Here is a 56,746-nt window from a genome sequence, read left to right as displayed (position 1 = left end):
CGCCGCCTCGGGGTCGACCTTGACCGCCTGCTTGGCGTCCACGACGGCGTACTCCCGCCAGCCGAAGAAGTGCAGGACGTGGTCACCGACCGCGATGCCCTCGGCGTTCGAGGCGATGACCTCGCCGACGGCACCGCCCTGCATGGGCTCGCCGAGTTCGTAGGGCGCGACGTACGACTTCGCCTCGCTCATACGGCCGCGCATGTACGGGTCCACGCTGAGGTACTGGTTGCGTACCAGCACCTGACCGGGGCCCGGCTGCTCGACCTCGGTCTCGACGAGGGCGAAGTTCTCGGGCTTGGGCCAGCCGACGGGGCGGCTGAGGAGGTGCCATTCGCGGTTGATCATGGGGAGCCTTTCAATTTACTTCAGTACCTGAAACAAGCATGCGGCCGAATATTTCAGGTTGTCAAGTAATGCGGGTACGCTGGAGCGCATGGCCGCCCCGCAGAAGACCCGCCGCCCCGATGCCCTGACCTTGGAGGTCGTGGACCTCATCGGCACGGTGGTGGCTCGCTATCACGAGGAGTACGACGACGCTGCCGCCGAGCATGCGCTGACCGGGGCGCAGGCTCGGTTGCTGAGCCTGCTCTCGTTGGAGCCTTTGCCCATGCGACGGCTGGCCCAGAAACTCAAGTGTGAGCCTTCGAATGTGACCGGGATAGTGGATCGACTGGAGTCGCGCGGGCTTGTTGAGCGGCGGCCCGATCCTGGTGACCGCCGGGTGAAGCTGGCGGCGGTCACCGATGAAGGGCGACGGGTCGCCCGGGGGCTTCGTGAGTCGCTGCACTTTGCGCGTGAGCCGCTTGCCGAGTTGTCTCGGGATGAGCGGTTGGCTCTGCGGGACCTGCTCTTGCGGATGCTCGGGGCTGCATCCTGACCCTTAGGCGCCTACTGGACGGGGAGGTTCTTGATCGCGGGCGGGCGCGGGCCGTCGTGGGTTGTTCGCGCCCACGCGGCGGAGCCGCAAATGTCACAGCCCCGCGCCGGGAAGGGGCGCTCCCCCGAGCCGTGACGCATCTAAGAGCGCCCTCCGGAACACCGTCCGACACTTCCCAAGATTAGAACTGTTCTTTTTCTTGAATCGTTCGTGTTAGGCGATGTAGGTTGGGCGCCATGACCGCCTCCCAGACCCCGAGCACCGCCGATGAGCTGCGCGGTGTCGGTCTGCGGGTGACGGCCGGCCGGGTCGCGTTGCTGGAGACCGTTCGCCGTGGTGATCACCTCGGTGTCGAGGCGATCGCCTCCGGGGTGCGCGAGCGGCTGGGCCAGGTCTCCCTGCAGGCCGTGTACGAGGGACTGCACGCGCTCGTCGCGGCGGGCCTCGTACGCCGTATCGAACTGCCCGGCAGTCCGGCCCGGTTCGAGGGGCGTGTCGGGGACAACCATCACCACCTCGTGTGCCGGTCGTGCGGCGTCCTCGCGGACGTCGACTGCGCGGTCGGCCATGCCCCCTGCCTTACCGCATCCGACGACCGGGGCTTCTCGGTCGACGAGGCAGAGGTCATCTACTGGGGCGCGTGCCCCGACTGTTCCACCCCCCGCGGTACCTGATGAGCACCGTGATCCACTAGTAGTTCGGAAGGATTCCCCCAATGGCCGAGAACCCCGACGCAATCGTCACCGATCCCAAGGCGGAGGGCGCGGGCGGCTGCCCGGTCGCGCACGGGCGTGCCCTGCACCCGACGCAGGGTGGCGGCAACCGCCAGTGGTGGCCGGAGCGGCTCAACCTGAAGATCCTTGCCAAGAACCCCGCCGTGGCCAACCCGCTGGGCGAGGAGTTCGACTACGCCGAGGCGTTCAAGAACCTCGACCTGGCCGCGGTGAAACAGGACATCGCCGAGGTGCTCACCAGCTCGCAGGACTGGTGGCCCGCCGACTTCGGCAACTACGGCCCGCTGATGATCCGTATGGCCTGGCACAGCGCCGGCACCTACCGCATCAGCGACGGCCGTGGCGGCGCCGGCGCCGGTCAGCAGCGCTTCGCCCCGCTCAACAGCTGGCCGGACAACGGCAACCTGGACAAGGCGCGCCGTCTGCTGTGGCCGGTCAAGAAGAAGTACGGCCAGTCCATCTCCTGGGCCGACCTCATGATCCTCACCGGCAATGTCGCCCTGGAGCAGATGGGCTTCGAGACCTTCGGCTTCGCCGGCGGCCGTGAGGACGTATGGGAGCCCGAGGAGGACGTGTACTGGGGTCCCGAGACCACCTGGCTCGACGACCAGCGCTACAGCGGTGACCGCGAGCTGGAGAACCCCCTCGGCGCCGTCCAGATGGGCCTCATCTACGTCAACCCGGAGGGCCCGAACGGCAACCCGGACCCGATCGCCGCGGCCCGTGACATCCGCGAGACGTTCCGCCGGATGGCGATGAACGACGAGGAGACGGTCGCCCTGATCGCGGGCGGTCACACCTTCGGCAAGACCCACGGTGCGGGCCCGGCGGACGCCGTCGGCAACGACCCCGAGGCCGCCTCCATGGAGGAGATGGGCCTGGGCTGGAAGAGCACCCACGGCACCGGTAAGGGCGGCGACGCCATCACCTCCGGCCTGGAGGTGACGTGGACGGAGACGCCCACGCAGTGGAGCAACAACTTCTTCAAGAACCTGTTCGAGTACGAGTACGAGCTCACCCAGAGCCCGGCCGGCGCGAACCAGTGGGTGGCGAAGAACGCCGAGGCGATCATCCCCGACGCGCACGACCCGTCGAAGACGAAGCTCCCGACGATGCTGACCACCGACCTGTCCCTGCGCTTCGACCCGATCTACGAGCCGATCTCGCGCCGCTTCTACGAGAACCCGGACCAGTTCGCGGACGCCTTCGCCCGCGCCTGGTACAAGCTGACCCACCGCGACATGGGCCCGAAGTCGCTGTACCTCGGCCCGGAGGTCCCGGAGGAGACCCTGCTCTGGCAGGACCCGCTGCCGGAGGCCGAGGGTGAGGCCATCGACGCCGCGGACATTGCGGCCCTCAAGGCGAAGCTCCTCGACTCGGGTCTGACCGTGTCGCAGCTGGTCTCCACCGCGTGGGCGTCGGCCTCGACGTTCCGCGGCAGCGACAAGCGCGGCGGTGCCAACGGTGCGCGTATCCGCCTGGAGCCGCAGCGCAGCTGGGAGGCCAACGACCCCGACCAGCTCGCGACGGTCCTGCGCACCCTCGAGGGCGTCCAGCAGGAGTTCAACGGCTCCGGCGCCAAGAAGGTCTCCCTGGCCGACCTGATCGTGCTCGGCGGCTCGGCTGCCGTGGAGAAGGCCGCCAAGGACGCCGGTCACGACATCGAGGTGCCCTTCACCCCGGGTCGTGTGGACGCGACGGAGGAGCACACCGACGCGGAGTCCTTCGCCGCGCTTGAGCCCAACGCCGACGGCTTCCGCAACTACCAGGGCAAGGCCAACCGCCTGCCGGCCGAGTACCTGCTGCTCGACCGGGCCAACCTGCTCACGCTGAGCGCCCCCGAGATGACGGCCCTCGTCGGTGGCCTGCGCGTCCTGGGCGCCAACCACCAGCAGTCGTCGCTCGGTGTTCTCACCGAGACGCCCGGCAAGCTGACGAATGACTTCTTCGCGAACCTGCTCGACCTGGGTACGACGTGGAAGTCGACGTCCGCCGACCAGACCACGTTCGAGGGGCGCGACGCCGCCACGGGCGAGGTCAAGTGGACGGGCACCCGTGCCGACCTCGTCTTCGGCTCGAACTCCGAGCTGCGTGCGCTCGCCGAGGTCTACGCGAGCGACGACGCGAAGGCGAAGTTCGTGCAGGACTTCGTCGAGGCGTGGGTCAAGGTCATGAACCTGGACCGGTTCGACCTCGTCTGATCGCTCCGGTCGCTCGGATCGCTCCGAGTACGACCTGGGTGACGTGAGTACGACGTCCGGGCCGGCCCCAGCGGGTCGGCCCGGACATCGTCAGTTCTGGTGCCGGAAGCGGGAGTTACGAGCAGAAGAACAGGAACCGCGTGCACGTCTCCGTGGGCGTCGGCTCCGGGGCCGGACGCTTCGACGTCGGGCGGGGGTCCGGGGTGTCGGGGTCCTCAGGGGGCGGGCGCGGGGGGTCCTCGGGATCCTCGGACGTCGGCGTGGGCGAGGGCTTCTTGCTCTCGCCCTCGTCCTTGCCCTTGTCCCCCGGCTTCTTCGACTTCGAAGGCGAAGGAGAGGCCGAGGCCTCCGGCGACCGGGAGTCCGTCACGACGGAGCCCGCCGCCCCGCCCTCCGACGAGCCCGTCTTCCCGTCCTCCGACACCCGCGAACCGGAGCCCTCGTCGTCCGTCGCGGTGTTCGGCTCCGCCGAGGGTGCCTCCCTGCCCAGCTCCGCCAGGCTCAGCCCGCCCGCGGCGAGCAGCAGCCCCGCCCCGATCAGCAGCGCCCGCTGCCGACGACGCCGGTGCACCGCCGCCCGCCTGTCCCGCCGGGTCTCCCGCGCCCCACGATGGGACCGGCCACGGGACCGGCGTCCACCGGCGGCCGAGGAGTCCTCGGGGTCGTCGGGGTCGCCGTGTCCGTCGTCGCCCGCGCGCGCACCCGCGCCCTCCCGCGCGTGTGCGGCGTCCAGCGACGCGGCGTACGCGCGGCAGGCTTCGGCCGGTGTGCCGCAGCCCGGGCAGGCGAGGGCGCCGTTGAGGTGCCGTTGGCACGGGTGGCAGTAGTCCATGACGCCGGAAGACTAGATTCCGGACAGGTAACGTTCCTAGGGGCAGCTGTGAATGTTGTGTAGGGAGTCGCCTGTTCAGGCATACGAAAGCGCTGTCCAGGCATGCCGGGGCGCGGACAGCCCGGATCATTCCCCGCCATCCCACCGCCTTGGCGTCAAAACCGTTACGTGTTCGACCGCTCGACCCATTGACACTCCGACTGCCGAATCCTTACTGTCGCGACAGCATTTCGAACGAGTGACGAAATCTCGAACAGGGCCGACGAGTACAGGGAGCAGCTGCAGTGCGCATCACTGGAATCAGCACGCACGTGGTAGGGACGCCGTGGCGGAACCTGACCTATGTCCAGGTGCACACCGATGAGGGACTCACCGGTGTCGGTGAGACCCGCATGCTGGGTCATACCGACGCGCTGCTCGGCTATCTGCGGGAGGCAGAGGCCAACCACATTCTCGGCTCCGACCCGTTCGCTGTCGAGGACCTCGTCAAGCGCATGAAGTACGGCGACTACGGCCGCGCCGGCGAGATCGTGATGTCCGGTATCGCGGTGATCGAGATGGCCTGCTGGGACATCAAGGGCAAGGCCCTCGGCGTCCCCGTCTGGCAGCTGCTCGGCGGCAAGGTCACCGACAAGGTCAAGGCGTACGCCAACGGCTGGTACACCACGGAGCGCACCCCGGAGGCGTACCACAAGGCCGCCCAGCAGGTCATGGAGCGCGGCTACAAGGCCCTCAAGATCGACCCCTTCGGGACCGGTCACTTCGAGCTCGACCACGAGGCGACCCTCTACTCCGTCTCCCTCATCGAGGCCGTACGGGACGCCATCGGCCCCGAGACCGAGCTGATGCTGGAGATGCACGGCCGCTTCTCCCCCGCCACCGCCGTACGGCTCGCCAAGGAGCTCGCGCCCTTCAAGCCGGCCTGGCTGGAGGAGCCGGTGCCGCCGGAGAACCTGAAGGCGCTGGAGAAGGTGGCGGCGAAGGTGGACATGCCGGTCGCGACCGGTGAGCGCATCCACGACCGCATCGAGTTCCGCGAGCTGTTCGAGAGCCAGGCCGTGGACATCATCCAGCCCGACGTCGGCCACATCGGCGGCATCTGGGAGACGCGCAAGCTGGCCGCGACCGCCGAGACGCACTACATGCTCGTCGCCCCGCACAACGTGGGCGGCCCGGTCCTCACCGCCGCCTCCCTCCAGGTCGGCTTCACCGCCCCGAACTTCAAGATCCTCGAGCACTTCAACGACTTCGCGGACGCGGACATCAAGCAGGTCGTCAAGGGCGCGCCCCAGGTCGTGGACGGCTACTTCCACCTCTCCGAGGCCCCCGGTCTCGGCGTCGAGCTGGACACGGACGCGGCGGCCGAGTTCCCCCAGCAGCAGGCGCGCTTCGACCTGTGGGCGGACGGCTGGGAGCAGCGCAAGCCCAAGGGGTCCAAGTGAGCGTTGCTGTCGTCATCGAGGCTCCGGGCGAGCACCGGCTCGTCCCGCACGAGCCCACGGCTCCGGCCGCCGGGGAGGCCCTCGTACGGGTCCATGCGAGCGGCATCTGCGGCAGTGACCGTGAGGTGTACGAGGGCAACAGGCCCGAGGGGTACGTCCGTTACCCGCTCACGCCCGGCCATGAGTGGTCCGGCACGGTCGAGGCGGTCGGCTCCGGGGTCCCGGAGTCCCTCATCGGCCGCAAGGTCGTCGGCGAGGGCTTCCGCAACTGCCAGGTCTGCGACCGCTGTCACGCGGGCGAGACGACCCTGTGCTCCGCCGGGTACGAGGAGACGGGCTTCACGCAGCCCGGTGCGATGGCGGGCACGCTGACGCTTCCGGCACGGCTGCTGCACGTCCTGTCCGACGACGCGGACCTGACCGCCGCCGCTCTGCTGGAGCCGGCCGCCTGCATCGCCGCCGCCGCGCTGAAGGCGAACGCCCGGCCGGGCGAGAGGGTGGCCGTCGTCGGCACCGGGACGCTCGGGATGTTCGCCGTGCAGTTCCTGAAGGCCGGCTCCCCCGGCGAGCTGCTCGTGGTCGGCACCCGCCCGGACCGCGCGGCGCTCTCCAAGGACTTCGGCGCCACGGAGTTCCGTACGAAGGACGAGGAGCTCCCCGACGACTTCGACGTCGTCATCGAGACCGCCGGGTCCGCGGACGCGGCGCGCACCGCCGCCGCTCTGCTCCGGCGCGGCGGCCGGCTCGTCCTGACCGGTATCCCGGCTCCGGGTGCCGACGGACTTGACCCGACCGATCTCGTCGTACGGCAGCTGGAGGTGCACACCGTTTTCGGTGCGGCCCCGGACGCCTGGGCGCACACGGTGCGGGTCTTCGGCGCCGGTCTGCTGAACCCGCTGCCCCTGGTCACCCACGAGCTGCCGCTGGAGGAGTTCGCGAAGGCCATCGAGCTGGTCGGCTCCGGCGACCCGAAGGTCGGCAAGGTACTGATCAAGCCATAAATTTCCGTGGCGCCCGCACCGCCCCACGAGCCGCACGCCGGTACGGAGACCCTGACGCTCTGTACCGGCGTGCTCCCAATCCCCACGAACCATGTCCGAAACATCGAACGCGAAGGACAGCTTGTGACCGACGCTTCCGCCACGGCAGCCCGACGACCCGGCGAGCCGGCGCTCTCCGCTCTCGGCCTGGGCGCGCCCGCCCCCGATCCTGCCGACGCCTCACCGCACACCTTCCCCGGTGGCGGCCGCTGGCGCACCGAGATCCCCTCCTGCGAGGGGCCCGAGGCGCTGGCCGTGGTCCTCAAGGAGTCCTCGCGCCTCGATGTGCCGATCCACCGGATCAGCCAGGGCAGCGGCATCTGGATGCTGAACGACGCCGAGATCACCGAGATGGTCGAGGCCACCGCCGAGCGCGACATCGAGCTCTGCCTGTTCACGGGCCCGCGCGGCACCTGGGACATCGGCGGCTCGACCCGTACCGACTCCCGCGGCGGGGGCCTGCGCGCCCGCGGCCATGACGCGGTCGCCGGGTGTCTTGAAGACGCCGTCCGCGCAACGGAGTTGGGCGTAAAGTGCCTCCTCGTGGCTGATGAGGGCGTGCTGTGGACGCTGCACCGCGCGCGTGCGGCCGGGATCATCCCCGCCGACACGACGCTGAAGGTCTCCGCGCTGATCGGCCCGGTCAACCCGGCCGCGTACGCCGTATACGAGCAGCTCGGCGGAGACTCCATCAACGTGCCCAGCGACCTGACCCTGGACCACCTCACGGAGATCCGCCGGGTCAGCGCGGCCCCCATGGACATGTACATCGAGGCCCCGGACGATCTCGGCGGCTATGTCCGCATGTACGAGGTCGCCGAGCTGATCCGGCGCGGCGCCCCGCTCTACCTGAAGTTCGGCCTGTCCAAGGCCCCCGGAATCTACCCGTACGGGGCCCATATGCGGGACCTGACGCTGAGCACGGCCAAGGAGCGGGTGCGGCGCGGCCGGCTCGCTCTCGACCTGCTGGAGCGGCACGGAGCGGACGGCGACATGGCTCCTCTGGGCTCGCGGCTGCCCGGCGACCTGAAACGATTCGGCATTCCCTCATAACGTTCCGGACAAACCCTCTTCACAAAAGACCACGCAGCCGCACACAATCCGACAGCCTCGCCAGTTCGGCGCACCCTCACACATCAAGGAAGATGATCATGCGCAACCGCAGAAGTGCACTCGCCGTCATAGCCGCGGCGTCCTCCCTGGCCCTGACGCTCTCCGCCTGCGGGCAGAGCGGCGAGGGCGGCAGCGAAGAGGACAAGGGGGACGCCAAGGGCTCCACCGTCGGCATCGCGATGCCGACCAAGTCCTCGGAGCGCTGGATCGCCGATGGTGCCAACGTCGAGAAGCACCTGAAGGACGCGGGCTACAAGACCAAGCTCGTCTACGGTGAGGACGACCCGGACCAGCAGGTCTCCCAGATCGAGAACCTGATCACCCAGGGTGTCAGCGCGCTGATCATCGCGGCGATCGACAACAAGTCGCTCGACAACGTTCTCCAGCAGGCCAAGGACGCCGACATCCCGGTGATCTCGTACGACCGACTCATCCTCAACAGCCCGAACGTGGACTACTACGCCTCGTTCGACAACGAGAAGGTCGGCCAGCTGCAGGGCCAGTACATCGCCGACAAGCTCGGTCTGGCGGACGGCTCCGAGAAGGGCCCGTTCAACATCGAGCTCTTCGCCGGCTCGAACGACGACAACAACACCAAGTACTTCTTCCAGGGCGCGATGAGCGTCCTGCAGCCGTACATCGACAAGAAGCAGCTGGTGGTCAGGTCGGGCCAGACCAAGCTGAACCAGGTCACCACCCTGCGCTGGGACGGCGGCACCGCCCAGAAGCGCATGGACGACCTGCTGACCGCCGCGTACAAGAAGGAGCGCGTCGACGCGGTCCTCTCGCCGTACGACGGCATCTCCATCGGCATCCTGTCGGCGCTGAAGTCGGACGACTACGGCTCCAAGGCCAAGCCGCTGCCGATCGTCACGGGCCAGGACGCCGAGGTCGCCTCGCTGAAGTCGATCAAGGCTGACGAGCAGACGCAGACGGTCTTCAAGGACACCCGCGAGCTCGCCAAGGTGGCGGGCAACATGGTCGACTCCCTGCTCAACGACAAGAAGCCGAAGACCAACGACACCGAGACGTACCAGAACGGCGCGAAGGTCGTTCCCGCGTTCCTCCTGGAGCCGGTGAGCGTCGACAAGACCAACTACCAGAAGGTCGTCGTCGACTCCGGCTACGTCAAGGCCAGCGACGTCAACTGATCGCCGCACCAGCACCAAGGATTGGAAGGCACGACCATGGCGGGACCCGTCCTGGAAATGCGCTCGATCGTCAAGACCTTTCCCGGCGTCAAAGCGCTGTCGGACGTCACACTGACCGTCCAGCAGGGCGAGGTCCATGCCATCTGCGGGGAGAACGGCGCCGGCAAGTCGACCTTGATGAAGGTCCTCTCCGGCGTCCACCCGCACGGAAGTTACGAAGGGGACATCCTCTTCGAAGGTGAGATCTGCACCTTCAAGGACATCAGGGCGAGCGAGCAGCACGGCATTGTGATCATTCACCAGGAGCTTGCCCTGGTGCCGTATCTCTCCCTCGCGGAGAACATCTTCCTCGGCAACGAGCACGCCACCCGCGGGATCATCAGCTGGTCCGAGACGCTGAAGCACGCCACCGAGCTGCTGCGGCGGGTCGGTCTCAGCGACCACCCGGACACCCGCGTCGCCGACATCGGCGTGGGCAAGCAGCAGCTCGTGGAGATCGCGAAGGCCCTCTCGAAGAAGGTGAAGCTGCTCATCCTCGATGAGCCCACCGCGGCTCTGAACGACGAGGACAGCGGCAAACTCCTGGATCTCATCCTGGAGTTGAAGAAGCAGGGCATCACCTCGATCATCATCTCCCACAAGCTCAACGAGATCCGCAAGGTCGCAGACTCGGTGACGATCCTGCGCGACGGCCGCTCCATCGAGACGCTCGATGTGAAGGCCAAGGAGACCACCGAGGACCGGATCATCAGCGGGATGGTCGGCCGTGACCTCGAGCACCGCTTCCCGGAGCGCACCCCGCACGAGCCGGAGGTGGGCGCGGCTCCGGCCCTGGAGATCCGCAACTGGACCGTGCACCACCCGATCGACCAGCAGCGCAAGGTGGTCGACGATGTGTCGATCCAGGTGCGGCGCGGGGAGATCGTCGGCATCGCGGGACTGATGGGCGCCGGGCGCACCGAGCTCGCGATGAGCGTCTTCGGGCGTACGTACGGCCGGTACCACGGCGGCAAGGTCTTCAAGGACGGCAAGGAGATCCGTACGAAGCACGTGCCCGAGGCGGTCAAGCACGGCATCGCGTACGTCACCGAGGACCGCAAGCACTACGGGCTCAACCTCATCGACACCATCGGCCGCAATATCTCCCTCAGCGCGCTGGGGAAGGTCTCCAAGCGCGGTGTGGTCGACGAGCACGCGGAGCGCCAGGTCGCCGAGGACTTCCGCAAGTCCATGAACATCAAGGCGCCGACCGTGTTCGAGCAGGTGGGCCGGCTCTCGGGCGGTAACCAGCAGAAGGTCGTCCTCAGCAAGTGGATCTTCGCCGGGCCCGATGTGCTGATCCTGGACGAGCCGACCCGCGGTATCGACGTGGGCGCCAAGTTCGAGATCTACACCGTGATCGACCAACTGGCCGCACAGGGCAAGGCGGTCGTCTTCATCTCCTCCGAGCTGCCGGAACTGCTCGGTATGTGTGACCGCATCTACACGATGGCCGCGGGGCGGCTGACCGGCGAATTCTCGCGTGCGGAGGCCACGCAGGAAGTGCTGATGCGCCAGATGACGAAGGACAAAGAGGTAACCCGATGAGCACCGATGTGACCGACAAGAGCCCGGCCCCCGCGCCGCCGGGCAAGGCAGCCGCCGGTGGCGGCGGCCTGCTCCAGCTGATGCTGGACGGCATGCGCCGCAATATGCGGCAGTACGGCATGCTGATCGCCCTCGGTCTGATTGTGGCGCTGTTCGCGGTGTGGACCGACGGCGACCTGCTTCTGCCGCGGAACGTCTCCAACTTGGTGCTGCAGAACAGCTACATCCTCATCCTCGCGATGGGCATGATGCTGGTCATCATCGCGGGCCATATCGACCTGTCGGTCGGCTCACTCACCGCGTTCGTCGGCTCGATAGCCGCGGTGATGATGGTCAAGAACGACTTGCCGTGGCCACTCGCGGTGGTGCTGTGTCTGCTGCTGGGCGCCGCCGCCGGTGCGATGCAAGGCTTCTTCATCGCGTATCTGGGCATTCCATCGTTCATCGTCACCCTCGCGGGCATGCTGCTCTTCCGCGGTCTGACGGAGATCTTCCTGGAGGGCCAGACCCTCGGCCCGTTCCCGCAGGGGCTGCAGAAGGTCGCCAACGGCTTCCTGCCCGAGGTCGGACCGAACACCAACTATCACAACCTCACCCTGCTGCTCGGCTTCGCTCTGATCGCCTTCGTGATCTACCAGGAGATGCGGGACCGCAAGCGGTCGCAGGAGTTCTCGCTCGAAGTGCCGCCCGTGAAGCTGTTCGTGCTCAAGATCGTGGCGCTGGTTTCCGCCCTGCTCACGGTGACGCTGCTGCTCGCCAGCTACAAGGGCGCCCCGGTGGTCCTGCTGATCCTCGGTGTGCTGGTCGTCGGCTTCGGCTACGTCATGCGTAACGCGATCGTCGGCCGTCACATCTACGCGATCGGCGGCAACCTCCCGGCAGCGAAGCTGTCCGGTGTGAAGGACAAGAAGGTCACCTTCCTGGTCTTCCTGAACATGGGCATGATGGCCGCCCTGGCGGGTCTGGTCTTCGCCGCCCGCTTCAACGCGGCCTCCCCCAAGGCCGGCCTCAACTTCGAACTCGAGGCGATCGCCGCCTCGTTCATCGGCGGCGCGTCGATGAGCGGCGGCGTCGGCACGGTCCTCGGCGCCATCATCGGCGGCCTGGTCCTGGGTGTGCTGAACAACGGCATGAACCTCGTCGGCGTCGGCACCGACTGGCAGCAGGTCATCAAGGGCATGGTGCTGCTCGCGGCGGTCGGCTTCGACGTGTGGAACAAGCGCAAGGTCGGTTCGTAAGCAATCCATAGGTCGTACGGGGGTCCGAAAGGGCCCCCGTACGCATGTCCGCCCACGGCCACAGGAGGCAGGAAGCTCGTGAAGGAGCTCTTCGGCAAGCTCGCCGACGGCACGGAGATCTACCGCTGGTCGCTGGAGAACGGCGGCACCCGCCTGAAGGTCCTCTCCTACGGCGGCATCGTCCAGTCCCTGGAGATCCCCGACAGCCGCGGCCGGTACGCGAACGTGTCCCTCGGCTTCGGCACCATCGAGGATTACGTCGCCTCCAGCCCGTACTTCGGCGCACTGATCGGCCGGTACGGAAACCGCATCGACCAGGGCCAGTTCACCCTGGACGGCCAGGCGTACCAGCTGGACGTCAACGACGGCGCGAACAGCCTGCACGGCGGCGCCGAGGGCTTCGACAAGCGGGTGTGGGACATCGAGCCCTTCACCGAGGGCTCCGACGTCGGCCTGTACCTGCACTACACGTCCGCCGACGACGAGATGGGCTTCCCCGGAACGCTGCAGACGAAAGTCACGTACACCCTGACCGCGCAGGGCGACTGGCGCATCGACTACGAGGCCACCACCGACCGGACGACGGTCGTCAACCTCACCAACCACGTGTACTGGAACCTCGCGGGCGAGAGCAGCGGTTCGGTCTACGACCACGAGCTGGAGATTGCCGCCACCCGCTACACCCCGGTCGGCGAGGGCCTCATCCCCACCGGTGAGCTCGCCCCCGTCGCGGGCACCCCCTTCGACTTCCGCGCCAAGAAGACCATCGGCGCGGACATCCGCGCGGCGCACCAGCAACTGCTGTACGCGCAGGGCTTCGACCACAACTGGGTGCTCGACAAGGGCATCACGGCCGAACCCGAGCCCATCGCGACGCTCCGCGACCCGTCCTCCGGCCGCACCTTGTCGGTGTCGACGACTGAGCCGGGCCTGCAGTTCTACTCCGGGAACTTCGTCGACGGGACGCTCGTCGGCAGTGGCGGCTCCGTCTACCGCCAGGGCGACGCGCTCTGCCTGGAGACCCAGCACTTCCCGGACTCCCCGAACCAGCCGGGGTTCCCGTCCACGACGCTCCGGCCAGGCGAGACGTACCGCTCGGCGACTCTCCACTCGTTCGGCCGCTGAAACATGGTGGGGGGAACAAATCTCCCCAGCTTTCCCATGAGTTGAACACCGAGGCATCCACGTCCGTAAAGGAGAGCGGCCCGCATATGTCCGCGCGGGCCACCCCCACGGACGGAGGGTCCATGGCCGACAACGTCACCTCGCTGTTCCGCACCGGCGCGCACAGCCCGTCAATGGCAGCGCTGGCACGAGAGAGCGGCGGGGAGTCGGGTCCGCTGGACTTCTGCATCCCCTGCAATCCGTACTTCCCCACACCGGCGATGTTCGAGGAGCTGACGCACCGGCTCCGCGACATCATCACGTTCTACCCGAGCAGCGCCGACACCATCACCGGTGAACTGTGCAACCTGCTCCAACTGCCCCCGCAGTGCGTCGCGATGGGCAACGGGTCGACCGAACTGATCACCTGGATCGACCACTTGCTGGTGCGCGAGTCCCTGGCCATCCCCGTCCCCACCTTCGGCCGCTGGACCGACCAGCCGATGGAGACCGGCAAGCGCGTCGACATGTTCCCGCTCCAGGAGAGCAACGGCTTCGCCCTCGATCCGGCGCAGTACATCCAGTTCATCCGCTCCCGGGGCAGCCGGGTCGCCGTCATCTGCAACCCGAACAACCCCGACGGCGGATTCCTGCCCCGCCAGACGATCCTCGCCTTCTGCGACGCCCTCGCCGATCTGGACCTGATCGTCATCGACGAGTCGTTCCTGGAGTTCGCCGACGCGGAGGCCGAGCCGAGCGTCGTCGAGGACGCGGTGATGCGCCCCAACGTGGTCGTGCTGCGCAGCCTCGGCAAGAACTTCGGCCTGCACGGCATCCGCTTCGGCTATATGGTCGCGAATCCCTCCCTGGCCGGCCGGATCCGCTCCATGCTGCCCAAGTGGAACCTCAACTCCTTCGCGGAGACCGTGGTGTTCATGCTCAGAGACCATGGCGCCGAGTACATGGAGAGCCTGCACCAGGTCCGCCGTGACCGCCTCGACATGTCCCGCCAGCTCTCCCAACTGCCCGGTCTGACGGTGTATCCGTCCCAGGGCAACTTCCTCTTCGTGCGCCTCCCCGTGGGCGCCGAGGGCACCGTGGTCCGGGATCAGCTGCTCACCGAGCACCGGATCCTGGTCCGCGAGTGCGGCAACAAGATCGGCTCGTCCAGTCGCTTCCTGCGACTCGTGGTCCGGCCTCAGGTGGATGTGCGTCGCCTGGTGTCCGGCCTGGAGTCGGTGCTCTACGGGTCCAGGAGGGGAGCCGCCGTGCCCGAGCTGAACAACAACTACAGCTCAGGTACGGCGGCCGTGGACCGCCTGGTCAGCTCCACGAACGGGTCGGGCATGCAGGGGCTGGCCGCGGCGGCCCAGGGGCAGGGCCAGCAGCAGCAACAGCAGCCGCAACTGGCGCCGGTCGCTCAGGCTCAACAGCCGCAGCAGCAACGGCAGTTGGCGCCGGTCGCTCAGTGGCCGCAGCAGCAGCAACAGCAACCGCAGCCGGCTCCCGTGGCTCAAGGGCGGCAGCAGCAGGGGCTGCTTACCGCTGTGGGCGCCATGGGTCAGGGACAAGGGCAGGGGCAGGGGCAGGGACAGCAAGGCATGGGCCAGCAAGGTATGGGCCAGCAGCCTCAGCAGCAGCCGATGACCGCCATGGCTCAGGCTCAGCAGCAGGCCGGGCTGAGTCCGGTGGGCTCGGGTCAGCCGCAGCAGCAGCCGGGGCTGAGTCCGGTGGCCGCGAACGGCCAGCAACAGGCGGGCCTGAGCCCGGTGGCCGCGAACGGTCAGCCGCAGCAGGAACCGTGGCTGACGCCTGTGGGCCAGCAGCAGCCCGGGCTGACTCCGGTCGCCCAGCCCGGTCCGCAGCCGATGCCCCAGCCCACGCGCTGGCCGGCCGCCGCCGCATCCCGGGGCACGCCTTGGCCGGAGGCCCCCGCGAACAACCGGGTCGGCTGACCGACGAGCCGGACCGGTTGCCCGGAGGCCTCGCTCTTCCCGCGACGAGGCCTTCGCCGGCCGGGAGGATCGGGCCACGTAGCCCAGGACCTTCGCCAGCAGGTCCCACATCCTCCCGGCCTTGGTCACACCGTGGCGTGGGGGCTTTGGGCCGCCGGCACGGTCAGTACGCGACGGGCCATCCGCTGCTCCAGTTCAGGAGGTTGACGCCGAGCTTGGGCGTGCCGTTGTCCTGGGCGTCGTAGTAGTGGTAGACGATCAGGTCGCCGTCCACGTCGTTCATGATCGACTGTCCGCCGGGGCCGATGTAGCGGCCGTGCGACTCCAGTACGGGCGTACCGCCGTTGGCCATCATGGCGACGCCGTTCTTGTCGCGGTACGGCCCCGTGATGCTGCTGGCACGGCCGACCTTGACCTTGTACGTGGAGCTGGTGCCGGCGCAGCAGGTGTCGTACGAGGCGAAGAGGTAGTAGTAGCCGTTGCGCTTGACGATGTAGGGCGCTTCGACGGCCTTGGTCCCGGTCGGGCGGGAGGCGAGCGAGTACCGGGTGGTGTTGGAGGAGAGCTGCTTCCCGGTGGACGGGTTGATCTGGATCATCTTGATCCCGCTCCACCAACTGCCGAACGACAGCCACCACTTGCCGTCGTCGTTCACGAAGAGATTCGGGTCGATGGCGTTGTAGTCGGTCGACGAGCTCGACGTGTAGACGACGCCTTGGTCGCTCCAGCTGCCCGGCTGACCGGTCGTCGACGTGGCAAGCCCGATCGCCGAGTTCTGGGAGCCGAACGACGAGACGGAGTAGTACATCAGGTACTTCCCTCCGTGGTACGAGATGTCGGGCGCCCAAGCCTCCGGAACGGAGGAGTAGTTACGCCACCAGCCAGGCCGGCTGGAGAAGGCGTCGGCGCCGTTCCTGAAGGCGATGCGGTCGCCGGACGTCTTGCTGGAGATGCCGCCGCCGGTGGCGTAGAGCAGGTACTGGCCGGACGAGGTGCGGATCATCGTCGGGTCGTGCGTGACGATGTCGCCGGTGACGCGGCCGGGGTTCGGGTACGCGGACGCCGTGCTCGGCACGAGGGCGAGCAGGATGGCGGCGGGGAGGGCGAGGAGGGCGGTTCTTCGGGAGGTGCTTCTGAAGGTGCTTCGGGGTGTGCGGCTCACGCGGATCCTCCTACGAGTGGGGTCGTTCTACGGAGGTCGTTCGTTCGATATACTGAACAGCGGTCACCACTTCGAACGGAACGTAGAATCGAACCCCTTGCGCGTCAACGGTTCGCGCAGCAACTCCCCTTACGCCGCCCGTCGAAGGCCATTCGACAACTCACCGCTCACAGAAGCGACTTGACGTGATGGCGGGGTCAGCGGGCCGGCTGCGCGAGACGAGGCGCAGACCGGTGGCGTCCACGACGCGCATCTGGAGCGATCCGCAGCCGCAGCGGGTCCACACCGTGACGCCCGCCGCGGTGGTGTGCCGGGACACCACCTGGAAGGGCTCGGCATGGTCCGGCCACCCGCAGTACGGGCACACCCCGCCGGCCCTGCGGTCGGCTGTGCTGGTCATCTCGGACTCCTCGTTGCTGTAGCGGCTGGACTGACCGTCGCGACACAGCCAGGGTGTACCGAGGCCTTTGTGTACGTCCAGGTTGACTTCCTGGACCTCACCGTGAAGCGTGGACTTCATGATTGACCTGCGCCGACTGCACGTCCTGAGGGCGGTCGACCACTACGGAACGGTCACCGCCGCCGCCCGCGCCCTGCACTTCACCCCGTCCGCCGCCTCCCAGCAGATCCGGCAGCTGGCCCGTGACCTGGGCGTCGACCTGCTGGAACCACAGGGCCGCGGCGTACGCCTCACTCCGGCGGCCCGGAGCCTGCTCACTCACGCCGACGCGATCCAGGCCCGCTGGGAGCGCGCGGAGCTCGACCTGCGGGCCGACCACAGCGTGCCCGCCGGGCTGCTACGGGTGAGCGGCTTCCCGGTGGCCATCTCGATCCTGCTCGCCCCGATGGCCGCGCACCTGCGCGAACGCCACCCGCGCCTCACCGTCCAGATCCAGGAGCTGGACGTAACGACGAGCTTCGACCTGCTCTTCGAGGGCGAGATCGACTTGGCGGTCGTCGAGGCGACCCCCCGCAACCCGCCGCTCAGTGACACCCGCTTCGACCAACAGCCGCTCCTGGACGACCCGTTCGACCTGGTCGTCCCGAAGGACCACCGCCTGGCCAACCGGGACCGCGTCGACCTCACGGAAGCCGCACACGAGCCCTGGATCGCCCCCGTCCCCGAAAGCCCCTGCCGCCCCCACGTCCTCTCCGCCTGCGGCGCCGCCGGCTTCACCCCCGACATCGCCCACCACGCCCTGGACTGGAACGTCACGGCCCACCTGGTGGCCCACAGCCTGGGCGTAGCCCTGATCCCCCGCCTGGCCCACCTCACCCCGCACTTGCCGATCACCCGCGTACGCTGCTCCGGCGACCCCCACCGCAAACTCCTCACCTGCACCCGAGCCTCCGGCCACGACCGCCCAGCGGTGGCGGCAGCACTGCGCGAGCTACGCGAACTGGCGCCTACGGCGGTGGCCTGAGCCGGATTCGGCGGCCGCCGGTGCCCACGCATTACGGGCCCATGCCGCCCCCTGCGGCCGGCACCTCATGCCCCGTCCAGGCGGCGGTCGAGTCCGGCCGTGAGCTCGGCCACCGCATGGGTGTAGAGGCCGGTGCGCTGGTCCTCGGGGGTGCCGCGGCGGGTGCGGAAGTGCAGGGAGGAGAAGAACCGCTCGTACACCTCCCACGCGTCACGGCGGGTTTCGAAGTCTCCCGGGTCTTCCGGTGTCTCGTCGCCGTGGTCGGGGATCTGCCGCAGGTAGGTCTCCAGGAGCCGGCGGAGGCGGATGCAGTCCAGCGGCAGATACCACGGCGGCGCCGGCACGTGTCCGCCGATGTAGGCCAGGTCCCGTGCCGGGTCGCCGATCTCGGCCCACTCCCAGTCGACGTAGCGCGGCGTGCCGGCCTCGTCGACCACGATGTTGGGCACGACCAGGTCACCGTGGATGGCGGCGAACCGGTGCAGGCGCGCGAAGGCGGGTTCCGCCGCCGCGACGAAGCCCGCCACGCGGGGCAGCAGTCGGCTGACCTCCGGGTCGCCGACCACGTGCGGTGATGTCTCACTCCACCAGTCGAGGCTCATCTCGAACAGCGCGGTCAGAGACAGCTTCGCAGCCCGCTCACCGACCGGTGCGGTGACGTCGCCGCACCGCTCGAAGACCGGGGTGTGCAGTCGGGCCATCTGACGGGCGTGGGCGCCCAGCATCGCGTCGGTCCACTCGGCGGGCTGCCGCACGGTGCCGGGTACGTACCCGCAAACCATGTAGGGCGAGCCCAGGGGATTGTCCGGCGCCTGCTCCAGAAGCACCGGAGCGGGCCCGACCCCGGCAGGCAGCATGCCGAGGGCGGCGAACTCCTCCGTCATCGGCCTCGGCAACTCCTCAACAGCCCTGCGGGCGACGCGGACGACGAGAGGGGCGGTCCCGTCGGCATCAAGGCGCCAGGCGGTGTAGCTCTCCCCCTGGCCGAGCAGCCGCACTCCGACGCTCCGTGCGGAAGGCGAGAGTGTCTCGTCGGTCAGTCCCAGGCGCCTGGGCTCGGCCTCTGCGAGGCGCTGGATCCGGGTGGCTGTGTGGTGCGTGATCTGCTCTGGGCTCACCGGCTCTCATTCCTCCTCGTCCACCTGCAGCTGGGCGCCAATTGGGTCGGCGGATGCGACGATCGACGGCCTCGATGTCGCCCACGAGCACGCCAATTCCGGGCCCGGCCGCATCGTGTGGACCCACCAGGCACACGCCCACCTCATCCGGCCCGCCTCTGCCTGCACCTACTGCTGCGCATCCGGCTGCGCACGCTGCAGGCATGAGCACGCTCAGCTCACGCCTCGCCCTGCGACGGCAAGGCCTCTGGAGCACTGGGGTGTTCGCGGAAATGTGACACTCGACCCCGTCACTGTCACATTCCCACGACAGCTACCCGCCCTACCCCTGAACTCGGGCGCGGACGACCTCGGCACGTCCGGTCATGGGTTCCGCAGACCGAACGAGCGCCAGGACCGTCATCATCACCGCGGCCCCCGCCGCCACACCGAAACCGCTGTGCGCACCGCCTGCGTCCACCACCCGCCCCGCGACCGCCGCGGCAGCCGCTGATCCTGCCGCGCTTGCGGAGTTGCCCCAGGTGAACGCCTGGGTGAGGACAGCGCGCGGGACCGATGACTCGGTGAGGACGGAGGTGAGGATCAGCAGGACTGGGATGGCGAGTCCGGTCAGGGCGAGGGTGGCGCCGACCGCGAGGGGCGCGTCGAGGAAGGTCAGCGGGAGGCTCGCGAGGGTGAGGCAGGCGGCTGCTGCCGCCTGGCGGCGCCGAGGTGAGCCACCGTGATGCCATGCTCCGTAGGCCCAACCGCCCGCCAGGTTGGTGCAGTGGGAGGCGAAATAGCAGCGCTGCCGCGTCCGGCGTGCCGCGTCCGACGGCGTACGCGGCGACGGACACCTGCATCGCGCCGAAAAACACCCCGAGCGCGAGGCCGAGCGCGACCTGCCGCAGGAATGCGGAGCGGAGCAGGGCGCGTCCGGCGTGCCGACGTTCGGCGCGGCCGGTGAGGGGCGGCATGGTGCGGCGCTGGACGGCGAGGGCGAGCTCGCCGCCGACGACGAGCGCGGCGGCGAGCAGCACCCCGGCGCCCGGGTGGCCCGCCGCACCGAGGACGCTCATGATCGTCACTCACTGCCTACTTGAAGCCGCAGGACTGGCAAGCTGCTGCGACGGTCCGGTCTGGCCACCAGCTCAAAGCTGACGATGCATGGCTCACACCCTCGACCGGAAACTATTGTTTACGATCCCATCTTGGGTAACTAAAGTTGTCGCATGACCTCGCTTGAGATCACCCCCGAAGAACAGATAGAGCTCGACAAGGCTCTCTACGACGCCCTGAACCCGCTTGCATCGGCCATGCGCTCCCGGGGGCCTGGGCTACCAGGGGACCGCATGTGGGAGGCGGACCCGGTCGAAGTGGCGCTGTCCGTCCTTGCCGCATGGAAGGTGGTGGACGCGGAGGTCAAACGGTTGACGGCGATCGCAGCGGGAACCGCCGGGTCTTACGGCGCGAGCTACGAGCAACTGGGCGCCGTCTGGGGCATCACCCGGCAAGGCGCCCGCAAGAAGTGGCCTGAGGCCATCAGTCGCCAGGCAGCCACCGCAGCCCACACGAGCGCCGTACTCGAACTGTTCGGTGGAACGGCCGAACTGACGCAAGAGCCTTTCTCCGGCGGCTGGAGGTGGACAGGCGAGGGCGCCGACGGAACACACGGCACGCCCGACGGCGACACCTCGTACGCGACGAAGGAAGAGGCGGCAGCCTACGCGGGGGCCTTCCTGAGGGAACACGCCGTTGATCAGCCCTAGGGTCAGCGGCGGGCGGACGGGTGGGCCGCAGCCGGCACCTTCGCTACGTGACGGCGGCGCAGGACATGAAGCAGGCCCGGACTCAGTGGCGGGAGAGTGGGATTGCGCTCCTGAGGTGCGGGGGCCTGTTCGGTGCGATCCGGATCTCGGGTGACCTGGTGCGCACGGCGGCCGGTACGGACAACTCCCGGAAGATCGACGCCTTCCTCGCGGAGGCCTTGCAGCGCGGCCCGGTGTTCGTGGACCTGTATGCCCAGCGGTACTACGTCCTCGTACCGGTGAGCGCCGGACGGCGCTACGAGTGGGCCGTCCGCCGTGACCCGGAGGCGGAGTTCCTCGGGCGCGGCTGCTTCCTCGGCGTGCCGCGACCGGATCGCACGGAGCCGGAGGGCGTGCGCTCGTACTGGTGCGTCTCGATGGACGGCCCCGGCGCCCTCGCCGTTCCGGACGCGGTGTCCCAACTCCTCGCGCTGGCCCGGTTCCGGCGCGCGAAGGCGGAGAGGGGAGCCGATGAGTAATCAGACCGAACCGATCGACGCGGACGGGATCCGGGAGACGCACACGGACGGCCTCGACGTGCGGGGCACGGACACCGGCTCAACCGCGAGGGTGGCTTGCCGCTGTACGGGGCGAAGGGCCGGATCGACCCGGACGGCACCCCTCACGCTCTCGCGTGGCGAGTGGTCGCTGACCGTGGACTGACCGCCCAGAATCCCGAGGGTCCGGCCGTCGGCTTCCTCCATGGCGGATGGCCAGGTGCCGGGCGTTGTTCACTCATCGCCCGGCCGCGCCGCGACGAACACGAACTCCAGCCCCGGCCGATCGGGTGCGTCCCGCACGTCCTCCACCACATAGCCGTGTGCGGCCAACTCCGCCTCGACTTCCTCCCGTTCGCGGAAGCGCAGGGTCGAGTCGGACGTCAGTACCTGCCCGTCCGCGGCGAAGACATAAGTCCCGCGGAACGTCACCAGCGACTCGCTGACGTCGATCAGGTCCAGCCAATGTTCCACCGCGCCGACGCCCGGAATCTCCGTAACGCCGTACCTGGCTTCCCGGTTCCACGTCTCCCAGGCGCGCTTCGCCGGATCCCGGGTCTCGAACACGAAGCGCCCGCCCGGCCGCAGCGCGTCGTAGACCCCCCGCAGGGTCCCCTGCCAGACCTGCGGGTCGACGATGGCCTGGGCGGCGTTCCCCGTCATGGTCGCGAGGTCAACTTGCAGCGGCGGAAGCGCTGTTGCATCGCCATGGATCCAGCGCACCCGGTCGGCGCCGGGCTTGGCCCGGGCCACATCGAGGGACGCGCCGGCAGGATCCACACCGACCACCTCGATCCCGCGATCGGCCAGCAGAAGCGCGAGCACGCCCGTCCCGCAACCGACATCCAGCACTCGACGCGCTCCGAACTCCTCCGCCACACCCACGTACGCATCGAGATCGCTGCGATCGGAATCGAGCGCGTCGTAGATCGCGGCGAGCCGTGGGTGCACGAACAACTCGTCAGCAGCCATGCGCTCGAACGTATCCGGAGACGACACTCAACGGCTGCTCATTTTCGCCCGAGCTGCTCCGTGAGCAACTCCGCCAATCCGTCGGCGTATTCGGTGAGCCCTTCCAGCTCTGGTCCGCTGCGGGCGATACGGAATCCGTGCCGGCGGCCGTGGAACGCGGCCTCGACGGCGTGGAACTGGGCCCAGCGCCGGGCGCGTTCGCGATCGAGTTCCGCGGCCTCGGCGAACACGTCCAACGCGCGGCGGACCGCCTTGCTGAGGTCGGGCAGCTGGAGGAACCGTAGGGCTAGCGCCTTGAGCAGTGTGCCGCCGTCGTAGGCGGGATCGCCCGCGTAGCCCTTGGGGTCGACGGCCAGCCAGGGCTCGCGGTCGGCGCGCAGGATGTTGCCGGCGTGGAGGTCGCCGTGGATGACGGTGTCCGGCTGGGTGCGGCCCAACTCGCGGACCGTCGCCAGGGCGGCGTCCAGGACATGGCGTGGCAGGTTGTGCGGCAACTCCTCGGCGTCCAGACGCAGTTGCTCCTCCCAGGCGTCGGCCTGCTCGCGCAGGCGGGGCAGACCGGGTGGTGCGGGGACGGCAAGGCGGCGGCTGAGCCGGCCGGCCACCGTCACCACCTCGTCGGCGTCCTCGACCTCCGCCAGAGTCGACGTCCTGGCCCGTTCCAGCAGCATCGCGAACCGCTCGTCGTCGCGCTCGTACAGCCGGACGGCCCCACGCCCGCCCCACACCGCGAAGGCGTCCGGCTCATGGACGTTGCCGGGATGCGGAAACGACACCTTCAGGACGGCGGGCCCCTCGGCCCGCCGTCGCACCGGGACGATGACGCCGACACCCCCGTGCATGACCTCGCCGTCCGGCACGCACTCCCAGCGCCGCAGCAACTCGCCCACGCTCATGGGCAGTTCGGCAAGCCATGCCGCTCCGGCCTCTCCCTCACGCTCGACCGTGCTCCGCGCGAACGTCTCTGGTATCCGGATCACCCGAGCACCGTAGTACGTACGCCGCAGCAGCCGGCCCTCGCTGCTCCGCAAGGTCATCGGACGGCTGGGGATGCCGACCGACCCTCCCGACTGCCGAGCCCGCAGCTGCCGGTCACCCACGGCGGATCGGACGCAGCGGGCCCCCGGTGCCTGCCGGAAACTGTTCAGTTTCCGGCAGGCACCCGGGGGCCCGGCCATCCGCTCAGGGCGCTCAGGGCACTCAGGGCACTCAGGGCACTCAGGCGATCCGATGCACCAGCTGGCTGGTCAGTTCGTAACGCGCGCCGACTATCGCCAGATCACCCGCGTCCACCTTGGCGGCGAGTTCAGGCACCGCCGCGAGCTTCGAACGGACGAGTGCGACATTGGCGTCTATCGTCGCGTTGACGCGGGCGTCGCCCTCCTGGCTGTGGTCGATGGCGGGGCTGATCTGGTCGACCAAGTACTGCATGTGGGCGGGTAGTTCGTCGCCCGACTCGTCCACCTCGATCGCCGCCTTCACGGCGCCGCACGACTGGTGGCCGAGCACCATGACCAGCGGTATCTCCAGTTCGAGCACGCCGTAGGCGACGCTGCCGAGCACGGCCTCGTCCAGCACCTCGCCCCCCGATCGCACCGTCATCAGATCGCCGAGACCCTGGTCGAAGACCAGCTCCGGCGGTACGCGGGAGTCGATGCAGCCGAGTATGAGAGCGAAGGGATGCTGACTCGTCGTCAGCGACTGCCTGACGGCCGGGCTCTCGTTGGGATGCCGCTGGCGGTTGATGCGCCAGCGGTGGTTGCCCGCCGCGAGTTCCCGCAATGCTTCCTGGGCCGTGGTCGGCCGGGAGCGCGTGCTGCGGACCGGGGTTGCGGCGGCAGCGGTGGGGGTGGGGGTGCCGAGGGCGAGACCGGCACCGAGGGCAGCGGTGCCGGTCAGTGCGGCGCGGATCAGTGAACGCCGTGCGGGAGCGCTCCCGCCGGCGGGAGTCGACGTGTGGTCGACAGCTCTGTGGGGTATGAGTAGAGACTTCACGGGGAGGAACGTACGTCTGAAATTCGGCCACAGGCGTCCACCTGGCTGGATCTTGACCGCCATGATCCAACCTTGGGTGTTTCCAGCCCGTACCGTTGCCGGGCTTTCCCAGAGCATTGCCAGGCCTTTTGACAAAACCAGGCAACCACTTTCGGCCATGGCCAGTGAGACCTGACTCTCCCTCACCTGTGGGACCTGCCCCCTCCCCTGTGGGACGTGACCCTCACTGCCCCGCCAGCCCCGTATGCGCCACCCCCCGCACAATCTGCCGCTGGAACAGCGCGAAGACGATCAGCAGCGGCAGCCCCGCGATGACGACCGACGCCATCATCTGCTCGTACCGCAGGCCGTACGACGTCTGGACGTTGACCAGTCCCACAGGGAGCGTCATGCCGTTCGGGTCGGTCGTCACCAGGAACGGCCAGAGGAAGTTGTTCCACGTCGAGATGAAGGTGAAGATGCCGACCGCCGCCAGGACCGGGCGGGACAGCGGCACCACGATCGTCCAGAACACCCGCCAGCGGCCCGCGCCGTCGACGAAGGCCGCCTCCTCCAGTTCCCGGGGGACGCCGTCGAAGAACTTGACCAGGATGAACACCATGGCGGGGACGGCGACTTGGGGCAGGATCACGCCCCAGTACGTGTCGACCAGGCCCAGTTGGACCATCTCGGCAAACAGCGGTGCCATCAGCACCTGCGGCGGGACCATGATTCCGGCCAGGACAACCGCGTACAGGACCTTGCGGCCGCGGAACTCCGTGCGCGAGAAACCGTATGCCGCCATCGCGCACAGCAGCACCGTCAGGATCGTCGTCATCACCGAGATGTACGCCGTGTTGAACATCCAGCGGCCGATGTCACCCGCCTCCCACACCTTCTGGTACGCGTCGAAGGTGAAGTGGGAGCCCAGCCAGCGCAGAGGCGTCTTGGTCGCCTCGCCCTCCGGTTTGAAGGACGTCGCCAGCGTCCAGGCGAGCGGCAGGACCCAGATGACCGCCAGGAGCAGGGCCGCGGCCAGCATCACCCAGCGGCCCGGCGTCCAACGGACCTTGCGGCCCTCGTCAGTTGACAGCAGCGCACTCATGCTTGCGACTCCCCACTCCGCCGCGACAACCGCAGCTGTACCAGCGACACGATGACGATCAGGGCGAAGAAGAGGTACGAGACTGCCGAGGCGTAGCCGATGCGGTAGCCGGTGAAACCGGACTGGTAGACGTACTGGAGGATCGGGCGGGTCGAGTCGTCAGGGCCGCCGCCGGTCATGATGTACACCTGGTCGAAGATCTTGAGCGAGGCCAGAATCTGCAGGACCAGCACGACCCCCGTGGTGCGCTTCAGCAGCGGGAGGGTCACATGCCGCAGCCGGTGCCAGGCTCCCGCTCCGTCCAACTCCGCCGCCTCGTACAGGCATTGAGGGATCGACTGGAGTGCGGCCAGGTAGAGGAGGAAGTTGAAGCCGACCGTCCACCAGACGGTGGCCGCCACGATCGACAGCATCGCGTACCGCTCGTCCGTCAGCCAGCCGATGCCCGGCTCCAGGCCGAACCAGGCGAGCAGTTGGTCCGCGAAACCGAAGTCCGAGGGGTAGATCACCCAGAGGAAGAGCAGCCCGATCACGCCCGACGGCAGCAGGAAGGGCGCGAACCAGGAGAGCCGCCACAGCCATTGGACGAACCGGAGGTGGTGCGAGAGCAGTGCGAAGACCAGGCCCATCAGCACCAGCGGGACCGTGGACAGGATCGTGAACCAGATCGTGTTCCACAGCGACGACCACACGTTGGGGTCCTGGAAGGCCTCCGTGTAGTTGTCGAAGCCGACGAACTCCCCACCCTCACCGGTGATGTTGTCGCTGCGCAGGCTCATCCCGATGCCGGAGACCAGCGGCCAGAGGAGGAAGAGCGCGTAGGTAAGGAAGAAGGGGGCGATGAAGACCAGGCCGTGTTCGGTCCATTTGCGGCGTACGGTGACGGGTTTCGCCGTCGGCTGTTCGGCCGGGAGCGGGACGGTGGTCGCGGTCGTCGTCGTGGTCATACGGCACCTCCTGCGCCACCGGTCGTCTCGCTGCCGCGCGCATCGATGGGGCCCCTGCCGAGCGCATCGCCCACGGGACCGCTGCCGAGCGGATCGGGCGTGTCGAGCAGCTTCCGCAGCCGTTTCTTCGCCTCGCGCAGCGCGCCCGCCGGGGAGCGCGATCCGGTCAGTACGCCCGAGAAGACGGCGCCTAGTTGGACCCACATCGGTGACGCCGAGCCGACGAACCAGGCCGGCTGGTCGAGGACCACGTCGTCGATGACCGACCGGTACGCGGACTGCGGTTCCAGCTCCAGATAGTCCGGCCGCGTCAGGGTGGGCAGATACGCGGGTACGTGGCCGCCCTTCGCCCAGTCCACGGAGTGCTTGAGCATCCAGGCGACGAAGGTGTGGGCAGCCTCGTGCGCCGCGTCCGAGCGGCTGTCCTGGTGCGGGAGTACGAAGGAGTGGCTGTCGGCCTGGACCGTGGGACGGCCGAAGAGCGCCGGTACGCGGGTCATGGAGAACGGCAGCTTGGCGGTGGTGAACGTCGACACCTCCCACTCGCCGTTGAGGTGGAAGGCGGTCTTGCCGGCGTTGAACACCCCGATGGAACCGGGGTAGTCGACGCGGCGCACCATCAGCCCGTCCGCCGTGAGCCGGGCCATGAACTCCAGGATCTCCAGGGCCTTCGCGTCGTCCAGAGTCAGCCGTTTGCCGTCGGCCGACAGGAGGGTGCCGCCGAGTTGGGAATAGAAGGTGGCGAACAGCCGCCAGGGGGTGACGGAGTCAGGTCCGGTCGTCTCGGAACACAGCGCGGGGACGCCGGTGGCCTTCTTCGCGGCGCGCAGGGCGTCCATGAACTCCCTTGCGCTGCCGATGGGTTGGAGGGTTCCGTCGCCGCCGAGCAACCCGGCCTTCTCGCAGACCTCGGTGTTGTAGTAGAGGACCATCGGGTGGGTGTCGAGGGGGATCGCGTACTGCTGCCCGTCGACCGAGCCGCGCTTGAAGATGTCCTCGGGGAACTGGTCGGCTCCGACGCCCCGTTCACGCAGCAGATCCAAGTCGAAGGGATCGAGAAGCCGCCCCGGGCCGAACCCCGCAAGCCTTGCCAGGTGGAGCACCGCGACTTCGGGCGCCCGCCCGCCGGCTCCTGCCATGCTCAACTTCGTGTAGTACGGGGTGCCCCACTGGAGTTGCGTCGCCTCCAGATCGATCTCCGGGTGCTCCTCGCCGAACGCGTCGACCAGCCCCGTCATATTGGCACCGTCACCCCCGCCGAACAGGTGCCAGTAACGCAACCGGGTCTTTCCCTCGGCCCCGAAGGAGGGCGCGGCGCACCCTGCCGCTCCCAGTGCCAGCCCTCCGGTGCCGACGAGTAACTTCCTTCTGCTCAGGCGTGGTTCATCGTGGTTCATCGGCTGCGCGGCCCGCCCTTCGGTCGTCCGAGATTCCGAACTGTGCTCGCGAATTCGGACGGACCGTAAGGTCGAAGCGCTTCCGCGTCAACGGTGCGCGCAGGCATCCACGCAACGTGATCGTCAGGATGCTGGCCCTGGGCGCGAAGGCGGCGCTTCGCTCGCACGGCCGCCGGACGTCAAGGAACGGACTCGCACACTTCGCGATGCACCGCCGCTCGCGGTGAGCGTGACGCTCACCGCGTCCCCTCAAGTCGTACGTGGTTCAGGGGTCCTCAGGCCGCCGTGACGGGCTGCGGCTCCTCGACGGACTCGGTCTCCGTCGCCTGCTCCTTGCGGTAGGCGCGGATCGAGTACGTCAGGGCGGCGGCCCACAGCGCGTACAGGAGTACGTAGACGGGTGTGGTCAGCGAGCTGGACGCGTCGACCCAGTCGCTCTTCAGCAACGTACGGACATTCGTCACGATGATGACGCCGCCGACCGCCGAGCCCAGAACGCGCGGCGGGACGAGGCGTACCAGCCAGGCCGCGATCGGGGCGGCGATCAGTCCGCCGAGGAGAAAGGCGGCGACCCAGGCCCAGTTGAGTCCCTGCGAGCCGAGCGAGAAGAGGAAGCCCAGGCTCGCGGCGATGGCGACGAGGAACTCGCTCGTATCGATGGAGCCGATCACCTTGCGCGGCTCCATACGCCCGCTGGCCAGCAGCGCCGGCGTACCCACCGGGCCCCAGCCGCCTCCGCCGGTCGCGTCCAGGAACCCTGCGACCACGCCGAGCGGCGACAGGAACCTCTTGCGCAGCGGCTTGCCGAGATTGCCCTTGGGCATGCCGCGGAACGTGAACCGGGACATCACATACAGCCCGAGCCCGAGCAGGATCAGCGACATCACCGGCTCGGCGACCGCGGTGGACAGCTGGGACAGAACGGTCGCACCGAGGAACGCGCCCACCGCTCCCGGCACCCCGATCTTGGCGACGACCTTCCAGTCCACGTTCCCGAACCGCCAGTGCGCGGCGCCGGACATCAGCGTCGTACCGATCTCCGCGAGGTGAACCGTGGCCGAGGCCGCGGCCGGGTTGGTGCCCATGGCGAGCAGCAGGGTGGTCGAGGTCACGCCGTAGGCCATGCCCAGGCTACCGTCGACCAGTTGGGCACCTAGGCCCGCCAAGGCGAGCAGCACCAGGGTGCGCATACGAGTCCGTCCCGTCTTTCCTAGCTTTCCTACCGGCTCAGTAGGGATCGACGGGCCGACAGTAGTGGCTCAAGCTGAGAAGAGGTTAAAAACGATGTGAAGACGCCTTGGAGTCGGGCGGCTTCCGACAACGGGCGCCCCGCCTCTTCAGCGGATCTGCCCTCATCCGCGCATCTCGGACGACTCCCTGTGCGAGCCCGCCCCTTGCGAACGAATCGTCGTTGCGGAGGGCTGGGGCCGGAGATGAGAATGCCTGGAGGTGCCGGGTGGTCATCCCGGCGAAGTGCTGGAGGCGAGGCTTGTGAACGCCGCATCTGAGCGGTGCGCCTTGTTCTGCGCGCCAGACGCCGACCACTTCGCTTCGCCCACCGGCTGACTGCTTCGTTCGCGGTGGGCGCTTCCCCTCATGGGAGACCACCGCAGTGTCCGAAGATTCCGTAGATTCCTTGCCCGGTGATCGCCGTCCTCTGGCAACGGTCCTTGCCGCCAACGTCGTTTCGATCACCGGGAGTTGCCTCACGTACATGGGCGTGCCGTGGTTCGTGCTGCAGAGCACGGGCAGTGCCGCCAAGGCCGGCATCGTCGCGTTCTGCACGATGCTGCCCGTAGTCCTCGCTGCGCTTGTCGGTGGTCCGGTCATCGACCGGATCGGGCGGCGGCGGGTGGCCGTCATGTCGGACCTCGTCTGCGGAGTGGCCGTTGCGGCGATCCCGCTGCTGCAGTTCGCCGGTGTCCTGCAGTTCTGGATGCTGTGCGCGTTGATGGCGGTCACCGGGCTGTTCCGTACGCCGGGTGAAACTGCCCGCGGCGTGCTGTTGCCGACGCTCGCCGAACGCGCCCGGATGCCGCTGCCCAGGGCTGCCGGGCTGTACGACGGTGCGTCACGCTGTGCGGCGCTGACTGGATCGGCTCTCGGGGGTGTGCTCATCGCCGTACTCGGGGCCGAGAACGTCCTGTTGGTGGATGCCGCGACCTTCGCCGTGTCCGCGCCGCTGTTCACGTTCGGGGTGCGCGGCCTGCCCGAGGCGCAGGCCCGGCCGCGAGCCGAGCCGATGTCGTTGCGTGCCTACCGTCGTGAGCTGGGACAGGGCTATCGCTTCGTGGCGGCCACGCCGTTGCTGCTGAGCCTGTGCCTCATGACGCTGGTGACCAGGGGCCTCGACCAGGGATGGAGCGCTGTACTCCTCCCCGTACATGCCCGTGAGGAGCTGGGTGGTTCCGTCGATCTCGGTCTGCTGGAGGCTTCGTTCGGGATCTGCGCGCTCACGGGGGCGCTGGCCTATGGGGCGGTGGGCAGCCGCTTTCGGCGGTGGCCGGTGTTCACGATCGCGTTTCTCATCGTGGGCCTGCCGCGCTTCGTGGTGGCCGCCTTCACCGACTCTTTCGCGCCGCTGGCGGTGATGATGGCGGTTGAGGGGCTCGCCTGCGGTGTGCTCAACCCCATCATGGCCACCGTGATGTACGAGACGGTGCCGGAGGAACTGCGCAGCCGCGTACTCAGCGCGACAACAGCCTCGTTCCAGCTGGTCACTCCTCTGGGCGGACTGGCTGCGGGCTTCCTCGTGGATTCGGCCGGCCTGTCCTCGTCGCTGCTCGCGGTCGGCGGTGTGTATCTGCTCGCCACGCTGTGCCCGGTGATCTTCCCGGCCTGGAGGCAGATGGACAGTGCCGGTTCTCCTCACGACAGGGCGGAGGACTCGCTGCCGCGGGGCTCGGGATCGAAGCGGGTGTAGTGCCTAACCGCGCCGCGCGATCAGCGCCGCCACCCCGTCGAGCACGACCTCGAGTCCGAACTCGAAGTCCGCGTCCGGTTCGTCCGCCTGGGCCAGGGCATCGGATTCGAGGAGGCGCGTGACGGCCGGGTGGCGTTCGGGGTCGGTGAGGGTGGCGAGGGTGCGCCGGTAGCGGCGCAAGACCTCGTCGGGGGTGTGGCCGCGCGCCGTGTACGCGGCATCCAGGTCGGACATCAGCGTCGCCTCGTTGCGCACATAGCCGCTGACCAGCATGATCACGCCGAGTTTCGTACCCTCGTCGAGCCCCGTGCCGTCGAGGGCCGCGAGGCCGTACTCCATCCACGCCACCGACTTCGGGCTCGCGGGCGGCCCGGAGGTGGGGATCCGCAGGAGCCACAGGTTCTCGTAGAAGAACGCGCGCTGGGCCCGCGCCCACCGGGTCAGCCCCGCGCGCCACCCGGCCCCGTCGGGCAGCGGTTCGGGGGGCGCGGGCGTGACCGCCTCCTGCATCAGGATGTAGAGCTCGTCCTTGGCGCCGACGTACCGGTAGAGCGACATCGGCGAGACGCCGAGCTCCTTGGCGACGCGCCCCATCGACACCGCCCCGATGCTCTCGGTGGCCGCCACGCCCACCGCCGCGGCCACGATGCGGTCCAGGCTGAGCCCCGGCTTCGGCCCCTTCGAGGGGCGGGCCCTGAAACCCCAGGCCGTCGCGAGGCTCGCGGGCAGGCCGGTGTCCTCGTCCGCCGCCGCCATCCGCGTCGCCTCCCTCTGCGCATCCGGGACCGTTCCTCGGGCCTCCGGCTTGACGTACATCCTAGTTCTGCGTAACCCTTACACAGTAATGCGTAAGGGTTACGCAGTAAGAGTCATGGAGAGGCGAGGCCATGCCCGACGCACCCGCCATCGAGGCCACCGGCCTTCGCAAGACCTACGGAAAGGTCGAGGTCCTGCGCGGTCTCGACCTGACGGTGCCGCGCGGCACCGTGCACGCCCTGCTCGGCCCGAACGGCGCGGGCAAGACCACGATCGTGCGCATCCTGGCCACGCTCACCGAGGCCGACGCGGGCACCGCCAGGGTCGCCGGGCACGACCTGCGCACCGAGCGGGCCCGGGCCCGCCGCGCGCTCAGCCTCACCGGCCAGTTCGCGGCGGTCGACGAGATGCAGACCGGCGCGGAGAACCTGCGGATGATGGCCCGGCTCGCCCGCACACACGGCGGCGCCCGCACCTCCCGTGCCGCCGCACGCACCCGGGCCGCCGAACTCCTCGACCGCTTCGACCTCGCCGACGCCGCCGACCGCCTGGTCAAGACGTACTCGGGAGGCATGCGGCGGCGCCTCGACCTGGCCGCGTCCCTGGTGGGCGAACCCAAAGTGATCTTCCTGGACGAGCCGACGACAGGCCTCGACCCGCGCAGCCGCCAAGAGCTGTGGAGCGTGGTGCGCGAGCTGTCGGCGCGGGGTACGACGGTCTTCCTGACCACCCAGTACCTGGAGGAGGCCGACCGGTTGGCGGACCGTATCGCCGTGCTGCACGGCGGCGAGCTGATCGCCGAGGGCACCTCCGAGGAGCTGAAGCGGCGCGTCGCGGGCCACCGCCTCGACGTCGTCCTGACCGACCCGGCCGCCTATCTGCGCCTGGTGTCACAGGCGATGTACAGCGAGCCCGAGACCCGCACCCTGGGCTTCCCCACTGACGGCGGCGCGCCCCAGGTGCGGGCGCTGCTCGACGCGTTGGACCCCGACGGCACGGCCATCGAACGGTTCTCGCTGCACACAGCCACCCTCGACGACGTCTTCCTGAGCCTCACGAAGCCGACACAGCCCGCACGCCAGGAGCCCAGCCATGTCTGACGTACTCATCATGACCGGCCGCTCCGTCCGGCTCAGCCGCCGCAACGTCGACGCCCTGATCATGGCCATGGCGCTCCCGGTGATGCTGCTCCTGATCTTCGTGTACTTCTTCGGCGGAGCCATCAACACCGGTACGAAGTACGTCACTTACGTCGTCCCCGGCGTCCTGCTGCTGTGCGCCGGCTTCGGCTCGGCCAGCACCGCCGTGGCCGTCACCGAGGACCTCAAGGGCGGCATCATCGACCGCTTCCGGTCCCTCGACATCGGCGGCTCCCCCATCCTGGCGGGCCACGTCCTCGCCTCCACGGCCCGGAACCTGATCGCCACCGCCCTGGTCTTCGCGCTCGCCTTCGCGATCGGCTTCCGCCCCTCGGCCGGCCCGGGCGGCTGGCTCGCCGCGATCGGCCTCCTGGTCGCCTACATCGCGGCGCTCTCCTGGCTGTCCGCCGCGGTGGGCCTGCTCGTCAAGTCCCCCGAGGCAGCCGGGGGTTTCACCTTCTTCGTGAGCTTCCTGCCCTACCCGAGCAGCGCCTTCGTGCGGATCGACGACATGCCGTCGTGGCTCCAGGGCTTCGCCACCCACCAGCCCGTCACCCAGGTCATCGAGGCGGTACGCGGACTGCTGCTCGGGCAGCCGGTGGGCTCGACGGGGTGGGTGGCGCTCGCCTGGTGCACGGGCATCCTCGCCGCCTCGGCGGCCGCTTCGGGAGCGCTGTTCAAGTGGCGTACGGCTTAGGCGTGTTGCCGGGATCGCCGACCCGACGCCCTCAACGGCAACGGACGATGGCAATCGCCTCGCATATCCGGCAGCTCACGGCCACCGACGTACGGTCGAGCGGACTCGGTTCAGTGGCGAAGCGACTGGGTTGGCTGCCAAAGGACAGCCGTCGGCGTGCAGCATCCACCCGGTTCGCAGCGCTGCACCGGCCAACCGACGGAACGCTCGAGTCGGGTGTGGCTCTTGCTCGGTGAGTTCGCGGAGGCCCGGGGGTTGGAGGAGAGGGGGGCCTCCGCCCTGCATGACGTGGCAATGTCCGGGCGGGTGCGTCGGACACGCTCCGTACGCCTGCTGAGGGTGTCCCGCCCGGCCCGGCATGTTCTGCCCCGTGGGTAGGGTCCGGGCATGTACCCGGTCTCACGTTCCGGTCCACGTCTTGATCTGCGTGAACTCGCCGACGAGGACGTGGATGCGATGCTCGCCGTCTACAGCAGCTCCGTAACCACGGAGCACCTGTCGTTCGCAGCGCGCACCCGCGAACAGGTCACGCAGGTCCTGTCCGAATCGATCGCCTCCGCCACCGCGACCCCGCGCACCGAGTACCAACTCGCCGTCGTCGAACGGAAAACGGCCAAGCTGATCGGCTCCGGCCGCCTCGCCACCGACCCGCATCAGCAACGCGGCGCCACCATGGGCTTCGCCCTGCACCCCGATACCTGGGGAGTCGGCTACGGCATCGAGACCGTACGCCTCCTCCTCGGCCTCGGGTTCGAGGACCTGGGCCTGCACCGCATCTGGGGAGCACGCTCCCCACTCAACGAGGCATCGGCGAGAACCATGGCCGCCGCGGGCATGGTCGAGGAGGGCACCATCCGCGAGCACATCTTCAAGGCCGGCCGATGGCGCGACTCGGTCGTCCACGCCATGCTCGACCGCGAGTGGGCGGCCGCCTCCCAGAGGCTCAAAGGAGTTCAGCGGTAGGGCAGGTAGCTGTCGTGGGAATGTGACAGTGACGGGGTCGAGTGTCACATTTCCGCGATCACCCCCGTACTCCAGAGGCCTCGTCCTACGGTGATGGCCATCGGGCTGGAGAAGGGGAAGTGACCATGGACATCCTGCTCATTGGTGGGCTGTGGCTGGAGGGATCCGTGTGGGGTCGGGTTGCGGCCGGGCTGGAGGCGGTGGGGCATCGGGCGGTGCCGGTTACTCTGCCGGGGCAGGGGGACGGCCGCGTGTCCGCCACGCTCGATGACCAGGTGGGGGCGGTGGTCGCCGCGGTGGACGCGGCGGACGGTAAGCCCATGGTGGTGGGGCATTCAGCTGCGTGCGCGCTGGCCTGGCTTGCCGCCGACCGGCGGCCGGAGGGGGTGGCCAAGGTTGCCCTCGTCGGTGGCTTTCCGTCCGGCGACGGTCAGCCGTACGCCGATTTCTTCGAGGTGACGGACGGCGTCATGCCCTTTCCGGGCTGGGGCCCCTTCGAGGGGCCGGACGCCGCCGACCTCGACGACGAGGCCAGGCGAGAGTTCGCGGCTGCCGCGATCCCCGTGCCCGCAGGCGTCGCCAAGGGCGTGGTGCGGCTGACGGACGAGCGGCGGTTCGACGTGCCGGTCGTGGTTGTGTGCCCGGAGTTCACGCCTGCTCAGGCGCGGGAGTTGATCGACTCCGGCGACTCCCCGGAACTCGCCCGGGCAAAGCACGTCGACTTCGTCGACATCGACTCGGGGCACTGGCCCATGTTCACCAAGCCCGCCGAGCTGGCCCGGGTCCTGGCCGAGGCCGCCGGCACGGACTCCCAAGCCTGAGGGGGCATGAGGCCGTGAGGCGCGTACGTCCGACGGGGGCGCGTCGACGATCGTGGGGAGGGCTGGTTGGTGAGGACCCTCCCCACGTCGTCGTACGAGGGGACTCTGCTGGTGGACGTACTAGCGCAGCCGGATCACGTTCCAGGACAGCGGCTCCAGTACGGCGTTAAGCGTGCCGTCCTGGAGGGTTGTGCCGTCCACGGGGTGCGGAGTGACGCGTTCCGGGTTGTCGAGGGTGTTGCGGGCGTCGGGGTCGGTGTCCGCGAGGGCCGTGTGCTCGAGCATGGAGGTCAACTCCAAGCTGTTTAGGGCAACTTCGAGCGGTAGCGGCTCCGTACGGCTGCGGTTGACCGCGAACACCGTCACCGAGCCGTCCTCCGCCCGCACCGCCGTGGCGTGCAGCAGGTCCGTTTCCCCGTACTTCTTCGTCTCGTATGTCGGGGAGTCCACCCGTACGTCGAGGACCTCGCCGCGTCCGTAGCGCGAGGCCTGGGCGAACGGGAAGAACGTCGTCTGGCGCCAGGCCGGGCCGCCCGGTTGGGTCATGATCGGGGCGATGACGTTGACGAGCTGGGCGAGGCAGGCCACGGTCACGCGGTCCGCGTGCCGGAGCAGGGCGATGAGGAGTGAGCCGAAGACGACGGCGTCGGTGACGCTGTAGTTGTCCTCCAGGAGGCGGGGGGCCTCGGGCCAGTCGTCCTGCTCGAACGTCTTCGCGTGCTCCTCCCACTTGGGCAGGTACCAGACGTTCCACTCGTCGAAGGAGAGGTTGATCCGCTTCTTCGACTTGAGCTTCGCGCCCACGTGGTCGGCGGTCGCGACGACGTTGTCTATGAAGGACTCCATGTCGACGGCGGAGGCGAGGAAGGAGTCGATGTCACCGTCGTCCGGCCAGTAGTAGGCGTGGAGAGAGATGTAGTCGACGAGGTCGTACGTCTCTGCCAGCACCGTCGCCTCCCACTCGGCGAACGTCGGCATGCTCTGGCTGGAGGAGCCGCAGGCGACCAGTTCGACGGTCGGGTCGAGCTGGCGCATCGCGCGGGCCGTCTCGGCGGCGATACGGCCGTACTCCTCCGCCGTCTTGTGGCCCGTCTGCCAGGGGCCGTCCATCTCGTTGCCGAGGCACCAGAGTTTGATGCCGAAGGGGTCCTTGTCACCGTGGGCTATGCGCTTCTCTGCGAGTGCGGTGCCGGAGGTGTGGTTGGCGTACTCCTGGAGTTCCAGGGCTTCCGCGACGCCTCGGGTGCCGAGGTTGACCGCCATCATGGGCTCGGTTTGGGGGCCTACCTTGCGGAGGAAGGCGATGTATTCGGAGAGGCCGAAGCGGTTGGTCTCGGTCGAGTGCCAGGCGAGGTCTAAGCGGCGGGGGCGTTCGTCCGCGGGGCCCACCGAGTCCTCCCACTTGTAGCCGGATACGAAGTTGCCGCCGGGGTAGCGGATGGCGGTGACGCCGAGTTCGCGGACCAGGTCCAGGACATCGGTGCGGAGGCCTCCGGCGTCGGCCGAGGGGTGGTCGGGCTCGAAGATGCCGGTGTAGACGCAGCGGCCGAGGTGCTCGACGAAGGAGCCGAAGAGACGGGGGTTGACCTCGCCGATGGTGAAGGCGGGGTCGAGTGTGAAGCGGGCGGTGTGCATGGTCTCCTTTCGGGGAGGGTTGTCCTTGTTCGCGGGCATGTGCGGGTTGTCGGTGGCTGGTCGCGCCCCACTCTCGGCTGCGCCGCAAATTGATGCAGCCCCGCGTCCCGGGGCGCCTGCCAGCCCGCGGCTCCAACTGCTGGACAGGGGAAGCGTAGGCGCTCCGCAGGGCGGGGTTGGATTGCGGCTGCCGGCCCGTCGTGGCTGGTCGCGCCCCGCGGCGGAGCCGCAAATGTCACAGCCCCGCGCCCCTAACGGGGCCGACACCGCGTACCAGCCCGCGGGTGGATGCGCGCGCGAAGAACTGGCCGCTAACCCGCGAACGGCGGCTGCGTCAGCCCCTTCCCCGCGCCCGGTACCACCAGTACCGAGCCTGACATCGGGTGCGGCGCCTCCAGACCCGTACGGGCCGTCGTGATGTACAGGTCCGTCAGGTCGGATCCCGCGAAGGCGCAAGCCGTGGGGCGGGGGGTGGGGAGGGCGATCACACGGTCCAGGTCCCCGGACGGGGTGTAGCGGCGGACTGCGGCGCCGTCCCAGAGGGCTACCCAGATGCAGCCCTCGGCGTCGACGGTGAGGCCGTCGGGGAAGCCGACACCCTCCTCGATAGACGCCAACTGGCGCCTATTGACGGGGCGTTGGTCGTCGCCCACGTCGAAGACGTCGATGCGGCGCGTCGGTGAGTCGATGTAGTACATCAGGGTGCCGTCGGGGCTCCAGCCCGTGCCGTTGCTGACGGCGACGTCGTCGAGGACGACTTCCACCGTGCCGTCGGCGGTGATGCGGGAGAGGGTGCCACCGCCCGGTGCCTCGTCGTAGCGCATCGTGCCCGCCCACAGCGAACCGTCGGGGGCGACCGCGGCGTCGTTGGCGCGGCGGCCGGGGACGACTTCCCGGTGCAGCCACCGGAAGCCGTCCGGGCCCTCGGCGCCATCAGCGCCGATGAGCGCCACGCCGTCGCGGAGGTTGAGTACCAGGCCTCCGCCCGTACGCGGCTTCGCGGCGCCCACGTGCTGCTCGGTCGTCAGGACCGTACGGCGCCCGGTGTCCGGCTCGTACGTATGGACCCGGGAGCTGAGGATGTCGACCCAGATCAGCCGCTGGGCTGCGGCGTCCCAGGTCGGGCCCTCGCCCAGGGTGGCGTATTCACGTATGGCCACTTCTACGGTCATGCCACGCTCCGGTGCCCGAGCCGCTCCGACAGTTCCGCGGCGCCCTTCATGGCGAGCTGTTCCAGCTCGCCGCGGCGGTCGTCGCTCCAGCGGATCATCGGTACGGAAATGGAGAGCGCGGCGACGACCTGGCCCGTGCGGTCGCGTACGGGGGCGGCCACGCAGCTGACGTCGGGGTTCGACTCGCGGCTCTCCACGGCGACGCCCCGGCGACGGATCTCGGCGAGGGCCTCGCGCAGAACAGTCGGGTCGGTGATGCTGTTCGGTGTCATCCCAATGAGTTCGGCGTCCTCGGGGACCCGCGAGGTCAGCTCGGAGTCGGGGAGCGAGGCGAGCAGCATCTTGCCCACGGAGGTGCAGTGCGCGGGAAGGCGACGTCCGGCGGCGGACACCATGCGCACGGCGTGCGTGGAGTCGACCTTGGCGATGTAGATGACGTCCGTGCCCTCCAGGATGGCCACGTGCACCGTCTCGTCGCAGGTCTCCGCGACGGTACGGGCGACCTGCTGGCCCTCGGCGGCGAGGTCCAGCTGCTCGGCGTAGCGGCTGCCGAGCTGATACGGGCGCACACCGAGGCGGTAGCGTCCGGGCTGACCCGGTACTTGCACGATGTACTGCCGAGCGGCGAGCGTGGTCACCAGCTCGTGCACGGTGGTGCGCGGCAGCTGGAGCTTGCGCACGATGTCGGGGGCCGAAAGCGTTCCGTCCCCGTCGAGAAAGAGCTCGAGAATGTCGAGAGCCCGGGTCACGGCTGGCACGAGACGTCCCACGACCGGCCCCTCCCTAGTGTTCGATATTTCAACAGACGATCGGCATGACGAACACAGGCTACGCATAGTGGCTTTCGCCAGGCAATATGCAGGCAGTCACGACCGCCTGAGCAGGGCAAACGCGGGTGGCTGTGCTCCCTAGGTACAGGGGAGCGCCCCTTTTAGGGGCGCGGGGCTGTGTCAATTTGCGGCTCCGCCGCGTGGGCGCGACAAGCCACGACGAACCCGCAGCCGAGGGAAAACTCGCAGCCCCCTGCGCTTAGTCGCCCCGCGACAAAAGCGCCGGGCGCGAGCTCACCGCCGGGCGCCGGCGCTCAACGCCGAGCCCGCGGATCCCCCAGCTCCCCCCGCAACCGCTGCGCCCGCAACACAAGCTCCAACTCAAACCGCCGATCCGGGTCATCGATCTCGTCCCCCCACAACTCCCGAATCTGCCGAAGGCGATACCGCACGGTCTGCGGATGCACCCCCAACCGAGCCGCCACCTCCGGCGCCCCGCCCCGCGTCTCCAGCCACGCCAGCAGCGTCTCCGCCAGCCGGCGCCCATGGGTGGGCCCGCAGTGGCCGAGCGGCGCCAGTGACCGCCGCGCCAGGTCGTCGATCAGCTCCTCGGGCTGGAGGAGGACCAGGGCCTCGGTGTGTTCCGTGCAGTAGAGGACGTCCCCGGAGGGGAGCAGCCCGCGCTCCATCAGCCGTACCGCCGCCTCAGCCCAGCGCAGCGACTTCGCCGCGTCGGCCAGTGGGACCGGCGGGCCGATCGCGCCCGCCCAGCCGGTCATCGCGCGCCGCAGGAGCTCGGGGCGCCCGGCGGCGTCCGGGTCGGGAACGACCATGCGGGGCTGTTCGCACTCCATGTCCAGCAGTACGCCCTGCCCTACGGCGGGGGCGACGGCTTCCCGGGCGGGCCGCAGCAGTACGCCCACCGCGACCTTGCCGGGAATCGGCCAGCCGATGCGCGCGGCCCGTTCGGCGAACGCCTCGGTCGGGTCGCCCCGGTGGTGCTCGGTGAGCAGCAGTTCCATGAGCCCGCGCTGAAGGCGGAGCCGTTCGCCTGCCTGCCGGGCGGCGGCCTCGGCGTAGCCGCGTACGGACTGGTCGACGAGGCCGTCCAGGTACTCGTAGCCGGCGTCGACGAGCTCGTACATCGCGGGCGGTGGGATCTCCACGCGCTGCCCGATCTCGGCGAAACGGCGCCAGGCGAGGCGTACTCCCATGCGGTAGATCGCCTGGAGCGAGTCGAGGCTGCGGCCGTTGAGGCCCTCGCCGCGGCCGAACTCCTGGAAGACCTCGGGGTGGACGCGCGGGCGGCCCTCGGCGGCCTCCAGGTGCTGGATGAAGACCTCGATGGCCCGGCGGATGCCGATCAGCGCCATGGGTTCGCCGGAGTCGTCGAGGACGACGGGCAGGTGGGGGTACTCGCGGCGGATCTCCCGAAGGATCTCCTCGGCGAGGTCGGGCGCCTCGGCCAGGGCAATGGCCGCGAACTGCCGGACCTTGAGGCGTGGTACGTCACGCCATGCCGAGCGCACGGTGACGGTTCCGGTGGTTGCCGGGGTGCGGAGCGCCATGGTCAGCGGTCCTGGCCGGCCGTCTCATACGTGATCAGGGGGGTGTTGGGCTGCTCTGGAGTCGCGTTCAGCAGCGCGACGATGCCGACGGCGGCGCCGACGGCGAGTACGGCGGCGGCGGTGACCGTCAGCAGGGCGGCAAGAAGTCTGGGCACGAAAGTTCAGCCCTCTCAGTCGAAAGGTGGTCCCACCGGGTTGAATGGCGGTCCCACCCCGGTCAACCGCAGCAGAAATCTGTGCGGCTGCCTGCCCATTCAATCGCCCCAGCCGGTCCCTTCCGGCAGGGGACAGTCTCGACAATGCATTGACACTTCGTCAAGGGTGCGCCTACGGTTCCCGCCCCATACCGCTTGTGCACCCTCCCACCACTGTGTCCGCACATCTCTGTGCCTGGTCACCACAAGCCCTCTGGAGTGCCCGGATGCGCCGCACTGCCTCACCGTTGTCGCTGGTCCTGCTGGGTTTGGGCGTGTTTTTGCTCGTCCTGGCCCCCCTGCTCGCCTGGTATGTCGAGCCACGTGCTAAGCAGAACCCGATCGACATCGATTCCAAGACCATACTCACCGGCACGGGAAGCTATTTCGACACGGACGAGATCGAAACCGTTCACAACAAAAAGATCACGATCACCCGGCAGGTCCGCGGCGATGTCGCCGACAGCGAGAAGCACGGGCGGGCGATCTGGGACGTGTCCACGACCCTCGACACCGAGAAGTCGCTGCCGGCGGCAGACCCGCACGACGCGCTGCTCTGGACGACAGAGCGCTGGGTGACCAACCGGAAGACGAACGCCCCGGTCCACTGCTGCCAGGAGAAGCCGTACATCGAGGGTGAGGCGTATCTGAAGTTCCCCTTCGACGTGCAGAAGCGCGATTACCGCTGGTGGGACAGCACTCTGGGCTCGACGATCACCTTGAACTACCAGGGCAAGAAGAAGATCCAGGGGTACGAGGGCATGCGGTTCACCGCGAAGGTGGCGCCCGCCAAGAACGGCACCCGGATGGTGCCGGGCACCCTCGTGGACCAGCCCGAGCGCAGCCAGGTACTCGCCGAGGAGTGGTACGCCAACCACGGCGTCGAGCTGGTCGTCGACGAGCCCACGGGCCGGATCCTCTACGCCGCGACCGGGATCCGTCAGACGCTGCGGGCGCCGGGTTCCGACGAGGATGCGGCGGTTCTGCTGGACGCCAAGCGCCTCGCCTTCACCACGGACACACAGAAGGAGCAAGTGAAACTCGCCAAGGCCGACAGTCGCCAACTGCGCCTGGTGGGGCAGACGTTGCCCATCGGGGCGGCAGGAGCGGGCGCACTGCTCGCACTTGTGGGGGTCATTTTGGTGGTGCGCGGGCGTCCAAATCCTGAAACGTCCGAGTCGTCCCAGCAGCCGCTCACAATGTGATGAGACGTCAGCGGAATAAAGCCCCGAATTTGTCACCTGGGTGAGTAGCAGCATCGAACCACTGGGCGAAAACTATCCACCCCCACCCAAGCACAGCCTGCCCACACCATCGCCACAGTCGGTCCCACAACCACCACACATCCGCCCCGCGTGACCTTGTCGGAAACCCCGCACCCGCCGAATCCCCCACGCTGGTTCCGCACCCCGAGACGAGTTGGAGCACACATGCCCCAGCACGTGCCTTCGTCGCTGCGCGCTGCATTCCCCCGCACCGCGCAGCGACCGCCGGCGCGCTCCCCACAGCCGCGCCGGATCGTCTTCCTCGCCCGCCGTGATTTCGGCAACGCGGCGGCGGGCGGCTCCGAACTCCTCGTCGACAAGCTCGCCGAGGGCCTGACCCAACTCGGCCACCAGGTCACCCTGCTGTGCGGGGGACCGGCCGCGTACCGCGACTACCGAGTCGTGTCGGCCGGGGGCGACCTCGGCCACTATCTGAAGGTCCGTTCCGCTTTCCAGCGCCAGGTCGGCGACTGCGATCTGCTGGTGGAGGTCTGCAACGGGATGCCGTACCTGGCGCCGTTGTGGCATCGCGGCCCGACCCTGTGCCTGGTCAACCACGTCCACACCGATCTGTGGAAGATGCGGTTCGGCGGTCCGCTTGCGCCCGCCGCCCGCCTCGGCCGAAGACTCGAGCACTGGGCGCTCGCGGGTGCCCAGCGCAAGAATCTGCTGGTCGCCGTCTCCCCGTCGACGGCACACGCGCTGCGCGACATAGGTGTCGAGCGTGAGCGCATACGGGTCGTCCACAACGGCGTCGAGGAACCGGGCCCGCGGGCCGAGCGCTCGCCGGAGCCGCTGTTCCTGGCGATGGGACGGCTCGTCGAGTACAAGCGCATCGATCTGCTGCTGCGGCTGTGGGAGCGGGTCCGCCCGGTCACCGGCGGCCGTCTGGTGATCGTCGGCGACGGACCCGAGCGGCAGCGTCTGGAACAACTCGCGGGCCCTGGCGTGGAGTTCAGGGGCCACGTCTCCGAAGCCGAGAAGCACGAGCTGCTCTGCGCCTCCTGGATGCTGCTGCACCCCTCCGCCGTCGAAGGCTGGGGTCTGGTGGTGACCGAGGCCGCCGCCCGTGAGACTCCGGCCATCTCCTTCGACGTACCCGGTCTGCGGGACTCCATCGTGGACGGCGAGACCGGTCTGCTGGCCCGCGGCGAGTCGTCGTTCGCTGCGGCCTGGTGCACCCTCGCTCTGTCCGCCGAGCGCCGCACCCTGATGGGCAAGGCGGCGCGGGAGCGTGCCGCCCAGTACCGCTGGCACCAGACAGTTCGGCAGTTCCGCGCGGTCGCGGCAGAGGCGGTGAGGAGCTACCAGCCATGAGCACTTCCACGGGTTCCGGCAGAGGCACGGGCAAAGGCAGACGTACGGGTAGGGGTACGGGGACGGGTCTGAAGGACCCCTCGCTGCGCCGCTCCGTCGCTCTCTTCCGTGCCTTCCTCAACGAGCAGGACGACCCTGACGCCTGCTACTCACTGCTCGCCCGTGACGCCGTCGACCAAGTGGAGTCGTACGACGGTCCGGTGAACAACCGGACCGTCGTGGACGTCGGCGGCGGTGGCGGCTGGTTCACCGAGGAGTTCCGGCGGCGCGGCGCGCATGCCTACCTCTTCGAGCCGGACGTACAAGAACTCGGCGAGAAGCCGCCCGAGGGCGCCGTCGTCGCGGACGGCTATCTGCTGCCGCTCGCGGACGGCGTCGCCGACGTCTGCTTCTCCTCCAATGTCCTCGAGCATGTGGCCGACCCGCAGACCTTCATCAGTGAGATGGTCCGCGTCACCAAGCCCGGCGGACTCATCTACGTGTCGTTCACCAACTGGCTGTCCCCCTGGGGCGGCCACGAGTGGGCGCCCTGGCACTACTTCGGTGCCGAGCGGGCCCGCGCCCGCTACGAGCGGCGTACCGGCAAGGACGCCAAACACACCCTCGGCGAGAACCTCTTCGCCGTGCATATCGGAACCACCCTCAGGCAGGTGCGCGAGAGAGACGACGTCACGGTCGTCTCGGCGCGCTCCCGCTACTGGCCGTTCCTCGCGGAAACCGTCGCGAAGGCGCCGGGGCTGCGCGAGTTCGCCACCTGGAATCTCCTCCTCATCCTCCGGCGGTATCAATGACCAGTACGGTCCAGTCGGCTCCTCCCCCGGCGCCGACACGTCCCCTCCCTCCTGTGCCGGACCCCCCTGAGGGGCCGCGGTCACGAAGGTGGCTGCTGGGGTTCTGGGCCGTGGTGTTCGTGTTGTTCCTGGCCGTGGACCCGGGGCGGCAGACCTTCGAGACCAAGCTCGGAGTCACGGTCGATCCCTGGCAGTTCATGGCCGATCTGGGTCAGCTCTGGCACGATCGCGGCGGCTTCGGCGGTATCGCCGACCAGTACATCGGTTACGCCTTCCCGATGCTGCCGTACTACGCGCTGACCGACCTGCTGGGCATACCGGTGTGGCTGGCCGAGCGCCTGTGGCTGTCGCTCATCGTGAGCGTCGCCTTCTGGGGTGCGCTGCGGCTGGCCGAGCGGCTCGGCATCGGCAGCCGCCCGTCCCGGCTGCTCGGCGCGGTCGTGTACGCGCTGTGGCCGGTGTTCACGATCGTCGTCGGCTCGACCTCGGCGGCGGCGCTGCCGGGCGCGATGCTGCCGTGGGTGCTGCTGCCGCTGACCAACGAGCGCTACAGCGCGCGCATCGCCGCCCTGCGCTCGGCGCTGCTCATCCCCTTCATGGGCGGTGTGAACGCGGCGACAACTCTGGCCGCTCTGCTGCCCGTTGGCCTGTATCTCCTGTCCCGCCCGCGCGGTCCGCGGCAGCGCAAGCTGATCGCCTGGTGGGTGCCGGGGGTGATCCTGGCGACGGCCTGGTGGGTCATTCCGCTGCTGCTGCTCGGCATCTACGGCGAGAACTTCCTTCCGTACATCGAGAGTTCGTCGACCACGACGGCCACCATGTCGGCCACGGAGATGCTGCGCGGCGCCGGTAACTGGGTCGCCTATCTGAACTTCGGCGAGGCCTGGCTGCCTGCCGGCTGGACCGTCGCCTCCTCGGTGCTCGTGATCGTCTGCTCGGCCCTCGCGGCCGGCCTCGGTCTCGCCGGGCTCGCCCGCCGTGATCTGCCCGAGCGGCGCTGGCTGGTCCTGGTCGTGCTGTCGGTCGCGCTCATCACCCTTGCCGGGTACGCCGGTTCGTTCGGCGCGCCCTTCCACGAGATCTTCCAGGGCTGGCTGGACGGCGCCCTGGCGCCCTTCCGCAACATCTACAAGTTCCAGGTGGGCCTCGCCCTCGCGCTGGCCTTCGGGCTGATGCACCTGGTCGGCGTGGCCTCCGAGACCCGGGGCGCCCGTCCCGTACGCGGCCGGCGGTACGTCACGCTGATCGCGGCGGTCCTCGTGCTGCCCGGTCTCGCGCTGCCCTACCTCAACGGGTCGATCCTGCAGCCGGGTTCGTTCCAGGAGCTCCCCAAGTACTGGCAGGCCACGGCCGACTGGCTGGAGAAGCACTCCCCCGACTCCCGCGCCCTCGTCGTCCCCGCCACCGCGCACGGCATCTACACCTGGGGCTCCCCCATCGACCAGCCCCTCGACGTGCTCGCCGAATCCCGGTGGGCCCAGCGGGACTACGTACCGTTCGGCACCGCGGGCAACCGGCGCGCCATGGACGCCGTCGAGCAGGCACTGCTGACGGGCGGCGAAGTCCCGGGCCTGGCCGACTACTTGAGCCGCTCCGGGCTCCACTACGTCGTCGTACGCAACGATCTCGACCCGGACCAGATGGGCCACGTACCGTCCACGACCGTCAAGCGCACCCTGGAGGAGTCGGGCTACCGCCGGGTGACCGGTCTCGGCCCGGTGATGACGGGCGGGACGATCCCGGAGGACACCCCGGTGCAGGTCGAGGGCCTGTATCCGCGGCACCGCTCCGTCGAGATCTACGAGCCGGCCGATGAGGACGTGCCGCGGCCCGGCCAGGCCGGGCTGAAGGCGGTCGCCGACACGGCCGTCGTCTCCGGCGGGCCCGAGGCGCTGCTGCCGGTGTCCGCCGATCCCGCGATGCGGGGCCGGGCCGCGGTGCTGACCGGTGACAACCACCCCGGGCTCGGCACTCCTCCGCTCCAGGTGACGGGTGACGGGATGCGCCGGGCCGACACACGGTTCGGTCTTGTCAACGCCAACACCTCGTACACGTACACCCGCGACGAACGCAATCACTCCGGCAGCTTCCAGGACGCCGGTGAGAAGCCGCACCAGATCCTGCCGACGGAGGGCATCGAGCACCAGACGGTGGCCGAACTGCGCGGGGCCAAATCGGTGACCGCGTCGTCCAGCGGCAACTGGCTGTTCTATCTGCCGCAGTACGACCCGGTGAACGCCTTCGACGGCAACCCCAACACCGCGTGGGCCGAAGGCGCTTCGGGCTCGGCGGACGGCGAGTGGCTGCGGATCGGCTTCACGGAGAAGACCGACATCCCCTCCTCGATCCGGGTCACGCCGCTGCCGCAGGACAGCGTCCGCTCGGCGCCGACGCGGGTGAAGGTGGAGACCGAACGCGGCTCGAAGACGAGCTTCCTCCAGGCCAACGGCATGCGGCAGCGCATCAAGGCGCCCGAAGGCGAGACGGACTGGCTGCGGATCACGATCGTCGACTCGGTGGCCCGGCATGCCGGACTCACCGGTGCCGGATTCTCCGAGATCAGCATCCCCGACGTCCAGGTGACCCGCATGCTGCGGCTCCCCAAGGACGCCGAGCGCTCCGAGGCCGCCGCCGAGGTCGTCTCGCTGCACCGGGCGTCCGACCCGGGCGGCTTCTCCCCGACGGGCACGGAAGCGGGCCTGCACCGCCGCTGGAACTCCGAGGCGTCGGGCTCGTACGAGGTGAAGGCGAGCGCGGTCCCGGTTCCGGGTGCCGAACTCGACGAGCTGCTCTACCGGGTGGCGCCCGAGCAGCAGAACCAGATCATCGCGTCCGCCGACTCCACGGCCGGACTCGGTGTCGGGCTGTCGCCGCGCAATCTCACCGACGGTGATCTGACCACCGCCTGGATCGCCGGGGACAACCCCACGATCCACCTGCGCTGGCCGGACAAGAAGGCCATCGACGAGATCGTGCTGCCGCCCGCGGGCGGTCTGTCCACCCGGGCCACCAAGGTGGACATCAGCTCACCGGACGGCGCGGCGATCGCCGGTGTCGACGAGAACGGCAACGTCCGCTTCCCGGAGATCACCACCAACGAGCTGAGCATCACGATCACCGAGACCGCTCGGATGAAGGTCCACAACCCGGTCGTCGACGACGATCTGCAGCTGCCGGTCGGCCTCACCGAGGCGTACGTCCCGGCGCTCGACGAGTACCGCACCGAGCAGCCCGACGAGGACCGCACCTTCGATCTGCCGTGCGGCCAGGGCCCGGACCTCGCCGTGGACGACGAGCTGTACCAGACGAGCGCGAAGGGCACCGTCCAGGACCTCATGGAGCGGCGGCCCATCGAGATCACGCTCTGCCAGCGGGGCCGCGCGGACACCTCGCTCTCCCTCGACTCGGGCGCACACCGCGTCGAGGCGGGCGACGCCGGCCCGTTGGCCGTCACGAACGTCACGCTGACCCGCGGCACGGTCACGGCACCCGCCGCGGCCGAGCGTGAGCTGGAGATACGTGACTGGCTGGGCGACCGCCGCGAGGTGAGCGCCGGCTCGGGCGCGGCCTCATACCTGACGACGTACGAGAACTTCAATGAAGGCTGGAAGGCCACGCTGAACGGCGACGAACTGGACCCGGTCCGGCTCGACGGCTGGCAGCAGGGCTGGCGGATCCCGGCGGGCGAGGGCGGCACCATCAAGCTCTCGTACGAGCCCTCCACGACGTACGAAGCCGGGCTGATCGGCGGCGGCGTCGGGATACTCGCGCTCGCGGGCCTCGTCCTGTTCCGCCGTCGCTCGCCCAACACCGACCAGCCCTCGCCGCTGCCGCCCGCCCCCGGGATGATCCTGGGCACCGTGGCGCTCACGCTGGTGGCCGCCGTGATCGCCGGGTTCTTCGCCCTGCTGGTGCCGGTGCTCGCGCTCATCGCGTGGAAGCGGCACACGCTGCTGGTGCCGATCGCGATCCTCGCCCTCGCGGGCGCCGGGATCGCCGCCGCCACGGGCGCGGGGACACCGGCCTCGGCGGACCAGGGGTCCTTCGGCCAGGCGGCTCAACTCCTTGCGCTGATCGGGCTGTTCGCGGGCCTGGTGTCGGTACGGGGCGACGAGCTGGCGCCTCAGGGGACTCAGGGGACTGTGCCTCCGGGGGCGCAGTCCGGAGGTCCCGGTGGCTTCGGTGTTCTTCCGCCTGTGCCGCCGCCCGGGCCCGCCCCGGAGGCGCCGACGGCGCCGCTGCCGCATCGTCAGCGCGGGGAGACGTACGGGCCGGACGCATCCGGGACGGCGTCTCCGTCGGGGGCGCCCGAAGCCGGGGCGCCGTCCGGAGCGGGTGCGGATCCGGGTGCGCCGGGAGGACTGCTGCCGCCGCCCCGGACGTCTGAGGAGTCGCAGGAGTCTGGTCCCGAGACACCGTCGAAGTACGAGGCCGGGCCCACCGTCTCCGCGCGGGGCCCGGAGTCCGACCGGCGGATCCCCGATCCGCCGACCGTCCGCTTCCCGCTCCGTAAGCCGAAGTTGAAGGCGACGCGTCCCGAGGAGACGGAAGCGGCGGAACCGCGGGACAAGGAAGAGACGGGGGAAGGCGAACCCAAATGACCACCCTGGACCACCCGGCGCGCAACGGCACGGACGGACCCGTACGGCCACCCGCCCGGATCCCGTTCCCCGTCGTGGACGAGGTCGCCCGGCACTGCCTCCAGGAGGAAGAGCCGGAGACCGTCCACATCGAGGTCCACCTGCCGGGCCACCTCGACCCGGCCCGCCTGAAGACGGCTTTCACCGAGGCCCTGCACCGCCACCCCCGCATCCTGATGCGGGAGGCGGCAGGGCCTTGGTACCGCCGCCGCTATGAATGGGAACTCACCGACGATCCGGACGTCGCCGATGTGGTGACGTTCCCGGCTCCGGACCGCGACGCCCTGAAGCACGCCCGGGACAGGGCGCTCGCCTCCGCCCCGCCCCTGTCGGCGTCCCCGCCGATCAGGCTGGAGGTGGTCCGGGATCCGGAGGACGACGGCACCGTTCTCTTCCTCACCATCAACCACACCGCGCTGGACGGCCCCGCCTGCCTGAGGGTCCTGGCCACGGCGGCCGAGGTCTACGGGGGGCGCGACAACGCGCCCGCCGCGCCCCCGGTTCGTACAACAGGCGCCACTCCCCCGGAGGTTGAGGCCCCCTCCAGCTGGGCCCCGCCCGCCCGGGTCGCCCACGGCACCCCCGAGCCCTCCCCCGGCAACGGCATGCTCGTGTCCGAGCTGAACGTGCCGCACCGGCCCAAGGGCTCCCCCTACACCGTGAACGACCAGCTCATGGTGGCCACCGCGATGATGCTCGCCCACTGGAACCGGGAACACGGCGCCCGCCCCCGGCCGATGCGCATCACGATGCCGGTGGACGACCGGCCGCGCGGCACGGACATGCCCATCGGCAACGGCACCCGGCTCGTCGAAGTCCCCTTCTCACTCGAGGAGCTGGACGCCTCCGACCTGTCCGGCCTGTTGCGTCGTACGGCCGACCGCACGCGCGCTCTCAAGGCCCAGCCCCGGCCCCAACTCGGCCACGGAGCAGCCCTGTTGACCGCGCCCTGGGCTCCCGTGCCCTGGCGGGCCGCCCTCACCAGAGGGCTGCGCAAGGCTGCCGCGCCCTGGACGTCGACGACCCTGCTGAGCAACATCGGCCGCGTCCCGTACCCCCTCGACTTCGGCGAGGGAGCGGGCCGTGCGCACGCGGTGTGGTTCTCCGCGCCCGCGCGCATGCCCCGCGGCCTGACGGTCACGACGGCCGCCACGGCGGGCAAGCTGCACCTGGCGCTGCGCTGGTCCCGCACCCTCCTCAGCCACGGCGACGGCTGCCACCTCCGCGACCTGTTCGAGCACTACCTGCACGCGACGGAACACGCGGAAGAGTCCAAAGAGGAACCCGAGAAGGACAAACCCACGAAGTCCGCGAGGGGGAACGGCGCATGACCACCGCCCCGCCCACCAGCGAACGGCCGCACGGACTACGGGACTTCTACGAGGACCCGGACGTCACCGTCGCCTCCGGCACCCCCCGCAGCCTCCGCCAGGCCCGGATGCTCGCCGACGCCCTCGGCCCGGCCACCTCCGGCGCACAGACCGTCATCGACATCGGCTGCGGCGACGGCAGCGCCGCGGCGACCGCCGCCCCGCTCCTCGCGGGCCACCGCATCATCGGCGTCGACTGGTCCCATGACGCCCTGAAGCGCGCGCACACCCACATCCCGTACGTGGTACGCGGCGAACTCACCGACGGCGGGCTGCCGTTCAAGTCCGGCTGCGCCGACGCCGTCCTGTTCAGCGAGGTCGTCGAACACCTCGTGGACCCGGATGCGGCCCTCGACGAGATCCACCGGATCCTGCGCCCCGGAGGTCATCTCATGCTCTCCACCCCGAACCTGGCCGCCTGGTACAACCGCGCCCTGCTCCTCGCCGGAGTCCAGCCCGTCTTCTCCGAGGTGAGCCTGCGCGCCATCCACGGCCGTCCAGGGCAGGAGGTCGTAGGTCATCTGCGGCTCTACACCGCCCGCGCGCTACGGGAGTTCGTGGCCGCGTCCGGCTTCGAGGTCGTACGACTTCGGGGGGCGCCCTTCCACGGCGTACCGCGCCCTTTGCGTCCACTGGACAGGCTGGCCTGCCGCGCGCCATCCATGTCCTCGATCCTGCTTCTGCACGCTCGGAGGACGTAGCCCATGTGGTGGGGGGTAGCCGCGGCGCTGCTGGCCAACGTTCTGTACAGCACCGGTTTCGTCCTGGAGAAACGGGCGCTGGCGACCATGCCCTCGGTGAGCGTCCGCGAACCGGTTCGGCTGCTGCGGCTCGTCCTGGGCAGCCCGCTGTGGATCGGCGGCTCCCTCGCCCTGGCCAGCGGCTTCGGCGCCCAGCTCATCGTCTACCGCACCCTGCCGATCGCCGCCGCCCAGGGCATCTTCGTCTCCGGCCTGGTGATCCTCGTCCTGCTCTCCTCGAAGCTGCTCGGCGAGGAGACCTCCGGCCGCGAGCGGTACGCACTCGGCGCCATCCTCGCCGCCCTGCTGATGGTCGTGCTCTCGCTGAACGAACAATCCGACACGGTCAGCCGCAGCGCCCCCGTCTCGACGATCCTGCTGGTCTGCCTGCCGACCCTGGCGATGGGCGTCTGGCTGTACGGCTCGGCCGAGCACCGTGCGCGGCGCCGGCACCGTATGCCGACCACGGGGGTCGAATACGGCGTGGCGGTGGGCCTGTTGTACGGGGTGAGCTCGCTGGCCATCAAGGGCGTGTCGAGCTACCTGACGGCAAGTGGCCTCGGTGGAGCGGTACTCGACCTGCTGATCTCCCCGTATCCGTACATCCTGATGTTCACCGGCGCGTTCGGCCTGATCATGTCGCAAGCGGCGCTGCAACGCTGCCGGGCCTCGCTGATCGTGCCGGTCTGTACGACGGTGACCTGCCTGTTCACGGCGATCCTCGGCACGCTCGCGTTCGGCGAGGCGCTTCCCGAGGACCCGGTACGGCTAGCGCTGCGCCTCGGCGGCACGGCGCTGGCGGTCTCCGTACTCCTCGCGATGCCAAAGCATGATCCGCCGGCGAAGCCGGAGCCCGGGCCGTCGGAGCCGGAGCCGCCGTCGGAGCCGGAGCCCCGACTGTCGGAGCCGGGACCGCCGCCGGTGTCGGAACCCCGGCCGTCGGATCCGGGACCGCTCTCGGAGCCGGAGCCTCGGCTGTCGGTGTCGGAGCCGCCGCCGGTGTCGGAGCCCCGGCCGTCGGAGCCGGAACCGCCGCCGGTGTCGGAACCCCGGCTGTCAGACCCGGAACCGCCTTCGGATCCGGAACCGCGGCCGGTGTCGGCATGGTTTACGAAGTCCGGGTGGCCGACAGACCCCGAGCCCCGCTCGGAAATCGAACCGCCTCCGGACCATGAGCCGACACCGGAGTCTGAGCGGCCGTCGCCGTCCGAACGGCCCCCAGAGTCCAACTCCCCGTCGGAGCCCGAATCCCCATCGGAGCCCGACCAGTCCCCGGATCCCGAGCCGCCTTCGGAGCCCGATTCCCCATCGGAGCCCGAGCGGCCGCCGGAATCCGAGCGGTCATCCGAGACCGAGCGGTCTCCGGACACCGAGCGGTCACCCCAGACCGAGCGGTCCCCGGACACCGAGCGGTCACCGGAGACCGAACCGGCAGCCAAGCCCGAACGCCCCACCCCCACCCGAGAGTTGACCCCACCATGAACCCTGACGACCCCCTGCTCAAGATCCTGGCGTGCCCGCTCGACAAAGGGCCCCTGCACCTCCTCGCACAGGAACCGGATGAGCCCGGAGGGCCGGGCGACGCCCTCTACAACCCACGCCTGCAACGCCGTTACCCGATCATCGACGGCATACCTCAGCTCCTCCCGTCCTCCGGCGAGCAGGTCACGGAAGACGAACACGAGCGACTGCTGAAACGGATCGCCCCATGACCCTGGCCGCCCGACTAGCCCCCTTCATCCCGCTCCGCCTCGTCGCCGCCGCGGCCCGGCTCGTCTACCCGCGCTTCGAGCCCGAGCTGGCCCGGCTCCCCGAGCTGTGCCCGCCGGACTGCGGCACGGCCGTGGACGTCGGCGGCTGGTACGGCCCCTGGACCCGCCGCCTGTCGGACCGGGCCCACCGCGTCGTGACCGTAGAGCCGGTCCCGCACCTGGCCCGCCTGCTGACGGACGCCACCCCCGGCAACGTACGGGTGATCCGCGCCGCCGCCAGCGACCAGCAGGGCACCGCCCGGCTCTGGCTGCCGCCCGGCGACCAGGGCGACCGCGGCGTCTCCTCGCTCATCCGCCGTGACATCCACGCCCGCGCCCTGGACGTCCCCTGCGTCACCCTGGACAGCCTGGACCTGCACGACGTCGGCTTCATCAAGATCGACGTCGACGGCAACGAACTCGCGGTCCTGAACGGCGCCACCACCCTGCTGACCCGCGATCGGCCGGCCCTGTTCATCGAGCTGGAGGCCCGTATCCAGCCGATCGCCCCGGTCGTCTCCCATCTCGCCCAGCACGGTTACGAGGGCTGGGTCCTGCCCGGCGACACCTGGCTCCCCCTGTCCTCCTTCGACCTGGAGGCCCACCAGGCACGCGCCTCCCACGTCGTCTCCCAGGGCCTGCTCCGCCGGGTGCTCCCGTTCCGCGGCAACGGCTACATCCGGTACGTGAACTCCGTACTGTTCCTCCCCGACGGCCGCCGCCCGGGCGAGCGACTCGTACGCGACGAGCGGTCCGTACCCGATGACCCGTCCGTACGTGATGACCGATCCGTACGCAATGACGGGTCCGTACGCGACGATGGAACGCGTGTCCGCGAGGATGGGACGCATGCCCGCCGCGAAGCGACCCACCCGCCCCTTCACCCGGCTCGACTTCCAGCTCGTCCTGCTGCGCCGTATGGCCGACCACAATCCGGACCTGGTCGAGGAAGCCCGTCATGAACTGGGCGTCTCGATCGCCGAGATGCGCGAGGCCAACCGCCGCTGGCAGGCGATGATCCGCGGCCCCCGCTCCCGCTCGGCCGCCTCCCGCTACCACTCCGTCCTCGGCCAGCCGGAGTCGGTGACCACCCGGAAGATCGGCGACCTGGAGTGCGAGGCCCGGCTCTGGTCCGTACCCCTGTGGCCGGACCTCCGCTTCGAGGTGCTCCTCGCCTCGAACGGAGTCGTCTGGAACGAGTGGCTGGTACGGGCCCCGGGCGCGACCGGGCCTTCACTGGACACGCTCGACGACCTGACCCCCTGGTCCTGCACGGTCGACGAAGCGGCCCGCGCCTTCGCTCCGGTCCGGCCGTTGGAGGGGACGGCGCCGACGCGGTGGGGACTGAAGTTCACGGCGACGGACTCTTCGGGCGTACGACGGGACTGCGTGGCTGAGTTCACGTGGGGGCTGTTGCAGCGCGTGGCCGTCAGCGGGCAGGCCGCTGCTGAGCAGCCTTGACGATCGCCTCCGCGACGACCGGCACCGAGTCGGTGTGCAGCGAGAGGAAGAGGTTCGGCTCGATCAGCTCGAGCTCCATGACGCGGGGCTCGCCGTCGTCTCCGTCCACGAGGTCGACGCGGGCGTAGAGCAGCTCGGGGTCGCCGTCGCCGGGTACGGCCGCCAACGCCCGTTCGGCGACGGCCAGTTCGGCGGAGGTCGGCTCCCAGGGCCGGACGTTCGGGTGCGGGACCTTGGCCTCGTCGTAGGCGGTTCCGGGTGCGAGGACGGCGCCCTTGCGTATGGCGTGGAGGAAACGCCCGCCGAAGAACTGGAGGGCCCGCTCACCCGCCGTATCGATGCTCCGTACGTACGGCTGCACGATCGCGGCCAGCCCCTCCGCGTGCATCCGCGCGAGATGGCGTACGGCGGTCTCGCGCTCCCCGGGCGTATAGCGGGCGGCGAACCGGGCCCCTGCCCCCGAGGTGGGCTTGATGACGTACTCCTGCCCTTCGGGCAGGTCGACCGGGTCTCCAGGTGCGATAAAACGCGTGTCGACGACGGGCACCCCGGCCGCCCCCAGATCCCCCAGGTACCGCTTGTCGGCGTTCCACCGCACGACGTCGACCGGATTGGCGAGCGTCGTGGCGGCCGCGCACCGCTCAGCCCAAGCGACGAACTCCGCGGAACGCCAGGTGTAGTCCCAGGTGGACCGGATGACGACGAGGTCGAAGTCGCCCCACTCGACGTCAGGGTCGTCCCAGCACACGACGACGGCCTCGGCCCCGGCCTCCTCCACCGCGCCCGCGAGCACCGGCAGATCGACGTCCCTGCCGCTCTCCACGACCTCCCGGCAGGTGACGAGCGATATTCGGGTACTGCGTGCCACAGCGGACTCCTCGTTCGTACGTCGAAACGGTGCGCCGGTCGATCCCGGCGATCCGGCCCGCAGGCTAACAACCCAAGAGGAACCAAAGCTCGTGGATTGACCTTCACCTTTGGGGAGGCCCCAGCATCGGTGGCACGACGAGGAACGACCAGCTCGCATGGCGGGCGCATGGAGATCGCACAGGGCGATCGCACAGGGGGATCGCGTGGAAATGCAGGGAGATCGCATGGACATGCTGACGATCGGGGCGTTCGCCAAGGCGTGCCGGCTGTCGCCGAAGGCGCTTCGGCTGTACGACGAGCTGGAGTTGCTGCGGCCGGCGCGGGTGGACCCGGAGAGCGGGTACCGCTACTACGCGCCGGAGCAGCTTGAGCAGGCGCGTCTGGTGGCGTGGCTGCGGCGGCTCGGGATGCCGTTGGCCCGGATACGCGAGGTCTGCGCGCTCGAGCCTGCGTCCGCCGCGGCGGAGATCCGCGCGTACTGGGCGCGGGTCGAGGCCGAGACGGCGACCCGCCGTGACCTGGCCGCCTTCCTCGTCGACCACCTCTCACAGGTTCCGAGGAAGGACACCACCATGCTGGAACTGCGTTACGCCGCCCTCTCCGACACCGGCCTCGTCCGCCCCGCCAACCAGGACACGGCCTATGCGGGCACCCGAGTCCTGGCCGTCGCGGACGGCTTCGGTCCGGCGGGCGCCCCCGCGAGTACGGCCGCGGTCGAGGCCCTCAAGTTCCTGGACACCGAGCCCCTTACGGCGGGCAGCGTCCTCAACCTTCTGGAAGACGCGGTCCAGGGCGCGACCCAGGCGGTCCAGGACGCGACCCGGAACCCGAAGGAGGACGGCACCACCCTCACCGCCATGCTCTGGACCGGCTCCCAACTGGCCCTGGTCCACATCGGCGACAGCCGCGCCTACCTCCTGCGCGACGGCTCCCTCTTCCAGATCACCCACGACCACACGATGGTCCAGTCGATGATCGACGAGGGCCGCCTCACCCTGGAGGAAGCCACGGCCCACCCCCAACGCGCGCTTCTCTTGAAGGCGTTGACGGGTGCGGCCCCGGCCCCCACTCCGGACGTACGCCTGCACGACGCCCAGCCGGGCGACCGCTACCTCCTCTGCTCCGACGGCCTCTCGTCGGTAGTCCCGGACTCGGAGATCCAGGAAACCCTGACCACAATTCCCGCCCCTGAACAGGCAGTTCGCGCCCTGATCATCGCGGCGAACAACTCCGGCGGCCCGGACAACGTGAGTTGTGTGGTGGCCGACGTGGTGACGGCTGAATCGCGCTGAGCGCGGGGTTGAGCTGTTGCACGTGGCTGTGTCACTCTCCCCGGCTGTCGCGTACTCCGGCAGATGCACTTCACCTCACTGCGAGGGGGCGAGTGCCTTCCAGAAGGCGTAGTGGTGGTCGGCCGCGAAGTCGGTCTGCCTGATGCGGCCGGACGCGAGCCGCTGCACGTACGGGCCGCGGGCCGTGAACTGCTTCCAGGTGGGCATGCCATACCCGTTCATCTGCCCAGTGCTCGCGAACCGGCTCCAGTAGGCGGTCACCGTGTCCGACAGCCCGGCTTGCGTGTCATCGAGCGGCTCGAACAGGTCGTTGTCGAACAGGTAGGCCAAGTCGATCATGTGGCCGGTACCGAGGGAGAAACTCGTCGGTACCGGCACGCTTTTGAAGTACGGAGCCTCGGTCTCGGCGAAGTCGTAGGCGTAGACGGGGGTGTAGCGGGCCAGCGCGCGCTGGGTGTCGAGCGCGGCGGTCGACCACTCCGAGTCGGTCAGCACGGCCGACAGCGCCGCCCCGGGCGCCGGGTAGTTCGCCACTGGATACTCGGCCAGGACCGCGGGAGCGTCCTTCTTGAACTGCTCGGTGACCTTCTCGGTGTACCCCTCGGCGGTCAACGGCCTCCCTGTCATGATCTCGTCGAGCCCGGCCAGCCCGCTCATCTCGTCGTGAGTGGAGCCGTGCAGCACCGGTACCCGGGCGAACCGTCCGGCGGCGATCGCCTGCGCCGGGGCCTCGGGCAGTACCTTGCCGTCGACCACGGGCCGGTAACCGTCGTGCCCGGAGACGGACGCCTTGATGAGCTCGGCGGTGGACCTGCGCCGCAGACAGGAGTCGACGGTGCGCGGATCGTCGCAGCCCGCGGCTTTGGCGACGTCAAGGCCGTTGGTCTCCGCCTGCCTGCGGGTGAACGAGCCGTCCGGTCCGACGCAGCCCGCACTCTGCACGATCGCCTT

The 56,746-nt window shown here is 69.4% G+C and carries 51 protein-coding genes and 1 pseudogene (2 of these 52 cut by a window edge); 32 read left to right on the top strand and 20 right to left on the bottom strand.

Translation table 11 applies throughout. The features are described 5' to 3' along the window. A protein-coding gene (locus ACQEVY_RS33165; RefSeq protein WP_328771918.1) for an NADP-dependent oxidoreductase crosses the window boundary here: on the bottom strand, positions 1-348 show its 5' end (the start). 651 nt of this gene lie to the left of the window's left edge; only the first 348 of its 999 coding nucleotides appear in the window; its start codon is at positions 346-348; its stop codon lies beyond the left edge, outside the window. A gap of 88 nt (positions 349-436) precedes the next feature. Between ACQEVY_RS33165 and ACQEVY_RS33160 the strand changes: the two genes are divergently transcribed. The 3 genes from ACQEVY_RS33160 to katG all read left to right on the top strand — a co-directional run bounded on the left by ACQEVY_RS33160 (position 437) and on the right by katG (position 3,815). After that, positions 437-880: a MarR family winged helix-turn-helix transcriptional regulator gene (locus ACQEVY_RS33160; RefSeq protein WP_432953066.1), complete on the top strand. Its 444-nt coding sequence runs from the start codon at positions 437-439 to the stop codon at positions 878-880. A gap of 236 nt (positions 881-1,116) precedes the next feature. After that, the gene (locus ACQEVY_RS33155) at positions 1,117-1,554 is read left to right on the top strand and encodes a Fur family transcriptional regulator (RefSeq protein WP_432953065.1); all 438 of its coding nucleotides are present in this window, start codon (positions 1,117-1,119) and stop codon (positions 1,552-1,554) included. 41 nt (positions 1,555-1,595) lie between these two features. Beyond that, positions 1,596-3,815: a catalase/peroxidase HPI gene (gene katG, locus ACQEVY_RS33150; protein ID WP_432953064.1), complete on the top strand. Its 2,220-nt coding sequence runs from the start codon at positions 1,596-1,598 to the stop codon at positions 3,813-3,815. A 115-nt stretch (positions 3,816-3,930) separates the two neighbouring features. On the opposite strand, the gene ACQEVY_RS33145 is transcribed toward katG, so the two are convergent. Next, positions 3,931-4,647 carry an SCO2400 family protein gene (locus tag ACQEVY_RS33145; RefSeq protein WP_432953063.1) on the bottom strand — a complete coding sequence of 239 codons (717 nt, stop codon included), beginning with the start codon at positions 4,645-4,647 and terminating at the stop codon, positions 3,931-3,933. Positions 4,648-4,931: 284 nt separating this feature from the next. Between ACQEVY_RS33145 and ACQEVY_RS33140 the strand changes: the two genes are divergently transcribed. The 8 genes from ACQEVY_RS33140 to ACQEVY_RS33105 all read left to right on the top strand — a co-directional run bounded on the left by ACQEVY_RS33140 (position 4,932) and on the right by ACQEVY_RS33105 (position 15,277). Further along, positions 4,932-6,089 carry a mandelate racemase/muconate lactonizing enzyme family protein gene (locus tag ACQEVY_RS33140; RefSeq protein ID WP_432953062.1) on the top strand — a complete coding sequence of 386 codons (1,158 nt, stop codon included), beginning with the start codon at positions 4,932-4,934 and terminating at the stop codon, positions 6,087-6,089. After that, positions 6,086-7,090, top strand: coding sequence for a zinc-dependent alcohol dehydrogenase (locus ACQEVY_RS33135; RefSeq protein WP_432953061.1), 1,005 nt, complete (start codon positions 6,086-6,088; stop codon positions 7,088-7,090). The genes ACQEVY_RS33140 and ACQEVY_RS33135 overlap by 4 nt, the downstream gene beginning before the upstream one ends. A 123-nt stretch (positions 7,091-7,213) precedes the next feature. Next, positions 7,214-8,182 carry a hypothetical protein gene (locus tag ACQEVY_RS33130; RefSeq protein WP_432953060.1) on the top strand — a complete coding sequence of 323 codons (969 nt, stop codon included), beginning with the start codon at positions 7,214-7,216 and terminating at the stop codon, positions 8,180-8,182. A gap of 98 nt (positions 8,183-8,280) precedes the next feature. After that, the gene (chvE, locus tag ACQEVY_RS33125; RefSeq protein WP_432953059.1) at positions 8,281-9,393 is read left to right on the top strand and encodes a multiple monosaccharide ABC transporter substrate-binding protein; all 1,113 of its coding nucleotides are present in this window, start codon (positions 8,281-8,283) and stop codon (positions 9,391-9,393) included. A 36-nt stretch (positions 9,394-9,429) separates the two neighbouring features. Beyond that, the gene (gene mmsA / locus ACQEVY_RS33120; protein WP_328771909.1) at positions 9,430-10,980 is read left to right on the top strand and encodes a multiple monosaccharide ABC transporter ATP-binding protein; all 1,551 of its coding nucleotides are present in this window, start codon (positions 9,430-9,432) and stop codon (positions 10,978-10,980) included. Next, positions 10,977-12,218 (top strand): multiple monosaccharide ABC transporter permease, encoded by a 1,242-nt coding sequence (gene mmsB, locus ACQEVY_RS33115; RefSeq protein ID WP_432953058.1) that lies wholly within the window; start codon positions 10,977-10,979, stop codon positions 12,216-12,218. Before mmsA ends, mmsB begins: the two co-directional genes overlap by 4 nt. A gap of 78 nt (positions 12,219-12,296) precedes the next feature. Further along, positions 12,297-13,343, top strand: a complete 1,047-nt coding sequence (locus ACQEVY_RS33110) for an aldose epimerase family protein (protein WP_432953057.1) — start codon at positions 12,297-12,299, stop codon at positions 13,341-13,343. Positions 13,344-13,465: 122 nt separating this feature from the next. Next, complete coding sequence (locus ACQEVY_RS33105; protein WP_432953056.1) at positions 13,466-15,277, top strand: pyridoxal phosphate-dependent aminotransferase; 1,812 nt, start codon at positions 13,466-13,468, stop codon at positions 15,275-15,277. Between the two features lie 163 nt (positions 15,278-15,440). On the opposite strand, the gene ACQEVY_RS33100 is transcribed toward ACQEVY_RS33105, so the two are convergent. After that, positions 15,441-16,439, bottom strand: coding sequence for an arabinan endo-1,5-alpha-L-arabinosidase (locus ACQEVY_RS33100; RefSeq protein ID WP_432953055.1), 999 nt, complete (start codon positions 16,437-16,439; stop codon positions 15,441-15,443). A 160-nt stretch (positions 16,440-16,599) separates the two neighbouring features. Next, the gene (locus tag ACQEVY_RS33095) at positions 16,600-16,839 is read right to left on the bottom strand and encodes a hypothetical protein (protein ID WP_432953054.1); all 240 of its coding nucleotides are present in this window, start codon (positions 16,837-16,839) and stop codon (positions 16,600-16,602) included. A 118-nt stretch (positions 16,840-16,957) separates the two neighbouring features. Between ACQEVY_RS33095 and ACQEVY_RS33090 the strand changes: the two genes are divergently transcribed. Next, on the top strand, positions 16,958-17,863 hold the full coding sequence (locus ACQEVY_RS33090) for a LysR family transcriptional regulator (RefSeq protein ID WP_432955522.1): 906 nt from the start codon (positions 16,958-16,960) through the stop codon (positions 17,861-17,863). Between the two features lie 65 nt (positions 17,864-17,928). Here ACQEVY_RS33090 and ACQEVY_RS33085 read toward each other — a convergent pair whose 3' ends face one another. Then, positions 17,929-18,981: a phosphotransferase family protein gene (locus ACQEVY_RS33085; RefSeq protein WP_432953053.1), complete on the bottom strand. Its 1,053-nt coding sequence runs from the start codon at positions 18,979-18,981 to the stop codon at positions 17,929-17,931. 920 nt (positions 18,982-19,901) lie between these two features. Here ACQEVY_RS33085 and ACQEVY_RS33080 point away from each other — a divergent pair. The 4 genes from ACQEVY_RS33080 to ACQEVY_RS33065 all read left to right on the top strand — a co-directional run bounded on the left by ACQEVY_RS33080 (position 19,902) and on the right by ACQEVY_RS33065 (position 21,431). Beyond that, positions 19,902-20,063: a hypothetical protein gene (locus tag ACQEVY_RS33080; protein ID WP_432953052.1), complete on the top strand. Its 162-nt coding sequence runs from the start codon at positions 19,902-19,904 to the stop codon at positions 20,061-20,063. Between the two features lie 129 nt (positions 20,064-20,192). After that, the gene (locus ACQEVY_RS33075; protein ID WP_432953051.1) at positions 20,193-20,729 is read left to right on the top strand and encodes a hypothetical protein; all 537 of its coding nucleotides are present in this window, start codon (positions 20,193-20,195) and stop codon (positions 20,727-20,729) included. Between the two features lie 47 nt (positions 20,730-20,776). Then, positions 20,777-21,247 carry a hypothetical protein gene (locus tag ACQEVY_RS33070; RefSeq protein ID WP_432953050.1) on the top strand — a complete coding sequence of 157 codons (471 nt, stop codon included), beginning with the start codon at positions 20,777-20,779 and terminating at the stop codon, positions 21,245-21,247. After that, entirely contained in the window at positions 21,240-21,431 is a 192-nt protein-coding gene (locus ACQEVY_RS33065) for a hypothetical protein (RefSeq protein WP_432953049.1), read from the top strand. The genes ACQEVY_RS33070 and ACQEVY_RS33065 overlap by 8 nt, the downstream gene beginning before the upstream one ends. Before the next feature lie 68 nt (positions 21,432-21,499). Here the strand turns inward: ACQEVY_RS33065 and ACQEVY_RS33060 are convergent, their stop codons facing one another. The 7 genes from ACQEVY_RS33060 to ACQEVY_RS33030 form a co-directional block, all read right to left on the bottom strand. Further along, a complete protein-coding gene (locus tag ACQEVY_RS33060) occupies positions 21,500-22,237 on the bottom strand; it encodes a class I SAM-dependent methyltransferase (RefSeq protein ID WP_432953048.1) in 738 nt (245 codons plus the stop codon). A gap of 38 nt (positions 22,238-22,275) precedes the next feature. Beyond that, complete coding sequence (locus tag ACQEVY_RS33055) at positions 22,276-23,217, bottom strand: aminoglycoside phosphotransferase family protein (protein WP_432953047.1); 942 nt, start codon at positions 23,215-23,217, stop codon at positions 22,276-22,278. A gap of 238 nt (positions 23,218-23,455) precedes the next feature. Next, entirely contained in the window at positions 23,456-24,232 is a 777-nt protein-coding gene (locus tag ACQEVY_RS33050) for a carbonic anhydrase (protein WP_432953046.1), read from the bottom strand. A gap of 223 nt (positions 24,233-24,455) precedes the next feature. Continuing rightward, complete coding sequence (locus tag ACQEVY_RS33045; protein WP_432953045.1) at positions 24,456-25,316, bottom strand: carbohydrate ABC transporter permease; 861 nt, start codon at positions 25,314-25,316, stop codon at positions 24,456-24,458. Further along, positions 25,313-26,263 (bottom strand): carbohydrate ABC transporter permease, encoded by a 951-nt coding sequence (locus ACQEVY_RS33040; protein WP_432953044.1) that lies wholly within the window; start codon positions 26,261-26,263, stop codon positions 25,313-25,315. The genes ACQEVY_RS33045 and ACQEVY_RS33040 overlap by 4 nt, the downstream gene beginning before the upstream one ends. Further along, positions 26,260-27,660: an extracellular solute-binding protein gene (locus ACQEVY_RS33035; protein ID WP_432953043.1), complete on the bottom strand. Its 1,401-nt coding sequence runs from the start codon at positions 27,658-27,660 to the stop codon at positions 26,260-26,262. Before ACQEVY_RS33035 ends, ACQEVY_RS33040 begins: the two co-directional genes overlap by 4 nt. Positions 27,661-27,935: 275 nt before the next feature. Continuing rightward, complete coding sequence (locus ACQEVY_RS33030; RefSeq protein ID WP_432953042.1) at positions 27,936-28,850, bottom strand: sulfite exporter TauE/SafE family protein; 915 nt, start codon at positions 28,848-28,850, stop codon at positions 27,936-27,938. Positions 28,851-29,272: 422 nt separating this feature from the next. On the opposite strand from ACQEVY_RS33030, the gene ACQEVY_RS33025 reads away from it, so the two are divergent. Further along, positions 29,273-30,583 carry an MFS transporter gene (locus tag ACQEVY_RS33025; protein WP_432953041.1) on the top strand — a complete coding sequence of 437 codons (1,311 nt, stop codon included), beginning with the start codon at positions 29,273-29,275 and terminating at the stop codon, positions 30,581-30,583. Between the two features lie 3 nt (positions 30,584-30,586). On the opposite strand, the gene ACQEVY_RS33020 is transcribed toward ACQEVY_RS33025, so the two are convergent. Beyond that, on the bottom strand, positions 30,587-31,339 hold the full coding sequence (locus tag ACQEVY_RS33020; protein WP_432955520.1) for a TetR/AcrR family transcriptional regulator: 753 nt from the start codon (positions 31,337-31,339) through the stop codon (positions 30,587-30,589). A 131-nt stretch (positions 31,340-31,470) separates the two neighbouring features. Between ACQEVY_RS33020 and ACQEVY_RS33015 the strand changes: the two genes are divergently transcribed. From ACQEVY_RS33015 to ACQEVY_RS33000, 4 genes are all read left to right on the top strand, one after another. After that, positions 31,471-32,439, top strand: coding sequence for an ATP-binding cassette domain-containing protein (locus tag ACQEVY_RS33015; protein WP_432953040.1), 969 nt, complete (start codon positions 31,471-31,473; stop codon positions 32,437-32,439). Beyond that, positions 32,432-33,175 carry an ABC transporter permease gene (locus ACQEVY_RS33010; protein WP_432953039.1) on the top strand — a complete coding sequence of 248 codons (744 nt, stop codon included), beginning with the start codon at positions 32,432-32,434 and terminating at the stop codon, positions 33,173-33,175. Before ACQEVY_RS33015 ends, ACQEVY_RS33010 begins: the two co-directional genes overlap by 8 nt. Positions 33,176-33,562: 387 nt before the next feature. Next, positions 33,563-34,138 (top strand): GNAT family N-acetyltransferase, encoded by a 576-nt coding sequence (locus ACQEVY_RS33005; protein ID WP_432953038.1) that lies wholly within the window; start codon positions 33,563-33,565, stop codon positions 34,136-34,138. Between the two features lie 125 nt (positions 34,139-34,263). Beyond that, on the top strand, positions 34,264-34,959 hold the full coding sequence (locus ACQEVY_RS33000; protein ID WP_432955518.1) for an alpha/beta fold hydrolase: 696 nt from the start codon (positions 34,264-34,266) through the stop codon (positions 34,957-34,959). Between the two features lie 120 nt (positions 34,960-35,079). On the opposite strand, the gene ACQEVY_RS32995 is transcribed toward ACQEVY_RS33000, so the two are convergent. From ACQEVY_RS32995 to ACQEVY_RS32975, 5 genes are all read right to left on the bottom strand, one after another. Further along, positions 35,080-36,594, bottom strand: coding sequence for an alpha-N-arabinofuranosidase (locus tag ACQEVY_RS32995; RefSeq protein WP_432955516.1), 1,515 nt, complete (start codon positions 36,592-36,594; stop codon positions 35,080-35,082). A gap of 311 nt (positions 36,595-36,905) precedes the next feature. Then, positions 36,906-37,766 carry an SMP-30/gluconolactonase/LRE family protein gene (locus tag ACQEVY_RS32990; protein ID WP_432953037.1) on the bottom strand — a complete coding sequence of 287 codons (861 nt, stop codon included), beginning with the start codon at positions 37,764-37,766 and terminating at the stop codon, positions 36,906-36,908. Then, the gene (locus tag ACQEVY_RS32985; RefSeq protein WP_432953036.1) at positions 37,763-38,536 is read right to left on the bottom strand and encodes an IclR family transcriptional regulator; all 774 of its coding nucleotides are present in this window, start codon (positions 38,534-38,536) and stop codon (positions 37,763-37,765) included. Before ACQEVY_RS32985 ends, ACQEVY_RS32990 begins: the two co-directional genes overlap by 4 nt. Before the next feature lie 314 nt (positions 38,537-38,850). Continuing rightward, entirely contained in the window at positions 38,851-40,104 is a 1,254-nt protein-coding gene (locus tag ACQEVY_RS32980; RefSeq protein WP_432953035.1) for a PucR family transcriptional regulator, read from the bottom strand. 2 nt (positions 40,105-40,106) lie between these two features. Further along, the gene (locus ACQEVY_RS32975) at positions 40,107-40,259 is read right to left on the bottom strand and encodes a hypothetical protein (protein WP_432953034.1); all 153 of its coding nucleotides are present in this window, start codon (positions 40,257-40,259) and stop codon (positions 40,107-40,109) included. A 266-nt stretch (positions 40,260-40,525) separates the two neighbouring features. Here ACQEVY_RS32975 and ACQEVY_RS32970 point away from each other — a divergent pair, with 266 nt between their 5' ends. From ACQEVY_RS32970 to ACQEVY_RS32925, 10 genes and pseudogenes are all read left to right on the top strand, one after another. Further along, positions 40,526-41,503: a DUF3068 domain-containing protein gene (locus tag ACQEVY_RS32970; RefSeq protein WP_432953033.1), complete on the top strand. Its 978-nt coding sequence runs from the start codon at positions 40,526-40,528 to the stop codon at positions 41,501-41,503. Between the two features lie 225 nt (positions 41,504-41,728). Continuing rightward, a complete protein-coding gene (locus ACQEVY_RS32965) occupies positions 41,729-42,880 on the top strand; it encodes a glycosyltransferase family 4 protein (protein ID WP_432953032.1) in 1,152 nt (383 codons plus the stop codon). Between the two features lie 68 nt (positions 42,881-42,948). Continuing rightward, positions 42,949-43,671: a class I SAM-dependent methyltransferase gene (locus ACQEVY_RS32960; protein WP_432955515.1), complete on the top strand. Its 723-nt coding sequence runs from the start codon at positions 42,949-42,951 to the stop codon at positions 43,669-43,671. After that, positions 43,668-48,272, top strand: coding sequence for an alpha-(1->3)-arabinofuranosyltransferase (locus ACQEVY_RS32955; protein WP_432953031.1), 4,605 nt, complete (start codon positions 43,668-43,670; stop codon positions 48,270-48,272). Before ACQEVY_RS32960 ends, ACQEVY_RS32955 begins: the two co-directional genes overlap by 4 nt. Beyond that, positions 48,269-49,642: a condensation protein gene (locus ACQEVY_RS32950; protein ID WP_432953030.1), complete on the top strand. Its 1,374-nt coding sequence runs from the start codon at positions 48,269-48,271 to the stop codon at positions 49,640-49,642. The genes ACQEVY_RS32955 and ACQEVY_RS32950 overlap by 4 nt, the downstream gene beginning before the upstream one ends. Further along, positions 49,639-50,382, top strand: coding sequence for a class I SAM-dependent methyltransferase (locus ACQEVY_RS32945; RefSeq protein WP_432953029.1), 744 nt, complete (start codon positions 49,639-49,641; stop codon positions 50,380-50,382). Before ACQEVY_RS32950 ends, ACQEVY_RS32945 begins: the two co-directional genes overlap by 4 nt. Positions 50,383-50,385: 3 nt before the next feature. Then, positions 50,386-51,300: pseudogene (locus ACQEVY_RS32940) on the top strand (hypothetical protein); the annotation flags it as partial. 599 nt (positions 51,301-51,899) lie between these two features. Then, positions 51,900-52,133 (top strand): Trm112 family protein, encoded by a 234-nt coding sequence (locus ACQEVY_RS32935; protein WP_432953028.1) that lies wholly within the window; start codon positions 51,900-51,902, stop codon positions 52,131-52,133. Continuing rightward, entirely contained in the window at positions 52,130-53,134 is a 1,005-nt protein-coding gene (locus ACQEVY_RS32930) for an FkbM family methyltransferase (protein WP_432953027.1), read from the top strand. The genes ACQEVY_RS32935 and ACQEVY_RS32930 overlap by 4 nt, the downstream gene beginning before the upstream one ends. Then, on the top strand, positions 53,022-53,633 hold the full coding sequence (locus ACQEVY_RS32925; protein ID WP_432953026.1) for a hypothetical protein: 612 nt from the start codon (positions 53,022-53,024) through the stop codon (positions 53,631-53,633). Before ACQEVY_RS32930 ends, ACQEVY_RS32925 begins: the two co-directional genes overlap by 113 nt. Here the strand turns inward: ACQEVY_RS32925 and ACQEVY_RS32920 are convergent. Next, positions 53,602-54,501, bottom strand: a complete 900-nt coding sequence (locus tag ACQEVY_RS32920) for an ATP-grasp domain-containing protein (RefSeq protein ID WP_432953025.1) — start codon at positions 54,499-54,501, stop codon at positions 53,602-53,604. The two genes, ACQEVY_RS32925 and ACQEVY_RS32920, sit on opposite strands and share 32 nt — an antisense overlap. A gap of 226 nt (positions 54,502-54,727) precedes the next feature. Between ACQEVY_RS32920 and ACQEVY_RS32915 the strand changes: the two genes are divergently transcribed. Further along, positions 54,728-55,795, top strand: coding sequence for a MerR family transcriptional regulator (locus ACQEVY_RS32915; RefSeq protein WP_432953024.1), 1,068 nt, complete (start codon positions 54,728-54,730; stop codon positions 55,793-55,795). A 75-nt stretch (positions 55,796-55,870) separates the two neighbouring features. Here the strand turns inward: ACQEVY_RS32915 and ACQEVY_RS32910 are convergent, their stop codons facing one another. Continuing rightward, positions 55,871-56,746, bottom strand: partial view of a carboxylesterase/lipase family protein gene (locus tag ACQEVY_RS32910; RefSeq protein ID WP_432953023.1) — the 3' portion only. It continues 726 nt past the right edge of the window; only the last 876 of its 1,602 coding nucleotides appear in the window; its start codon lies beyond the right edge, outside the window — the gene reads right to left on this strand; its stop codon occupies positions 55,871-55,873.

The sequence above is a fragment of the Streptomyces sp. CA-288835 genome, from assembly GCF_050936385.1.
Lineage (GTDB): Bacteria > Actinomycetota > Actinomycetes > Streptomycetales > Streptomycetaceae > Streptomyces.
This window is presented reverse-complemented; position numbering and strand designations above follow the sequence as displayed.

What these genes read in the sequence shown, in the direction of transcription:
- ACQEVY_RS33160 (WP_432953066.1), top strand. Translation starts at nt 437, where the DNA reads ATGGCCGCCCCGCAGAAGACCCGCCGCCCCGATGCCCTGACCTTGGAG.
- ACQEVY_RS33155 (WP_432953065.1), top strand. Translation starts at nt 1,117, where the DNA reads ATGACCGCCTCCCAGACCCCGAGCACCGCCGATGAGCTGCGCGGTGTC.
- katG (WP_432953064.1), top strand. Translation starts at nt 1,596, where the DNA reads ATGGCCGAGAACCCCGACGCAATCGTCACCGATCCCAAGGCGGAGGGC.
- ACQEVY_RS33145 (WP_432953063.1), bottom strand. Translation starts at nt 4,647, where the DNA reads ATGGACTACTGCCACCCGTGCCAACGGCACCTCAACGGCGCCCTCGCC.
- chvE (WP_432953059.1), top strand. Translation starts at nt 8,281, where the DNA reads ATGCGCAACCGCAGAAGTGCACTCGCCGTCATAGCCGCGGCGTCCTCC.
- mmsA (WP_328771909.1), top strand. Translation starts at nt 9,430, where the DNA reads ATGGCGGGACCCGTCCTGGAAATGCGCTCGATCGTCAAGACCTTTCCC.
- mmsB (WP_432953058.1), top strand. Translation starts at nt 10,977, where the DNA reads ATGAGCACCGATGTGACCGACAAGAGCCCGGCCCCCGCGCCGCCGGGC.
- ACQEVY_RS33105 (WP_432953056.1), top strand. Translation starts at nt 13,466, where the DNA reads ATGGCCGACAACGTCACCTCGCTGTTCCGCACCGGCGCGCACAGCCCG.
- ACQEVY_RS33095 (WP_432953054.1), bottom strand. Translation starts at nt 16,839, where the DNA reads ATGACCAGCACAGCCGACCGCAGGGCCGGCGGGGTGTGCCCGTACTGC.
- ACQEVY_RS33090 (WP_432955522.1), top strand. Translation starts at nt 16,958, where the DNA reads ATGATTGACCTGCGCCGACTGCACGTCCTGAGGGCGGTCGACCACTAC.
- ACQEVY_RS33075 (WP_432953051.1), top strand. Translation starts at nt 20,193, where the DNA reads ATGACCTCGCTTGAGATCACCCCCGAAGAACAGATAGAGCTCGACAAG.
- ACQEVY_RS33065 (WP_432953049.1), top strand. Translation starts at nt 21,240, where the DNA reads ATGAGTAATCAGACCGAACCGATCGACGCGGACGGGATCCGGGAGACG.
- ACQEVY_RS33060 (WP_432953048.1), bottom strand. Translation starts at nt 22,237, where the DNA reads ATGGCTGCTGACGAGTTGTTCGTGCACCCACGGCTCGCCGCGATCTAC.
- ACQEVY_RS33045 (WP_432953045.1), bottom strand. Translation starts at nt 25,316, where the DNA reads ATGAGTGCGCTGCTGTCAACTGACGAGGGCCGCAAGGTCCGTTGGACG.
- ACQEVY_RS33040 (WP_432953044.1), bottom strand. Translation starts at nt 26,263, where the DNA reads ATGACCACGACGACGACCGCGACCACCGTCCCGCTCCCGGCCGAACAG.
- ACQEVY_RS33035 (WP_432953043.1), bottom strand. Translation starts at nt 27,660, where the DNA reads ATGAACCACGATGAACCACGCCTGAGCAGAAGGAAGTTACTCGTCGGC.
- ACQEVY_RS33030 (WP_432953042.1), bottom strand. Translation starts at nt 28,850, where the DNA reads ATGCGCACCCTGGTGCTGCTCGCCTTGGCGGGCCTAGGTGCCCAACTG.
- ACQEVY_RS33020 (WP_432955520.1), bottom strand. Translation starts at nt 31,339, where the DNA reads ATGGCGGCGGCGGACGAGGACACCGGCCTGCCCGCGAGCCTCGCGACG.
- ACQEVY_RS33015 (WP_432953040.1), top strand. Translation starts at nt 31,471, where the DNA reads ATGCCCGACGCACCCGCCATCGAGGCCACCGGCCTTCGCAAGACCTAC.
- ACQEVY_RS33010 (WP_432953039.1), top strand. Translation starts at nt 32,432, where the DNA reads ATGTCTGACGTACTCATCATGACCGGCCGCTCCGTCCGGCTCAGCCGC.
- ACQEVY_RS33005 (WP_432953038.1), top strand. Translation starts at nt 33,563, where the DNA reads ATGTACCCGGTCTCACGTTCCGGTCCACGTCTTGATCTGCGTGAACTC.
- ACQEVY_RS33000 (WP_432955518.1), top strand. Translation starts at nt 34,264, where the DNA reads ATGGACATCCTGCTCATTGGTGGGCTGTGGCTGGAGGGATCCGTGTGG.
- ACQEVY_RS32995 (WP_432955516.1), bottom strand. Translation starts at nt 36,594, where the DNA reads ATGCACACCGCCCGCTTCACACTCGACCCCGCCTTCACCATCGGCGAG.
- ACQEVY_RS32990 (WP_432953037.1), bottom strand. Translation starts at nt 37,766, where the DNA reads ATGACCGTAGAAGTGGCCATACGTGAATACGCCACCCTGGGCGAGGGC.
- ACQEVY_RS32980 (WP_432953035.1), bottom strand. Translation starts at nt 40,104, where the DNA reads ATGGCGCTCCGCACCCCGGCAACCACCGGAACCGTCACCGTGCGCTCG.
- ACQEVY_RS32970 (WP_432953033.1), top strand. Translation starts at nt 40,526, where the DNA reads ATGCGCCGCACTGCCTCACCGTTGTCGCTGGTCCTGCTGGGTTTGGGC.
- ACQEVY_RS32965 (WP_432953032.1), top strand. Translation starts at nt 41,729, where the DNA reads ATGCCCCAGCACGTGCCTTCGTCGCTGCGCGCTGCATTCCCCCGCACC.
- ACQEVY_RS32955 (WP_432953031.1), top strand. Translation starts at nt 43,668, where the DNA reads ATGACCAGTACGGTCCAGTCGGCTCCTCCCCCGGCGCCGACACGTCCC.
- ACQEVY_RS32950 (WP_432953030.1), top strand. Translation starts at nt 48,269, where the DNA reads ATGACCACCCTGGACCACCCGGCGCGCAACGGCACGGACGGACCCGTA.
- ACQEVY_RS32945 (WP_432953029.1), top strand. Translation starts at nt 49,639, where the DNA reads ATGACCACCGCCCCGCCCACCAGCGAACGGCCGCACGGACTACGGGAC.
- ACQEVY_RS32935 (WP_432953028.1), top strand. Translation starts at nt 51,900, where the DNA reads ATGAACCCTGACGACCCCCTGCTCAAGATCCTGGCGTGCCCGCTCGAC.
- ACQEVY_RS32930 (WP_432953027.1), top strand. Translation starts at nt 52,130, where the DNA reads ATGACCCTGGCCGCCCGACTAGCCCCCTTCATCCCGCTCCGCCTCGTC.
- ACQEVY_RS32925 (WP_432953026.1), top strand. Translation starts at nt 53,022, where the DNA reads ATGCCCGCCGCGAAGCGACCCACCCGCCCCTTCACCCGGCTCGACTTC.
- ACQEVY_RS32915 (WP_432953024.1), top strand. Translation starts at nt 54,728, where the DNA reads ATGGACATGCTGACGATCGGGGCGTTCGCCAAGGCGTGCCGGCTGTCG.